Source organism: Nosocomiicoccus sp. HMSC059G07 (assembly GCF_001815515.1).
In the GTDB taxonomy this organism is placed as follows: domain Bacteria; phylum Bacillota; class Bacilli; order Staphylococcales; family Salinicoccaceae; genus Nosocomiicoccus; species Nosocomiicoccus ampullae_A.
Window position 1 is genome coordinate 616 of sequence record NZ_KV820840.1, and the last position, 41,721, is coordinate 42,336.

General features: G+C 37.6%; 45 protein-coding genes. 8 read left to right on the forward strand and 37 right to left on the reverse strand.

Features of this window, described 5'->3' with window-relative positions:
- Positions 1–169 precede the first annotated feature (169 nt).
- The 9 genes from HMPREF3029_RS05410 to glp form a co-directional block, all read right to left on the reverse strand.
- Entirely contained in the window at positions 170–1,507 is a 1,338-nt protein-coding gene (locus tag HMPREF3029_RS05410) for a hemolysin family protein (protein WP_070710100.1), read from the reverse strand.
- A 131-nt stretch (positions 1,508–1,638) separates the two neighbouring features.
- Positions 1,639–3,171: an ATP-binding cassette domain-containing protein gene (locus HMPREF3029_RS05415; protein WP_070710101.1), complete on the reverse strand. Its 1,533-nt coding sequence runs from the start codon at positions 3,169–3,171 to the stop codon at positions 1,639–1,641.
- Positions 3,168–4,703 (reverse strand): ATP-binding cassette domain-containing protein, encoded by a 1,536-nt coding sequence (locus HMPREF3029_RS05420; RefSeq protein WP_070710102.1) that lies wholly within the window; start codon positions 4,701–4,703, stop codon positions 3,168–3,170. Before HMPREF3029_RS05420 ends, HMPREF3029_RS05415 begins: the two co-directional genes overlap by 4 nt.
- Before the next feature lie 48 nt (positions 4,704–4,751).
- Positions 4,752–5,771: a GTP 3',8-cyclase MoaA gene (gene moaA, locus HMPREF3029_RS05425; protein ID WP_070710103.1), complete on the reverse strand. Its 1,020-nt coding sequence runs from the start codon at positions 5,769–5,771 to the stop codon at positions 4,752–4,754.
- A 10-nt stretch (positions 5,772–5,781) separates the two neighbouring features.
- Positions 5,782–6,348, reverse strand: a complete 567-nt coding sequence (locus HMPREF3029_RS05430) for a molybdenum cofactor guanylyltransferase (protein WP_068129751.1) — start codon at positions 6,346–6,348, stop codon at positions 5,782–5,784.
- Entirely contained in the window at positions 6,349–6,582 is a 234-nt protein-coding gene (locus HMPREF3029_RS05435; protein ID WP_070458122.1) for a MoaD/ThiS family protein, read from the reverse strand.
- The gene (locus HMPREF3029_RS05440) at positions 6,572–7,027 is read right to left on the reverse strand and encodes a molybdenum cofactor biosynthesis protein MoaE (RefSeq protein ID WP_068129743.1); all 456 of its coding nucleotides are present in this window, start codon (positions 7,025–7,027) and stop codon (positions 6,572–6,574) included. The genes HMPREF3029_RS05435 and HMPREF3029_RS05440 overlap by 11 nt, the downstream gene beginning before the upstream one ends.
- Positions 7,024–7,470, reverse strand: a complete 447-nt coding sequence (mobB, locus tag HMPREF3029_RS05445) for a molybdopterin-guanine dinucleotide biosynthesis protein B (RefSeq protein WP_068129741.1) — start codon at positions 7,468–7,470, stop codon at positions 7,024–7,026. The genes HMPREF3029_RS05440 and mobB overlap by 4 nt, the downstream gene beginning before the upstream one ends.
- Entirely contained in the window at positions 7,467–8,714 is a 1,248-nt protein-coding gene (gene glp / locus HMPREF3029_RS05450) for a molybdopterin molybdotransferase MoeA (RefSeq protein ID WP_070623391.1), read from the reverse strand. Before glp ends, mobB begins: the two co-directional genes overlap by 4 nt.
- 68 nt (positions 8,715–8,782) lie before the next feature.
- Between glp and moaC the strand changes: the two genes are divergently transcribed.
- Positions 8,783–9,259: a cyclic pyranopterin monophosphate synthase MoaC gene (gene moaC / locus HMPREF3029_RS05455; protein WP_070710104.1), complete on the forward strand. Its 477-nt coding sequence runs from the start codon at positions 8,783–8,785 to the stop codon at positions 9,257–9,259.
- Positions 9,260–9,783: 524 nt separating this feature from the next.
- On the opposite strand, the gene HMPREF3029_RS05460 is transcribed toward moaC, so the two are convergent.
- Together HMPREF3029_RS05460 and HMPREF3029_RS05465 are read right to left on the reverse strand one after the other, a co-directional pair.
- A complete protein-coding gene (locus HMPREF3029_RS05460; protein ID WP_070710105.1) occupies positions 9,784–10,290 on the reverse strand; it encodes a MogA/MoaB family molybdenum cofactor biosynthesis protein in 507 nt (168 codons plus the stop codon).
- A 10-nt stretch (positions 10,291–10,300) separates the two neighbouring features.
- A complete protein-coding gene (locus tag HMPREF3029_RS05465) occupies positions 10,301–11,302 on the reverse strand; it encodes a ThiF family adenylyltransferase (protein ID WP_070710106.1) in 1,002 nt (333 codons plus the stop codon).
- A gap of 157 nt (positions 11,303–11,459) precedes the next feature.
- Here HMPREF3029_RS05465 and HMPREF3029_RS05470 point away from each other — a divergent pair, with 157 nt between their 5' ends.
- Positions 11,460–12,161: a response regulator transcription factor gene (locus HMPREF3029_RS05470; RefSeq protein ID WP_068129724.1), complete on the forward strand. Its 702-nt coding sequence runs from the start codon at positions 11,460–11,462 to the stop codon at positions 12,159–12,161.
- Positions 12,154–13,911 (forward strand): two-component system histidine kinase PnpS, encoded by a 1,758-nt coding sequence (gene pnpS / locus HMPREF3029_RS05475; protein ID WP_070710107.1) that lies wholly within the window; start codon positions 12,154–12,156, stop codon positions 13,909–13,911. The genes HMPREF3029_RS05470 and pnpS overlap by 8 nt, the downstream gene beginning before the upstream one ends.
- 31 nt (positions 13,912–13,942) lie before the next feature.
- Here the strand turns inward: pnpS and HMPREF3029_RS05480 are convergent, their stop codons facing one another.
- Positions 13,943–14,569: a hypothetical protein gene (locus HMPREF3029_RS05480; RefSeq protein WP_070710108.1), complete on the reverse strand. Its 627-nt coding sequence runs from the start codon at positions 14,567–14,569 to the stop codon at positions 13,943–13,945.
- Between the two features lie 125 nt (positions 14,570–14,694).
- On the opposite strand from HMPREF3029_RS05480, the gene HMPREF3029_RS05485 reads away from it, so the two are divergent.
- Together HMPREF3029_RS05485 and HMPREF3029_RS05490 are read left to right on the forward strand one after the other, a co-directional pair.
- Positions 14,695–15,447, forward strand: coding sequence for a hypothetical protein (locus tag HMPREF3029_RS05485; protein ID WP_068129717.1), 753 nt, complete (start codon positions 14,695–14,697; stop codon positions 15,445–15,447).
- Positions 15,447–16,043 carry an LOG family protein gene (locus HMPREF3029_RS05490; protein WP_168161320.1) on the forward strand — a complete coding sequence of 199 codons (597 nt, stop codon included), beginning with the start codon at positions 15,447–15,449 and terminating at the stop codon, positions 16,041–16,043. Before HMPREF3029_RS05485 ends, HMPREF3029_RS05490 begins: the two co-directional genes overlap by 1 nt.
- Before the next feature lie 17 nt (positions 16,044–16,060).
- Here the strand turns inward: HMPREF3029_RS05490 and HMPREF3029_RS05495 are convergent, their stop codons facing one another.
- From HMPREF3029_RS05495 to HMPREF3029_RS05505, 3 genes are read right to left on the reverse strand one after another with little or no spacing between them, the layout of a single operon-like run.
- The gene (locus HMPREF3029_RS05495; protein ID WP_070710109.1) at positions 16,061–16,612 is read right to left on the reverse strand and encodes a GNAT family N-acetyltransferase; all 552 of its coding nucleotides are present in this window, start codon (positions 16,610–16,612) and stop codon (positions 16,061–16,063) included.
- A complete protein-coding gene (locus HMPREF3029_RS05500; protein WP_070710110.1) occupies positions 16,609–16,920 on the reverse strand; it encodes a hypothetical protein in 312 nt (103 codons plus the stop codon). Before HMPREF3029_RS05500 ends, HMPREF3029_RS05495 begins: the two co-directional genes overlap by 4 nt.
- 5 nt (positions 16,921–16,925) lie before the next feature.
- The gene (locus HMPREF3029_RS05505; protein ID WP_040929517.1) at positions 16,926–17,168 is read right to left on the reverse strand and encodes a hypothetical protein; all 243 of its coding nucleotides are present in this window, start codon (positions 17,166–17,168) and stop codon (positions 16,926–16,928) included.
- 107 nt (positions 17,169–17,275) lie between these two features.
- Here HMPREF3029_RS05505 and HMPREF3029_RS05510 point away from each other — a divergent pair, with 107 nt between their 5' ends.
- A complete protein-coding gene (locus HMPREF3029_RS05510) occupies positions 17,276–17,527 on the forward strand; it encodes a hypothetical protein (RefSeq protein WP_040929518.1) in 252 nt (83 codons plus the stop codon).
- A 28-nt stretch (positions 17,528–17,555) separates the two neighbouring features.
- On the opposite strand, the gene HMPREF3029_RS05515 is transcribed toward HMPREF3029_RS05510, so the two are convergent.
- The 13 genes from HMPREF3029_RS05515 to HMPREF3029_RS05575 all read right to left on the reverse strand — a co-directional run bounded on the left by HMPREF3029_RS05515 (position 17,556) and on the right by HMPREF3029_RS05575 (position 29,800).
- A complete protein-coding gene (locus HMPREF3029_RS05515) occupies positions 17,556–18,038 on the reverse strand; it encodes a DUF456 domain-containing protein (protein WP_068129706.1) in 483 nt (160 codons plus the stop codon).
- Positions 18,039–19,244: a sugar efflux transporter gene (locus HMPREF3029_RS05520; RefSeq protein WP_070710111.1), complete on the reverse strand. Its 1,206-nt coding sequence runs from the start codon at positions 19,242–19,244 to the stop codon at positions 18,039–18,041. It abuts the gene before it with no gap.
- 8 nt (positions 19,245–19,252) lie between these two features.
- Entirely contained in the window at positions 19,253–20,101 is an 849-nt protein-coding gene (locus tag HMPREF3029_RS05525; protein ID WP_068129700.1) for a LysR family transcriptional regulator, read from the reverse strand.
- Positions 20,091–20,633, reverse strand: coding sequence for a ribonuclease FAU-1 family protein (locus tag HMPREF3029_RS05530; RefSeq protein ID WP_070710112.1), 543 nt, complete (start codon positions 20,631–20,633; stop codon positions 20,091–20,093). Before HMPREF3029_RS05530 ends, HMPREF3029_RS05525 begins: the two co-directional genes overlap by 11 nt.
- 395 nt (positions 20,634–21,028) lie before the next feature.
- Complete coding sequence (locus HMPREF3029_RS05535) at positions 21,029–23,014, reverse strand: ABC-2 transporter permease (RefSeq protein ID WP_070710113.1); 1,986 nt, start codon at positions 23,012–23,014, stop codon at positions 21,029–21,031.
- Positions 22,986–23,891, reverse strand: coding sequence for an ABC transporter ATP-binding protein (locus HMPREF3029_RS05540; protein WP_068129692.1), 906 nt, complete (start codon positions 23,889–23,891; stop codon positions 22,986–22,988). The genes HMPREF3029_RS05535 and HMPREF3029_RS05540 overlap by 29 nt, the downstream gene beginning before the upstream one ends.
- An 18-nt stretch (positions 23,892–23,909) precedes the next feature.
- Positions 23,910–24,275 carry a GntR family transcriptional regulator gene (locus HMPREF3029_RS05545; protein ID WP_040929525.1) on the reverse strand — a complete coding sequence of 122 codons (366 nt, stop codon included), beginning with the start codon at positions 24,273–24,275 and terminating at the stop codon, positions 23,910–23,912.
- Positions 24,276–24,399: 124 nt separating this feature from the next.
- Positions 24,400–25,299 carry a hypothetical protein gene (locus HMPREF3029_RS05550; RefSeq protein WP_070710114.1) on the reverse strand — a complete coding sequence of 300 codons (900 nt, stop codon included), beginning with the start codon at positions 25,297–25,299 and terminating at the stop codon, positions 24,400–24,402.
- 3 nt (positions 25,300–25,302) lie between these two features.
- Positions 25,303–26,448: an MFS transporter gene (locus HMPREF3029_RS05555; RefSeq protein ID WP_070710115.1), complete on the reverse strand. Its 1,146-nt coding sequence runs from the start codon at positions 26,446–26,448 to the stop codon at positions 25,303–25,305.
- 88 nt (positions 26,449–26,536) lie between these two features.
- Positions 26,537–27,373 (reverse strand): nucleotidyl transferase AbiEii/AbiGii toxin family protein, encoded by an 837-nt coding sequence (locus tag HMPREF3029_RS05560; protein WP_070710116.1) that lies wholly within the window; start codon positions 27,371–27,373, stop codon positions 26,537–26,539.
- Positions 27,370–27,969: a type IV toxin-antitoxin system AbiEi family antitoxin domain-containing protein gene (locus tag HMPREF3029_RS05565; RefSeq protein WP_070710117.1), complete on the reverse strand. Its 600-nt coding sequence runs from the start codon at positions 27,967–27,969 to the stop codon at positions 27,370–27,372. Before HMPREF3029_RS05565 ends, HMPREF3029_RS05560 begins: the two co-directional genes overlap by 4 nt.
- A 110-nt stretch (positions 27,970–28,079) precedes the next feature.
- Entirely contained in the window at positions 28,080–29,267 is a 1,188-nt protein-coding gene (locus HMPREF3029_RS05570) for a dicarboxylate/amino acid:cation symporter (RefSeq protein ID WP_070710118.1), read from the reverse strand.
- Positions 29,268–29,296: 29 nt separating this feature from the next.
- Positions 29,297–29,800 (reverse strand): GNAT family N-acetyltransferase, encoded by a 504-nt coding sequence (locus tag HMPREF3029_RS05575; protein WP_070710119.1) that lies wholly within the window; start codon positions 29,798–29,800, stop codon positions 29,297–29,299.
- A gap of 107 nt (positions 29,801–29,907) precedes the next feature.
- Between HMPREF3029_RS05575 and HMPREF3029_RS05580 the strand changes: the two genes are divergently transcribed.
- Positions 29,908–30,186, forward strand: a complete 279-nt coding sequence (locus HMPREF3029_RS05580; protein WP_040929530.1) for a hypothetical protein — start codon at positions 29,908–29,910, stop codon at positions 30,184–30,186.
- 56 nt (positions 30,187–30,242) lie between these two features.
- On the opposite strand, the gene purD is transcribed toward HMPREF3029_RS05580, so the two are convergent.
- The 9 genes from purD to HMPREF3029_RS05625 all read right to left on the reverse strand — a co-directional run bounded on the left by purD (position 30,243) and on the right by HMPREF3029_RS05625 (position 40,515).
- Positions 30,243–31,484 (reverse strand): phosphoribosylamine--glycine ligase, encoded by a 1,242-nt coding sequence (gene purD, locus HMPREF3029_RS05585; protein WP_070710120.1) that lies wholly within the window; start codon positions 31,482–31,484, stop codon positions 30,243–30,245.
- Between the two features lie 13 nt (positions 31,485–31,497).
- The gene (gene purH / locus HMPREF3029_RS05590) at positions 31,498–32,976 is read right to left on the reverse strand and encodes a bifunctional phosphoribosylaminoimidazolecarboxamide formyltransferase/IMP cyclohydrolase (protein WP_070710121.1); all 1,479 of its coding nucleotides are present in this window, start codon (positions 32,974–32,976) and stop codon (positions 31,498–31,500) included.
- Positions 32,973–33,551: a phosphoribosylglycinamide formyltransferase gene (gene purN, locus HMPREF3029_RS05595; protein WP_246830705.1), complete on the reverse strand. Its 579-nt coding sequence runs from the start codon at positions 33,549–33,551 to the stop codon at positions 32,973–32,975. Before purN ends, purH begins: the two co-directional genes overlap by 4 nt.
- Positions 33,523–34,542, reverse strand: coding sequence for a phosphoribosylformylglycinamidine cyclo-ligase (gene purM, locus HMPREF3029_RS05600; RefSeq protein ID WP_070710123.1), 1,020 nt, complete (start codon positions 34,540–34,542; stop codon positions 33,523–33,525). Before purM ends, purN begins: the two co-directional genes overlap by 29 nt.
- A gap of 2 nt (positions 34,543–34,544) precedes the next feature.
- Positions 34,545–35,927 carry an amidophosphoribosyltransferase gene (gene purF, locus HMPREF3029_RS05605; protein ID WP_371327381.1) on the reverse strand — a complete coding sequence of 461 codons (1,383 nt, stop codon included), beginning with the start codon at positions 35,925–35,927 and terminating at the stop codon, positions 34,545–34,547.
- A 24-nt stretch (positions 35,928–35,951) separates the two neighbouring features.
- Positions 35,952–38,114 carry a phosphoribosylformylglycinamidine synthase subunit PurL gene (gene purL / locus HMPREF3029_RS05610; RefSeq protein ID WP_070710125.1) on the reverse strand — a complete coding sequence of 721 codons (2,163 nt, stop codon included), beginning with the start codon at positions 38,112–38,114 and terminating at the stop codon, positions 35,952–35,954.
- Positions 38,115–38,144: 30 nt separating this feature from the next.
- A complete protein-coding gene (purK, locus tag HMPREF3029_RS05615) occupies positions 38,145–39,251 on the reverse strand; it encodes a 5-(carboxyamino)imidazole ribonucleotide synthase (protein WP_070458062.1) in 1,107 nt (368 codons plus the stop codon).
- Positions 39,238–39,720 (reverse strand): 5-(carboxyamino)imidazole ribonucleotide mutase, encoded by a 483-nt coding sequence (gene purE / locus HMPREF3029_RS05620; RefSeq protein ID WP_070458059.1) that lies wholly within the window; start codon positions 39,718–39,720, stop codon positions 39,238–39,240. Before purE ends, purK begins: the two co-directional genes overlap by 14 nt.
- 144 nt (positions 39,721–39,864) lie before the next feature.
- The gene (locus HMPREF3029_RS05625; protein WP_070458055.1) at positions 39,865–40,515 is read right to left on the reverse strand and encodes a DsbA family oxidoreductase; all 651 of its coding nucleotides are present in this window, start codon (positions 40,513–40,515) and stop codon (positions 39,865–39,867) included.
- Positions 40,516–40,676: 161 nt separating this feature from the next.
- Here HMPREF3029_RS05625 and HMPREF3029_RS05630 point away from each other — a divergent pair, with 161 nt between their 5' ends.
- Positions 40,677–41,660, forward strand: a complete 984-nt coding sequence (locus HMPREF3029_RS05630) for an oxygen-dependent tRNA uridine(34) hydroxylase TrhO (protein ID WP_040929539.1) — start codon at positions 40,677–40,679, stop codon at positions 41,658–41,660.
- Positions 41,661–41,721: the final 61 nt, after the last annotated feature.

The window sequence follows — 41,721 nt, forward strand, 5'->3', positions numbered from 1 at the left end:
TTTTTGTTAATTATATTTTTTTATCTAACAAAAAAGAGGCCGGAACCTGAGTTTTTGTTAAATATCTAGATATATCTAACAAATTTCAGTCTCCAAACCTCATTTTTGTAAATAAGCCATGAGCGATAGTTCACTTCTTACCCTACAAGATAAAGAACCCGCATAGCACTTAATCTTCTACTTCATCGTCTTCGTAGTTATATAAACTTCTATAAAAAGCGATTGTCTTGATTGTGTGGTTGTCTGTTTCTAAGACGACCCACTTGTCTTCTTTCGTATCGACAACATCACCTTCTGAGATGTCAGGGGTAATGTTTTGCAGCCAGCCTCCGATCGTATCAATGTCTTCGCTGTCTTCAAATTCGATACCGAACATTTCTTCTAAGTCTGCTAGTAACATTCTTCCGTTAATGTGATACAGATTCTCTTCTTGTTCGACTTTAATGATTTCTGGTTCTTCATCTTCGTCGAATTCGTCGCGAATTTCCCCGACAATTTCTTCGAGAATGTCTTCCATCGTCATCATACCTGCTGTTCCACCATACTCATCGATGACGAGTGCGATGTGGACACGTTCTTTTTGCATTTTAATTAGCGCATCAGAAATGTGAGATACTTCAGTGATAACAGGCAGTTCGTGTATAAAGTCTTCGATGTTATCTGTTTTACCCGATAGATACTCTGTGAAATATTCTCTGACGTTTATAAATCCGATAATTTGGTCTTTATCTCCAGTTTCGTCTGTCACTGGATAACGTGTAAAGCTATATTCGTTTACAGTTTCTAAGACACTTTCTAACGTAATCGGTTGTTGCAGTGTGATCATTTGAGTTCTCGGAACCATAATATCTTTTGCGGCTCTTTCATCAAATGAGAATATATTTTTCATATAAGCGAGCTCTGTTAAGTTGATTTCTCCGCTTTTATAACTTTGTGTCATAATAATTTTTAATTCTTCTTCAGAATGTGCATGTTCTGTCGCGACATCTTTTATACCAATGAGTCTCACTAAAAATCGCGCAGTTCCGTTCATTGACCATATTAATGGCTTCATGATAACTCCAAATATATAGAGTGGTCTCGCAAATACCATACTCACTTTTTCAGCATACTGAATTGCAACTGTTTTTGGTGCAAGTTCACCGACAACGACGTGTATGAACGTCACGATTGTAAACGCGACAATAAAGCTAACGATCGTCATATACTCGTTTGGTATATTAATTAAGTCAAATAAGGGATTTAATAAAATTGCGAATGTTGATTCTCCAATCCAACCTAATCCTAGCGCTGTGATTGTAATCCCTAACTGACAGGCAGATAAATAATAGTCGAGATGAAGAATCATATGCTTCACTAATTCGGCTTTTTTATTGCCCTCTTCAATCAGTTGATCGATTTTTGATAATCTCGCTTTAACAAATGCAAACTCAGATCCAACGAACATCATCGTCAGTAAAATGAGTAGAATAAATATAAATAGATTTAAGATTGTGGTCGTATCCAATACGTTCCCCGAACTCGGGGTCACCTCCATTGATTAGCTATATATAGATAAGTATGCTTACGATACGTTTCTTTTTCCAATATAGTATTGATATTTTACCACATTCGCTTAATTTTGAATATATTTCTACATCATTCAAATGTAAAACGTTCAGTGATTTTTTTAATTTCTGAACTCTCTTCTTTTAACGCGTGACTCGTAATCGTTTCAACGATTTCTCCATCTTTTAAATAATGAATAAAATCAAACTCGTCCAAATGACTTAAATCATGTGTCACGACGATTAATGTCTCTTGCTTTAATATAAGGTCCCACATTTTTTCTCGTAAAATATCGTTTAGTCGGGCTGTCGGCTCGTCCATAATCCACGTATTTTTACGTTCTAAAATCATACGAATCGCATGCAGTCTTTTCATTTCACCCGCTGACATGTGACGAGTGGCGTACATATAATCATCCAGTTCCAGTTCTTTTAAATTAAAATCATCCAAATACTCTTTTAACTCGTCCGCTTCAACTTCATTTTTACCGAACATCGTTAAATTATCTCTTAATGTCCCGTTGTAAAAATCTAAAAACTGAGGCATCACACTCGCATCTTCTGTAATTAAATGATGAAGTAACGTCGACTTCCCAGATCCACTCGGCCCAATAATGACATGCTTTTCACCTCGTTTAACTTTTAACGTCACGTGTTTTAACACGTCGCGCTTTGAATTTTCATACCGAAACGTTAAGTCTTTAACTGACAACTCTTCGTTAAACGGACGCTCGTTCTCAGAATGACCTTCGATTCTTTTGATTGTCTCTTTCACACGACTGAACTCGTTCACCGGCTGCATAACTGGGACAAGCAATTCCACAACGTTTATAAATATCAAGAGAATCATCGGTAACAGTAGTACATCATCCACCGCGTAAATAATGAGTGACAATCCGATAATTTGTAGTACCTGTGCAGTCATTCGCATGATATGTGTTATGTTCGCGCGCATAAATTTCTTGTCGTTATATCGCTCAATTAACGTCTCGATGCCATGCTGCTTTTCATCGATTTCTTTGTTGATGAAAAAATCCGTATACCCGTATATGAGACTATATACTTTTAAATAGAGCGTGGACTCTACGTCACTTTCTTCATCATAAATACGTTCAAATACACGCTTAAAAATTAGTGGTACGACGAGTAAAACGAACAATGAAAACACACTAAATATAATGACAAGTTTCGTACTAACGAGCGCCGATAAAATAATGACAATAAGCACAGTCGAAACAGCTGTAACAATCGGGTAAACAATTCGTATATAATACCCTTCAATATCATCAAAATGTTTATTTAAACGTTCGATTAACCGGACGTCACGTGTCTTAATATGATTTGCCAATGTCTGATTTAAAAAATCAATACGCAAACGGTTGATCATTTGAAACGTCGCTTCATGAGAAAATATACGTTCAAAATATTTAAACGCACCTTTTGATAAGCCGAACAGTTTAATAATTACGATAATAAAAATTATTGTAATAAGTGGCGGATTAAAATAACTCAAGCTAATCATATAGCCACTTAAACCGAATATCGAGACACCAACAAGGCCACTTAAAATGCCGAGGATGATGCTTAAGTATACTTTTATTTGTTCATTTTTTAAAAAGTTCATACACTCACCTCTAGCGTTTCATTTTGCATAACGATATGTGTGTCCGCGATATCTAATAATGCACGTCGATGAACGACCGCGATAATTAACGTATGTTCTTTTAGATCTTTTAAATGCTCTAATACGATCTCTTCAGTTGCGTCATCTAAAAACTCTGTCGGTTCGTCCATCAATACGATATGTGGACGTAAAAGTAATACACGTGCGAGTTTCAGTCGAACAATTTCTCCGCCACTTAACGGTACATTATTGTTGATAATTAACGTGTCGAGCCCCGCTTCAAGATTCATAATACTGTCGTAAAGTTGAAGTTCTTGTAAGACGTTGAGTATTTTATCTTCTTCGAGATCGTTAAAATACTGTCTAAACGTCGTGTCAGATAAGTAAATATCGTCAGATATATATAACACGTCGTCGCTCTGAATCGTTACTTGTCCAGTTGTCGGCGGGTGTAGTCCGGCGATCGTATTTAATAACGTCGTTTTCCCGACACCAGATTTTCCGGTAATCGCTATGAGACCAGATTTATTAAACTGAATAGACGTATTTTTAAGTAAGTCGCGGTCTGTCGTAATCGTAACGTCGTGGAGCTGTAACGACTCACCTTTTTCACGGTACTCTTTACGTGGTGCTACTAGTGACTCGTTCACTTTTTGTAAGTGACCGTCTGCGATTTTTCCGTTATGGAATTCTGTCCCCATCACTTTTAATGATGAATAAAATTCCGGTGCCATGAGCAGTACAATGAAACTTTGGTAAAACGTAATATTTTCAAAGATGATAATACGTAATCCGACCTCGAGCGCCGTTAGACCAATACCGAGTATCGTTATAAACTCGAGCATTAACGTCGATTGGAAAGCATATTTTAATATATGCATCGTCGTCGATAAAAACTTGTCGTTACTCTTTTGTAACGCACGACTTGCCTCACGTTCAGCGTTCGTATAGGTGACCGTGTCTTTTCCGCGTACTAAATTTAAAAATAGCGTGCCCATCTCGTCGAACTCTGTCGCTTGCTCGAGTGCTTCATCTTCAGTTTTAAGGCCGACTAATATATAAAATAACGGTATAAAAGGCGCCGTTGTAAGAAGTATAATTGCTGCAACTGGCTCTATAAAAAAGAGTGCAACGATAATTATAACGACCTTTGTCACAGTTAAAACGACCGTCGGTATAAAACTTTCTTGATACGGACGATACTTTTCTAAATGGACAAATATTGCGTTTAAAATCGATTCGCTATCTCTCTTTGAATCGACGTGAATACTGCGTGCAAGAGCTTTTGCTTTTTCTGTTAAGTTTTGACTTGCGACTTTACTCGTGTAGAAGTTATACATATATGTCACTAAGAAAAACAAGATAAAGTACACGATGAGCATTATAAATTCAGTTTTTACTGTCGTTTTGTTTATGATTAAGTTTTCAAGTAGTTTTGATAGTTCGTGACCGAATAATAAATAACTCACTGCAACTACGGTTGAAATGAGCGTATAGATCACGATGTACTTTCTATCCAAATCAAACTTCATGTTTACACCTCTATTAAAAAAACGTGAGAGTTCATCCTCCCACGCTTCCTATCCTCCAATATAGCTCATATCTATTTTACGACGCGCTTTGCGCTCTTCTTCTGTAATTTTATGACGAATTGCTGAATATTGGTCGTCACGCTTATTCCACTCACCCATTAAGATGTCTTCGAGTGTTTCATCTGAAATACCTTCACGCATGAGCGTTTTTATATCAAATCCTTCAGTTGCGAATAGACAACCATAAAACTTGCCGTCTGCAGATAGTCTTGCGCGTGTACATGTTGAACAGAAATTTTCAGACACACTCGTAATAAACCCTAAATGTGCATCTGTGCCCGTATGCTTATACACTTTCGCAACTTCCCCGTAGTACGCTGGGTCTACTGGCTCAAGTGTAAATTCTTCACGCAACATATCTAATATATCTTCTTTAGATACGACTTTTTCGAAGTTCCATCCGTTATCGTTACCGACATCCATAAACTCGATAAAACGTAACGTAATTGGCGTGTTTTTAAAATGACGTGCCATCGGTAAAATCTCATGGTCGTTTAATCCTTTTTGTACGACCATATTGACTTTAATTTTAAACCCGAGAGAAATCGCATAATCTATATTTTCTAATATTCTCGATGTACCGATGCCACGGTCATTAATTTGACCAAATAGTTCGTCGTCCATCGCATCGAGTGAAATGTTTAAACGACGAAGGCCCGCATCGTAAAGCTTTTGGCCATGTTTTTTTAACAGTAACGCATTCGTCGTCATACCGATATCTTCTATACCTGGAATTTTATTTAATCGTGCGATAAGCTCGTGTAAGTCTTTACGCATTAACGGTTCACCACCTGTTATACGTAATTTTTTGACACCGAGATCTGCGTATATACGCGCGAGTCTTTCAATTTCATCAAATGAAAGTAAATGCTCTTGCGGTAAAAACGCATAGTCATCGCCGAATATTTCTTTTGGCATGCAGTAGCTACATCTGAACTGACATTTATCCGTTACGGAAATACGAAGATCTCGTAACGGTCGTCCGAACTTATCAGTTACTTGTTTCATCGTATCCCTCCTAGAGAATATCCGTTTTACGATTAATGTTTACAAACATCGATTCATTTAGACCGTAGTCTTCAATGTTTAACGTTATATAGTCTTGGTGCTCTAAAAATTGTCGGATACTCAGTTTTTTTGATTCGAGTTGTCTTTTTAAATCTTCGACGATCGTTTCACCGTGATATACACCGATTAACGGATGTAGTTGCTCGCCTTCAGTAACGACGATTTTGTTCGTTTCAATCGCCTTTTCGACTAACACTTTTAACCACGCACTAGGTACGTACGGTGTGTCTGTCGACACGATGATGACGTAGTCGTCTGGATATTCTTTCATCAGTGCGTAAATTCCACCGAGTGGTCCGTGATCTATAAAACTTTCGTCATCTATCACCGTTTTATACGGATGAAACGCATCCTTTAATCGCACGTTTGTATTGACGACGATTTCGTCGACGACTCCACTTTTCTTTAAACGATTCACGACGTGCATATACATCGGCCTGTCGTTTAACGCATATAATGATTTGTCTGAACCAAATCGCGTCGAATTTCCACCTGCTAATACTGCTCCGATTACCATTTAACCACCACTCACTGGCGGGATAAGTGCTACGACGTCATCAGGTGCAATTACTGACTCGTCTCTTTCAAACGATTCGTTCACTGCAACTTGAAACACTTCTCCGTCTAATTCTGGATAATCGATATATAAACGCTCTTTTAATTCTTTCACTGTTATTGCGTCATGAATCGGTAGTTCAATATGATCGTCACCGATTTTTTCTTTTATACTTGCAAATATTTTAATTTTCATCACGATCCACCTCCACACTCGAGTGATAATGTCTAGAGTCACCAATCCACTCTTCTCCGTCTTCCCAAATCTCTTTTTTCCATATCGGAACGATTTCTTTTAATCGGTCGACTGCGTACATATTTGCACGATACGCGTTATGTCGGTGAGGTGAAGACGTTAAAATAACGACCGCGATCTCAGTCGCATCGAGTTTACCGATTCGGTGCGCGATGCTCGTTTTGACACCAGGCCACTTTTCGCTTATCTCATCTGCGATTTGTGCGAGCATTTTTTCTGCCATCGGAATATATGCTTCGTACTCTAAATATACTGTACGTGTCCCTTGTGTCCACTCACGCACGTGACCCGTGAACGTCACAAGACCACCTTGATGTTTGTCTAGAACATATTGTTGATATTTTACGATATCAATCGGTTCAGTTACTATTTCGAACTGCTTCATCTATTTTTACTCCAACCTTTAAACCATTGTAATATCGCATCTTGATCTGATGCTACGTTATAGTAGTTTACCACATTTGACAGCTCTAATTCTCTTATGTCGCCTTTTTCACCCGTGAACGAATGCGTGAGGACAATCTTGTCATAATCTTCGTTTTTATAACCTTCGATTAAAATGACGTCTACTTTACCGTTTAAAGCTTCGATTTGCTCTTTTAAACCCGGCACTTTGTTGTCGTGGTAAATCGTATAATTCGGTGTGTTTAATATCGTATAGTCGCTCAGTCGACTGAACTTTCCAGTGTCTGTCGAATCATCGATATCAATGTGATGATGTTTTATTACTGCTGCTTTTAAGTTCGAAGCTTTCAATATTTTTAGAAACTCAACGATTAGCGTTGTTTTGCCGGTATCTTTATATCCGACGACTTGTAAGATTTTCATTGTCGAATCGAAAAGTGTGACACACCGCTCGTCACATCTGTCAGCATTACTTGTACTTCATCTCCCGCTTCAAAGCCACGTGTACCACCTGGTAATACGATAACACCGTTGCTTCTCGCAATAGACGTTACGGCGTTTGATTTATTAAATCCAGACGGTTTTGAGATGACTTTACCGTTGACAAAGTCAATCTCAGCACGGACAAATCGCGTAAACGGATTTGGCTTTTTAAAGTCTTCTCCAAGCGTCGCGTTCACGAATGGCGCGAATGCTCGTGCAGAACCTTGCATAAGTAATATCGCAGGACGAGCGAATAACTCAAATCCTGAATAGCACGCAGATGGATTCCCGCTTAAACCGAATAAAAACTTGCCTTTTGCCCTTGCGACTGTCGTAACACTACCTGGTCGCATTGCCACTTTGTTAAACAGAACTTCCGCGCCAAGTTTTTCATATACTTTCGGAAGTAAGTCGTAATCTCCAACAGACACACCACCTGTTGTGATAACTGCGTCGACTTCGTTAAACATTTTTTCGATTTTTTCTAGAAGTGTGTCTAGATTATCTTCTTCGAGATCATATCGCTTAGCGTGCACGCCAATTCTCTCTAACTGTGCCATAATCATCGGTGTGTTTGAGTTTCTAATTTTACCGCGCTCTAATTCGTCAGATACTTCAAGTAATTCACTTCCTGTCGATAAAACACCAACAACTGGAACGCGGTAGACATTCACTTCAACGTATCCAAATGTCGCAAGCGTTGCGACTGTGCCTGGGTTAATTTGACTTCCTTTATGGACGATAATGTCGCCTTTTTTACACTCTTCCCCTTGCATCGCAACGTTATCGAATGCATCAAATGTTTTACGTATCGTGAACGTATCACCGTCAATATTTGCCTGCTCAAACATCACGACCGTGTCTGCAGATTTCGGTAACTCTGCACCTGTCATAATACGAAATGCTTCATTTTCTTTTAATTCGTAGTCACTCGTACTGCCAGCGGGTACTTCATCTACAACAGTAAACGCTGCACCTTTACCTGAATCAGCACTACGGATCGCAAACCCATCCATCGCTGAACGCGTAAATAACGGCACGTCATGAGTTGCTGTTAAATCCTCTGAAAGATAACGATTATAACTATCTTCGAGTTTCACTGTTTCAGTATCTATATGTGTTACATTTTCTACTACTTTAGTTACGGCATCAAAAACTGGGATTGGTTGTCTATTTAAAGTCACTAAAATCTCTCCTTTTGATATAATTAACGTAATACTTATGAACTATTATACTAAAAAGAGGGATTTTAATGTCTAAGTTTACTCACTTTAACGAAGAAGGACGCGCGAAAATGGTCGACGTCTCAGAAAAAAATGTCACGTCACGCGTTGCAACTGCAGAAAGCGTAATTGAAGTCAGTCAAGAAATATATGAAGGCATCGTAAACGAAAAGATGAAAAAAGGTGACGTCTTAGCAGTAGCTCAAATCGCAGGAATTATGGCAGCGAAAAACACGCATCAAATCATCCCGATGTGCCATCCACTTCAACTTTCAGGAATCGACATCTCATTTAACTGGGATACGGATGACGGATACAAGCTACACATCAAAGCGACAGTAAAAGTTAAAGGCCAAACAGGTGTCGAAATGGAAGCATTAACGGCCGCAAGCGCTACAGCACTCACAGTGTACGACATGTGTAAAGCGCTCGATAAAGGTATGATCATCAGAGAAACTAAACTATTAAGTAAATCAGGCGGGAAATCCGGAGATTATTCTATTTAGGTGATGGATGTGGGTTGACCGGGGTGCTTTTGAATTGGTGTTTTTATTCTTTTGCCGATTTTATTTAACAAAAATATTGCGTTTTTGTGAGATATCCGGATATATTTAACATATTTCGGTCCGCAGACACGATTTTTGTTAAATATATTTTTTTATCTAACAAAAACGGCACCGGATCCTCAGTTTTTGTTAATTATCTTGATATATCTAACAAATTCATAGAATTTTTGTAAATAACCGAGGAACGATAGTGTTTTTTATCCCTAAAAGATGAAAAACGCTCTTTCTCCCGATTTTATTTAACAAAAATATTGCGATTTTGTGAGATATCCGGATATATTTAACAAAAACTTGGTCGGACGCCGTGTTTTTGTTAATTATCTCAATTTATCTAACAACTTCAGGCAATTTTTGTAAATAAGCGCGCCACACACAGCAAAGCACTCTTACTTCTCTTTCCAAAAGAACAAAAACCTACTCCGACCGCACGTCTTTACAACTTACTACAATAGTTCGTGCCCCGACTAGTTCTCTTTGTTTAACTCAAATACTAAATGGTTTAACTCTGGGACGATAAGTTTGTCCATGCCGAGTTTGACTGCGCCTGTTGATCCTGGGAGGCTGACGATGAGTTGGTTGTCGTGCGTGCCCATTGCAGCGCGTGATAATAGACTTCGCGATCCGATGTCTTCTGTGTAAGACAACATTCTAAATAGTTCCCCGAACCCTTCGACTTCTTTGTCGAATAGTTCGCTCACCGCTTCTATTGTGACGTCTCGCTTAGCGATTCCTGTACCGCCTGTCGTGATGACGACGTCTAGATTTTTTTCGAGTAATCCAACAACCGCTTCACGGATTTTTTCTTTATCGTCTGTCACGATTAAGTGATTATCATCTTCGAAAACTGCGTTAATGTCATTTAACTTTTCGATGACAAGTTTTCCGCCTTTGTCTGTTTCTTTTGTACGCGTATCACTCACTGTAATTACACCGACGTTAATATCTCTATCGATTCTTTCAACAATACTCATAGTATCTCTCCTATCCAAATAGTTGTGCGACGATCGTGCGTGCTTTTTCAATTCGTTTTAGACCGTGTATTAACATTCGGCCGTTTTTAAATACGATAATTCGATAATCATCATAATAAAATTCGATGAAGTACGGTGTCTCTTTAAAATCACCGAGTCGCTTCGCAATGTTTAACGAAAGTTCATAAGTGACTGTGTCATCATATATTTGAACAGTATCTCTTCCGCATAAACTTAGCGCTTGATGTGATTCATTATATGAAGGATAAAGTTCTAACTCACACGTATCGCACTCTTTATTTTTAATGTTATCAAACACGATGCGACCATGCTCGCCTGACCATAAGTCTCCAAACGTCATATAGTGTCTGTCAAACGTTTCACCGATGAGTATTTTTATTGCCGTCGTAACTTGTATTGACACGGCCGTATGAATGGCTGGAGATATCACACCTGCTGTGTCACACGTTAATGTATTTGACGGAAGTACTGGCATCACACATCTATAACACGGCGAGTCCTTTGTAAATGATGCCACTACGTATGACGCTTCGACGACAGCTGCGTGGACCCACGGAATCCCCACTTTATACGCGACGTCATTAATTACGAGTCTCGTTTCAAAGTTATCTGTCCCGTCTAAAATTAAATCAACGTCATGAGTTTTTACGAGTGATTCTAAAAATAGCGCATCTACGTGATTCACATGGACTTCAATATCGAGATCACTACGAATTTCTTTTAAATGTTCGAGTGCCGCGATTGCTTTTGGTTCTTGGTTTTCTGCGTCACGTTCAGTATATAACGTCTGACGCTGTAAATTCGATAGCTCAACGTAGTCTCGGTCAACTAAAATGAGTTTCCCAATACCTAAACGCGCAAGCATCTCACTTGAAACTGATCCGAGTGCACCGACTCCGACGATGAGTACGGTACTATCTAACAACTTTCGCTGGCCCTCTTCACCGATGTTTTTATATAAAATTTGTCGACTATAACGTTCGATATCCATAGTTTCACCTTAAAAAGTATAATCTCAATTACAATACTATATTCTACACTATTCCATGAGTATTCTACATTGTAAAGATTGTGTAAAATATAAGTGAATAATTGTAAACATGATAAAATGATTAACATATAACAAATTCGATATGCAGGAGGTTACTATGCATAAAATTCTCGTTGTTGATGATGAAACATCAATTGTAACGTTACTTAAATTTAACTTAGAACAAAATGGCTTTGAAGTTGTTACAGCAAACGACGGTTTAGAAGCAATTGAACAAGTGAAAAAGGAATCACCGGACGTAATGGTTTTAGATTTAATGCTTCCAAAAATGGATGGTATGGACGTCGTGAAAACTTTACGACTCGATAAAATTCATGTGCCTGTTTTAATGCTCACTGCAAAAGATGATGAGTTCGATAAAATACTCGGTCTTGAAATGGGGGCGGATGACTATATGACAAAACCGTTTAGCCCGCGAGAAGTCGTAGCGAGAGTTCGCGCTATATTAAGACGCATTGACTTCGAAGCAAATCAAGAGACTACAGAAGACAACACTGTAATAATCGGTGAACTAACAATCGATTATGACAACTATGCTATTTATAAAAACGATAAAAAAATCGACCTCACTAAAAAAGAATACGAGCTTCTCGTTTACTTAAGTAAAAATAATGGACGTGTGCTATCTCGCGACCAACTGTTAAACGGAATTTGGCAGTTTGATTTTGACGGTGATACACGAATTGTCGATGTCCATATCGGTAAACTAAGAGAAAAAATTGAAGACAATCCGAAGTCGCCGAAATACATTCATACCGTTCGTGGATTCGGTTATAAGATGGAATATATCGATGAATAAACTATGGGTGCGCATCACACTTTCGTTTTTCATCGTGTTAATTGTCGGATTATGTATGATGTTTTTCTTTGTAGATAACGTGAACCGTACGACATATAACGCGATGACGAGTAAGCAACTTACTGAAGAAAGTGAACTGCTCGAAAGTATGATTACAAAAGATTTGCTAACCATTCGTAATACGAAGGAAATGTTTTCAAATCTTAAGTTGCCTGAAAACTTACGCTTTACGATTATCGACAAGGACGGGAGAGTCATTTTCGACACGGATTCAAACATTTGGACGATGAGTAACCACATCGATCGCCCAGAGATTAAAGAAGCGAAACGAAAGAAAACGACGAGTGAATCTTACATTCGACAAAGTGATACTGAAGAAATACAGATGATGTACGTCGCTGTACCGATAACTGAAGATGGTGAAGTCATTGGGTATGTCCGTAGCTCTACACCACTTGAGACAATCGAAGCAGCTGCACAACAAAAATGGGTGTCAATCGTCATCGTATTTACACTCATTTTAGTCGCAACGATCATTTCAGCAGCACTACTCGCATATAAAATTACGAATCCAATTCAAAAAATTATAGAAGTGACAGAGCGTCTGAAGAAAAATGATTATAGCGCACGTATTAACGACACTTTTCCTGGAGAACTGTACACGCTTAGTGAGTCCGTCAATTCTCTAGCAATTAGTCTAAATGCCCACGTCACAGAGATTAAAGACCAGTCTAAACAGCTTGAGAGTATTTTATCGAATTTAAACACGGGTGTTATTTTGATTAACCCAGAAGGTGAAATTGACGTGATTAACGACGCAGCGTTAAAAATGATCAACCAAACGCGAGATAAAATTCTCAATAATGACTATCAGGAAAGTCTTGTTAAATTAAATGTACTAAGAGACATTCGTCACGTTTATAAATACGATGAAGTAAAAACGAGTGAAGTACATTTATACAATCCTGAAGAAATGATTTTAAACTTTTATGCTGCACCGTATTACGGTGAACGTTGGGAAAAGCGTGGTGTAATCGTTGCGCTTCACGATATTACGGATATTAAGCGCCTTGAAAATATACGAAGAGATTTCGTGGCAAACGTGTCTCATGAGTTAAAAACGCCGATCACATCTATTCAAGGGTTCTCTGAAACGTTATTAGAATCCGGTGATTTACCTCGAGAAGTTGAGAGAGAGTTTTTAGAAATTATATATAACGAAAGTGTTCGGTTAAATAAGCTGATCATCGATATTTTAAATTTATCGAAAATAGAAAAACACCAAATTCGACTGAACGAAACGAATTTTGATTTAACTGAACTCGTTCATACGACAGCACGTCCAATGAAACGTTTATTTAAAGATAGAAACTTACAACTCCATTTACCAGAAAATGAGGAGCACATGCTTTATGCGGATAAAGAACGCGTCGCGCAAATACTCGTAAACTTACTTTCAAACGCTGCAAATTACACGCATGAAGGCGACACCGTTGAAGTAAAAATAGAAGAGACGAACGATTCTATAGAGTTAAGTGTTCATGACACAGGGGCTGGAATTCCAGAAGAAAGCCTCAGTCGACTGTTCGAACGATTCTACCGCGTCGATTCTGCACGTAGTACAGCAGATGGTGGTACTGGCCTAGGATTATCGATTGTGAAACACCTCGTCGAACTTCATAATGCGTCTATAACTGTAGACAGTGTTGAAGGAGAATATACGACATTTACGGTAACGTTTAAAAGATAAAATGACGCCACTTTTAAAAGTGGCGTCATTATTATTTTCGGCGAATTAATTGTTCAAGTGCAATCATTTCTACAGCGACCTGCTCTAAACGTTCTAATCTATCATAGACAAATTCTACATCAGCATCGAGTGGCTCACTATTATAATCATTCGAGACATCTCGTAATTTCTCAAATCCTTTAACGATTTCCTTTTCTTTACTTTCAACTTCTACGTTATACACTTCCGCATGTTTATCTGAAACGACAAGCGGGTGTACCGTATCTTCGAGAAGTTCACTATAATCATTTAAAACTTGTTTGACTTTATCGTATGCGTGATGCACGTTTTCGTCTTTTAATTTTTTCTTCGACACTTTTTTAACATATTCATGTAAAACGGGCAATTCATCTTTTAAATCTTCGATATAAAGGTCGTGTACTGTTTTTGTAAGATCTTGCTTCGTATGATTGACGTAATTTGTGACATGCTCGTCTTCTACAAAGTCTTTTAAATCGTTCACGACAGCTTCTACATCTAAATTATTTTTAACCGCGACATCTTCGACTGTTACCGTATCGTCGACAGCAAATTTAAGTGATAAAGGACGGATGACCTCTCCGATATTTGGATAATCTATAAATAAATGTTGTACGCGTGTAGCTTTATCTAACGCCATAATTAACGCCTCCTCGTTTACTTACATATTGCCGATTATTTATTTTTATAAACACAGTCGTTTCGTGTAAATGATTAACGGGTACGTTATAATAATAAGTAATTCGTTAACCGGAGGTTATTTTTATGAAAGAGAAGCTAAGAATGGCTGCGACAATTTTACCTGTTTTACTCGTACCATTACTCAAAAACAGAAATGAAATTAAAGACCATCCAGACGTGCAAAAACTCGCAAAAAACAGTAATATTTTATATAGTAAAGCTAAAGATAAAACACAAACTGTCACTGAAGCGGGTGTTAAAGGATTTAACGAAACGCGTGACTTCGTTTCAGAAAAATACCACGCTTCAAAAGATAAGCGCGAGTATAATAAACAGATGAAAGCACACGACAAATCGTTAAGTAAACTTAACAAACTAGAGGCACAGTTTGAAGCTGACAAAGAAAAACATCGTAAAAAACGTATGGAAAGTCTCGTTTCAACAGAGACTCTAAATCACGATGAAAAAGAATCACGTATGAACGTATCGAAAGGACATCAGAAATTGACTACTGAAAGACCAGACACAACAAACGTAAAAGAACTCAATGAACAATTCGTTGAACAAACGGAGTATGAAGATGATTATTCTCCAGGTGCATTACATTTAAAACATAAAGATTTACTCGACCCAAGAAGTGCACACCTTCGTGAAGAAGCTAAAGAACGTAAAGTTGAAAGAGCCGAAAAGAGAGACGACTCACTATTTGGTAAACATCGCCGTCAAAATGAGCGCCACATCGAAAATCACGGAAGAAAAACAGGATACGGTGAGAAATATCAAAAATCTGATTCTCTAAAACAATTTATCGAATGGAAAGACAAACACAACGACTAATGGAAATTAGTAAGGTTTCTGTTTTTTGTGGTGCACGTTTAGGTAATAGCGATAAATTTAGAGAAGATGCATACACGCTCGGCGAAACGCTCGCAAACGAAAATGTCGAACTCATTTATGGTGGAGGCGGCCTCGGTTTAATGGGGGCTGTTGCGAACGGTGCGTTAGACGCTGGAGGCGACGTGACTGGCATTATCCCGACAGTATTAGTCGATAAAGAAATGGCACACCCTCGCGTTAAAAACATGAAAATCGTCGACACGATGAGCATACGTAAAGATATGTTAATCGACGAAGCGGATGCGATCATCATTTTACCTGGTGGCGCAGGCACGATGGAAGAGTTTTTCCAAGTATTTGTCGGTGGACAAATTGGACACGCTCAAAAGCCAATTGCACTCGTCAATACAGATGGTTATTATGATTCACTTTTTGATTTATTTGAATCATTTATTGAAAACGACTTTTTAGAGCGCAGATTTTTAGATTTAATTATTAAACTCGATTCAATCGAAAACGTACTCGACGAATTAAAACAATTCCGTCCAGTTGCTGGACGTAGTCGGGAAGATATAGAAAACGGACATCATGATTAATTTCAAGATGTCCGTTTTTATGTGTGTATTTTAAAAATTAAACTATCCGCTTTACGATGCCCTTCTACATAATACGGGTTCGTATATTCAAATATAGGATCCATACCGATTTTGTCGATTACATTTAACCACGGAAGATTGAGCTTGGAAGTGAATGCATATACTTCTTGAATGTCTGTTTTTTTACGTACAAACTTCATCACCGCTTCAGCCGCTTCAGTTGCGAGCCCTTGATTCCAGTATCGTTTGTCAAGTAATAAATATAACTCAACACACGGAAATAAATGTTCGATTTCATCTAAATTTAGATGTTCGTCGTACTGTTTAATACGAATGCCCGCGATTCCTATCATTTCATTATTACTTTTTCTTTCTACCGCAAACACTCCAAATCCTCTGTCGCGAATGCTTCCTGACATATCTCTCACAAGCGTTTCTATTTCAACGTCAGATAACGGACTTGGAATGTACTGCACGACATCTCTATCACGCATCATGTTTCTAATACGTTCGATATCAGACGACGTATAATCTCTTAATAATAAACGCTTTGTTTTGATATGTGTCATTGTCGGTCACGTTTATTATAGTTAATTAACTTTACAGTAAGTCCTTTTTCATTTAGATCATAATCGACTAAATGCTTCTCTTTACTTACATCAGCTACGACGCTAACAAAATCATTAGAACCTTCAACATCAAAACGGATGTAGAACGTGTCGTAACGATCTTCAGGTTTAGGTTGTTGTGAGACGCTACGCTTCGTTTGTTCAGCGTTATATACGCACTTATTTTGAATGATGTTGCTGAGTTCTTGACGTAATGCTTCTAAAGACATCGTTTCGTTTTCCATTAAGACAAAATCACTTTCGTACATACTCTTTACTCCTCTTCTTCATCTTCTTTATCTTTTTCATTATCTTCTTGTTCGATTTGACTGAGTTCATCTTGTTTCGTTTTTAACTTCTGTTTTAAATCATCGTTATCTCTTTTTAATTCGTTAATTTGGCGTTCTAAGTTTGTAATGCTCTCTTCGAGTGCTTGAATGTCTTTTTCTTTTTGAGATTGTCCACTACACGCACTGAGAAACACCGTGCATATTAACAATATTAAAACACGTTTCATATCATCACCTACACATATAATAATAGTATAGCACTTCACATATACGTTGAAAATTCTCTTGTAGATTCTATCATTTTAAGCGATACTAAACTTAAGAGGTGGAACGAATGTTTGAATGGATTAAACTCGGAGTTACTGTTGTTTTCATCATTTTAATGCTCGTCGTGTTTTTTAAAAATAAAAACGTTACTCGTTCATTGATCATACTACTTATCGCACATTCTATTATTATATTTTCACTTCGCTTTTTTGTCGGTAACGAACCGTTAGTCGATTCTATATTAGGCGCAGTGTATTTAATTGTAATTGCTGTGTTTTCAGTATTAATATTTAGAGCGTTAAAACAACAAGACAATTGATAAAACGTCCCAATTTTGGGACGTTTTTTTAAAATACAAATACGTCTAATACGAACCATAAAATAATTAATGTGTAAACGACTGCTTTAAAAACAATCGTCGTTACAAATGCAGCTAAACTGCCAAGTGCTGCCTTTAATGCTTTCGATGCATCTTTATAAATGACAAATTCTGTAAAGAATACTAAAAATAGGGGCACAAAAATAACACCGAGAGGTGGGTATATAAACATCCCTAATACGACACCGATAAGCGCCGCCCATTCCCCTTGTTTAGTACCTCCGAGTTTGCCGACGTAATATTTTGTGATCGCCATGTCAGAGACAAACGTAAGTGCTGTAAATACTCCGAGTATTAACCAGAACATAATTCCTAAATTATCACCGATGAAGAACGCGTAAATCGCAGCACCGAGCCAATACATAAATATAGACGGAATGACTGGATATACGAGTCCAACATATCCAATGACAAACGATAAAACAACTAAAAGCCAAAGTAAAGCTTCCACTTAAATCTCACCTTCTCTAAACTGTGTTTTCGTGAACATAAACAATACGACAGATGTAAACATTAAACCACTACTTACTAAAAATGCAGCGTTAACACTAAACATATCTGACACAAATCCTCCAATTAAGTTTCCGAGTAGCTGGCCAACGACCATTGCATTCGCAAATAATGTCGATGCATATCCTGGGAAATCAGGGAGTAAATCTTGGAAATAACTAATTCCTAATCCAAGTAAAATCGCTAAGAAAAATGCGAGTACAACTTGTCCAATGAGTATTACCGTAAAACTCTGGAATAGACCGATCGATAGGAAGAATAACCCTCCGACGACGCCAGCAAACATGAGTAAATGTTTCGTTTCAAAACGAGACGCGATCCAACCAATCCCAATCATAAACGGTACTTCTAATCCTGCACAAAGCGATGCAAGTACTCCGACTTTTCCTCTATCTTCACCGAGTACTTCCGTCACGTATAGAGGCATATTTAGTAAATACCCCCACTGACCGACGTGTAACATTATAAACGCAATAAACGGCACGATTAGAACGGGCGCGCTAAATAATGACGGCGCTCTTTTCTCATCGATTTCTTGAATACACAGTTCTCGCTCTGTTTTTACTGGTTTAATAAAAAGTGTCGTAATAAAGACAACACCAAATAAAATCATCGTTCCAACAAACAGCCCAGTAAAATCGTATCTCGCAATTAAAATCGACCCGATTAATGGACCAAATAAAAATCCGAAACTAAACATCGAACGTAAAACAGTATTTGCAAATATTTTTAACCTTGCGTCATTTCCGTTATCTTTATTTACAGATTCACGTGCTGATGCATATAACTGCGGAATCCCAGGTGCACCGAGTGAGAAGAATATTACGTATCCAACAACTAAAATTATCGTATCTTTGACGATTAAAAATAGACTAAACGTAATAATCTCCATAACGATAGCAACGAGTAATAAATACTTTCTATCAAATGATAGCTTATCACTAAATCGCCCAACAATTGTATTAACGATAAACGACCCAATCGCTCCAGCAGCCATAAATATACCGTGCTGCGTAATTGTTAAACCGTGCTCTCCTGTCATAAAAAGTACAAGGAATGGCGCCGTAATTGCGATTGCCATTCCGAATAAAATCATATTTACTAAAAATAATTTATAGTTCTCAATTGAAAATAACTTTTTAAACATACGAATTCCTACTTATATTCTTCATCTAATAATTTTAAAAATTTCTCTACTTGCGGGAGTTCTGCCATTTGATGATCGTACGCGACATACGTCGAACGCGTCAATGGTACGTGGTCAATTTCTACTTTTTCAGTATGGAATTTCGATAGATCCATCGTCTTCGTAATAATCGTTGGCAGTACTGTCATCCCGACCCCTTTAAGTAATAATTCTCGACACGTCGTCACTTGATCAACATAGAGTTGAGGTTTATACGGTTTATTAAAACTCTTTTCAAAAAATTGTTTGAGCTGGTTAATATACCAAGGGTCTGCTTGAAATTCAATGAGTGGTTCGTTTTCAAGCGACTTATTTTTTGGCGCAACTAAATAATGCTCATCCGTAAATAACAAACGATTTTCCAAATTTAATATTTTATTGCCACGTATAATCGCTAAATGATATCGATCGACGTTATCAATAATTTTTGAAGACGATCCAATCTCAAGCTGTATATCTACGTTCGGATATCGTTTTAAAAACTTCTCGAGTAACGTCGGCATAATCATATACCCAAGTAACGACGCCACTCCGATTTTTAATTTACCTTCAACTTTGTGTTTATTAATATGAATATTTTCTTTTAGTAAAAGCTCTGTTTCAACAATTTGTTTCGCATGCTCGATAATCTTCTCACCAGCACTCGTCTTAATGAGTTCCTTTTTTGTGCGGATAAAAATCTGCACTCCCCAGTAGTTCTCAATTGTCTTTAAACGCTGACTCACAGCAGGTTGCGATATATATAACGCTTCAGCTGCTTGGCGTAACGTCTTTTCTTTATCGAGTGTAACGAGCAGTTCGTAATCATCAAATCTCATTTTCTCTCTCCATCATTTCATACATAAACTGCCCTCTTTTAACGACCTCATCGAACTGATACTCTATTAAACGTTCGACGTATGATGCAACTTTATAGGCAAAATCTCTCTCTTCTGGTGTGACTTGGCCGTATTTTAATGCACGAATGATATCATCTTCATCGACGAGTTCGCTTCGGCCATCTGGTAGAGCTAGAACATCTAAATATAGATCTTCTCTTCTTGCTCGACCGAGTTCTAACGTGTTTGACTTATTTATATCAAAATAATATTGAACCGCTTCATCATTCTCATCGAACATTACTGTAAGACTATAGTGATCGCCTTCACCCATCATCGTAATCCATTTAAAATTATCATCCGCAACTTTAATCTTTTCACCAACAATCGTCACAGTCAGTGGATGATACACTGAATGAATATAATAGCATCCGATGAGAACCTTTTTACCTTCATATGTTGTTAATACTTCTTTATAGTCGGAATGTCTAATTCGGCGCCAGTCTTTTTTATTTAAATACTTTGTCTTCATCGCCTCATCTCCTTCTATAAGTATACAAAATTTATATCGTTAAAGTATAACTTAATACATTAAAAAGGAGAACCTTTCTGCTCTATATCTATGTTTTTGGCGAATGTTTTTGTTAAAACGATCGTGTGCTTCAATTTGCGTCAACGAAATTAATTCATTTTTACGTAAATCGTTTTTGTGTTAAATTGTTTTTCATCTTTTAATACAAAATGCTTTTACGTAAAAAGAGGTGATGATTCGTTAACACAAACTCGCTAATCGTCAAACTAATCAACAGCTCGTTTACGCAAATGCAATTTGCGTAAAATTAACACACGAAACAACCTATCCCATCCCGAAATTTTACGGATGAAAAACTAAAAAAGACTGTAGACATTGTCTACAGTCTTAAATTTTTACTTTACAACTACTGATAATTCAACATACATTGGTGCATCTCCATCGTTGTAATGATCTCCGATAATGTAGAGTGTATCCCCTGACATATCAAAGTTCAGTTCGTTTAGTTTATTAAATTCTTCTTCTTTGTCTGCTTCAGCTACTTCGACAAAATCGTACTTTTTAGATACTTCACTGTACGGCTTCGTTTTAATATCATTAAATAGTTGCTTCACATCATCGACTTTATTTAAATCGACTTTATATAACATATTTCCACTGTAACCATTAAACTCATAATCGTGTTCTTTCATAAATGACTGAAGTGCTTTGTTGTATAGTGATGTCAGACCGGAATACGCACTAAATACATTGTAATTCGTGTTCACTTCTATATTAATAGTTCCTGTTTCAGTATATATGTTAGATTCTGTGTCGATGTTGTTCATCTCATTTTGATAACCTTTAGCTAATACATTGAAATCTTTTAATGATATCTCTTCTGGATCAAACATCATACTACCAATTGTCATTGTAGAGATTGATTCAAACTTCTCACTTTTTACTTGATATAAAAAGTCTTTGTCTTTACTAAAGGATGGTATATCTGAATTGATAATACGCTTTCCGACGTCGCTTGATGCACTAATTTCTCCGAATTGTCGTGACACTACTTTACCATTTTTTAGTAAGTACGAAATTGTAACAGTTGGTGCGATTTCTTCATTATTTCTACCTGAATCCGTGCGTACAATTTCACTATGCAGATCACGCACTTCTTTAATTTTATCTGCTTCGATGTCGAACGTATAGTTTTCGTTAAATTTGTCTGAGTCTTCAACGTTGACATTGTGAATGCCATTTCCATCGTTATAGTTTACACCTTTAATGTCTGATTCATTCGGTATATAACTCGTATAACGATCCCAGTAAACAAAGAATCCAACTAAGAATAATGCGACACTGATTAGTGTAATTATCGCTTCTTTTAATCTGAATTTGATGCGCACTGTGTCTTGAGTAAACATAAGTACAAATACGTATGTGACGACTGCACTAAACGTAATGATTAAGATCGATAACGTTCTGTAATCTGGTAAAAGTAATGATAATACACCACTTAATAGTAACATTCCGAGAATCGATAGTAATACGACGAGTACGTAGTACATAAATTGATAGTTAAACGGTTGGTTGACGCGCTCGTTACGTCTAATTTTATATAGATAAGCACTACCGACGAGTAATCCGATAATTACGATTAACCAAACGATGAACGAACTTCCACCAAATCCGCCTTCGCCAAATGCTTTAAATAAGTATATGACTATACTTGTGTTTTCCATCGGTTCAAGTAGCGTTCTAAATCCACCAGCCGTGTATAGCATAATACCGTCAAAGAATGTCGCTGCATTAAATACAATCGCAAACCATAATACATAAGGTACAAACATCATGATGAGTATCATTTCGATATGCAGTGTAATTGAGTTTACGAACATTCCAGCAAACACACTGATAATAAATACCATTACTTGAGCTATTAGTATAAATAATAGCCAAACAGCGATATGCTTCATTGAAATTGATATACTGATAAATGATTTTTCAATCATGATGACGAATGCTGTAAGTAGTGTCGGCACTAAAATCGAGACGACACCAACAAAAAATCCACTATTAAAAATCGCGAGTCGCTTAATTGGAAGACTGTGGATAAAATCATTCGTGTCCGCTTTGTTTTTATAGTTATAAATTACGATCGCTAACGTCGCACTGAAAATAATAGAAATAACTAAATGAATATGCCCATAAATGAATAATACATTATCATTCCCAAAAGCCATTCCATAATCTTCAGCACCCATATTCAGTGATGATATATATATTGGTAACGGTAATGATAGTAATGATAATAAGAAATATCCGACCGTTAACCACATCACTGAACTCGTAAAGTTTTTAACGAGTACTTTATTCAACAACGATGTTTTCGATTGCATATCCTGTCTCCCCCATTTCATAAGCGAACATCTCATCTAACGTAATTGGTAAAATATCGTACATGAGTGGTTCGTATTTTGAAATATTTACTTCGACATTTTTAATGTCGCCTTTAATAATTGCTGTAATTACACGTCCTTGAATCGAGTGTTGGACGACGTTTAACTTTTTGTAGAACGATTCGTCTGGTAACTCTTTAAACGCGATTTGTAGTTTACAATGCGTATCTTTCATATCGTGAATACTGTTTGTGTACAGTACTTTTCCGTCGTGCATAATAGATATCGCATCACATATATTTTCCATTTCGAGTAAGTTATGGCTCGATAAGAATACTGTTAAGCCGTAACTTTCAACGTCCTGTAAAATGATGTTTTTAATTTGTCTTCGAACGATAGGGTCTAACCCGTCAAATGGTTCGTCGAGTAATAGTACGTCTGGTTTAGATGAAAACGCGAGTATAAATGACGCTTGACGTCTCATCCCTTTAGACATTTCATTTAATGGTTTTTTCGGATTTAACTTAAAGTAACTATACAGCTTTTCAAAACGCTCGTCGCTCCAGTTACTATAAATCGTCTTATAATGATTTGCCATTTGCATTAACGAAAACCCACTAAAGAAAAACGGCATATCTCCTATAAAAATTACACGGTTTTTCACGTCTATGTTTTCAAAAACAGGTGCGTCATCGAATAGTGCTTCACCTTCATCTGCTTTATAAATACCTGCTAATATTTTTAAAAGCGTCGTTTTACCTGCTCCGTTAGAACCGATAAGCCCGTGAATCGTTCCACTTTTGACGTTTAAGTCAACTTTATTTACTGCAAGTTCATCGATAAAACTTTTGCTGAGCTTGTGTGTATTTATGTTCATTTACTTAACCTCCTATATTTATACTTCGCAACGGTCGACAGCACGTTTGATATCTTCTTTAGTTTCATTCATATGTAATAGCTCGAGTACCACACGATTGAAACTTCCATACAGTTCTTTAATGTATTGGTTATTTTGAGTGTCATCGGCCATTTCTTGTACGTAACTTCCTTTTCCTGGAATCGAGTAAATGTATCCTTGTTGCTCAAGTTCACCATAAGCTTTTTGAATCGTATTCGGACTGATTGTCAGTTGACCTGCAAGCGCCCTTACTGATGGCATCTTTTCATCTGGTAATAATACTTGTTTAATAATCATTTCTTTTATATGATCAATCAACTGTTCATATATTGGGGTATCTTTTGAAAATCTTAAATCGAACATATTGCACCTCCATCTAACTGTCTCAATTAATATGATACAGTTAGTTTTAAAAAATTACAACTGTATTACTCAAATTAATACAGATATTTTTAAAATAAAAAATAGAAGTGGGAATCCACTTCTATTATTCTGGATTATTTTTAATATTTTCTTCAATAATCGTATCGTTGATAATCATTTCCATTTGATATATACGGCTCACTAAACCGTGAAGCGGTGCTTGAGTGATTGCATATATTGGCCATGGTAATGCAGGATCAAAATCATGTAATGCCATAATGAATGATTTTTCGTGTTTTAACTCTCTAAATTCTAACCAACTGTCACTTCTTTTAGCTAAACGTCCTCCGACGACGTCAAAAACGATTTGCCTTTCAGGTGTGTTTTTTCTACGCCTTAATGTGAGTAATGGTGTTCGAGATGTTTCTATCGTCATGTGGATTTCATCGCCAACAGACTCAATTTTAAACATACCGAAAATAATTTCGTCGAGCCATTTAAAGTAATATTTCATAACTCCTTCAAGCGTCCAACCTCTCGGTATTTCAGCGCGCTGTGCACTGCGCATCGTTTTGTTATGAGAGTTATTATATTTTAAACTTTTACCGAGGCGCTTCACTCTCGTATCAGTCGTTATCACGTTAACGTCATACGATGTCAACGTACGCTTCACGTCTTCATGTAATATTTCTTCTGATATATAGATAATGTCTTTCACACCATTATATTCGGCTGCACGGCCGACGTTATCTGCAATGAGTTCAAAGAATGTATCGAAACGTCCTTGTGTGATTTTACTGAACCGCATTATTGGATCTTCAAAAAATATAATTAAATCCATCCCTCTAATCGCTTCAACCATATGTTCTAGTTTATATGGATTTAAATAGACCGGGTGAATTTTATCTAACGTTTCCGTATCTTCTTTGCTCATAAACGAATACAGTTCATTTGTATCTTTTAAAGTGTCATACAGATTTCTACCGATTTCTCCGTATACACCAATAAGTAAAATCTTTTTCATGCGTTACACCTCTTTAAAGTTTATACCTCTATCGAGTACTGCAAATACAATTAACAACACGATTAATACGATCGCCATACTGAAAAACGGAATCGTAAACTGTTCTGTAAAGTACCCAGCAAGTGTAGAACCAACAACTGATCCAACTGAGAAGAACGCATAAAATATACCGTTCGCTTTCCCACGTTCACTCATCGTCGTAAATTGGCCGATTAATTTATTCATCGATGGGAATACGAGCGCATATCCTATTCCGTATATACCGAGTGCTGCGTACAACATGCTCATACCTTGTCCAAAGTGAATGAGAATCATCGCAAGCGAAATAATGACGAGACCGATTTTTATTAATCTGTTTACAGCGACTCGGTTAAACATATTATTTAACGGAGATCCAAATACGATTACAGCTGTAATTCCAAACACACTTAAAAGCATCCCTGTCACTCGATCATCTAATCCGAGCGACATCGTTTTAATCGGTAACGCAAAAGATAAAGCACCCATTGACGTCATTAACGCTAAAGACGAAATGTATGCAATGACTAACGGACGTCTCGTAATTAACGTCGTCCATTTCGTCTCATTATATTCCCTTCTCGACTGTACAGTTGTACTTTCTTTAACCGCAACAATCGTAAGTAAAAGCCCAACCACATACACAAGTGCAAGTATTAAGTACGTATTCGCGTATCCATACATGCTAGAGAGGATACCGCCTGCTGCAGGACCGAAAATCGCAGCAAGTCCAATCGAAACACCAGTTAACGCCATCGCTTTACCGATTGCTTCACGTCTAGAAATATCTTGAACTAAACTAAACGCAGCCGGCGTAATCATACCGCTCGTAAATCCGTGCACGACGCGAATACCAATTAACACACCAATCGTTGGCGTCGATATATATGAGCTAATAATTAGTACTTGTAGAATCATTCCAAGAAGAAGTGTTCTCTTCCTACCAAATCTATCCGAAAAATATCCACCGAGAACGTTACCGAGAACATTCGTTACAGAATACGCTGCAACGACGACACTCGCCATAAACTCACTTGCACCAAGTTCAAGCGCGTACGGCGTAACGATCGGGAATTGAACAAACAAATCTAAAAAACATATGATAATAATGACATATATTAACTTTCTCAAACTAAACCTTCCCTACATTTATGTAATAGCTCTATTATATTAAAAGAGATGCATAAAGTCATGGTGTGGGGTTGATAACGGTGTACTTCTAAGATATCTTCTGCAAAACTTCTTCTAGTATTTCTATTACTTCAAAGAACTCAATGTCTCCTACATATGAGTTATCATTGATGTAATTCACCCAATTTCTCTTTAATTGTGAGTCTATTTTAATATCATCTGTAATCTCTTTAGATTCTTGTATAAGCATCTCAGAGTCTCTTTGCGAAGAGGTATTTTGAATCGCAATTTTAAGAAGATCAAAATTAATTGTCTGCTGGTACAGCTTATACAATACATATACATCGTAAAAGTCTCTCATTCTTGTTGTTGCGATATTCCTGCGTATAATTGTTTCAATCTTTTCTGCTAAAATCGTTTCTATTGGATATGCCATTATATTAATATAGCCGCTATCAAACATTAATGGATATTCATATAATTGTTCTTTAGGAGTAATAAAATCTCCGGTAGTAATATCCAGCTTCATTGGATTATTGATTTTTCCAAGGTGTGCCATGATACTGATACGATAATGTTCATAGTCATCATTTTCTCTGATTTCTGATATATCTTTTAAAGAAAAAGTTATTCCATCATCAGTATCTTTTTTTAAAATTTCCTTCATCATACTTGTTATGCTATCTTTATTTACTGCCATTCCTTTGATTGTAACGTCCATATCCATAGTTGTTCGACTCTCTATTCCAATTAACGAGGCAATTAGCAATCCACCTTTTATAATAAAAATATCACGATACCTTGATTTCTCTATTCTTTTTAAAACTCTTTCAAAAAAGTACATCTGAAATACTTCTTGTGGTTTTAAATTCTGTTGTTTTGCGATAGTATTTACAATACTCTTAACCTGTGCACTCGTCTTCATTGGAGCACCTCTAAGTATTGACGTATTTCGTTTTCTACATTTAATATATCTGCATATTTTATTAGTTCTCTTACATTAATTTGCTTATTCGAAAAGTATTGTTTTATTGCATGAGTGAATATTTGAGGATCAATTTTATCTTTATTCTTTACAACATCACATATTGTGCGCTCGATATTATAAAGAATTATTTCTCCTCCAAAAGGGCTTCTTCCTTTCACTTTTCCAAGATTAAGTACATCTTTTTTCACATAATGTACTTTGAAGTTTTCATGTCGTTTTTTTAATCTAGAAGCATTATACCCTTGAGGTACAGTAATATGGATGTGTGAAGGAACTCTATCCGATAAATCGTGAAAATATAAAGCCGTATGATAAGAATAAACAACCCGGTCACTTGTCTTTTGTAGGAGTACATACTCATCTATAAATTCATCTTTTAGAGCATATATACCATGTGCGATTCTATCAATTTTATTTTCATTTGCTAAATATGATAATTTAAATCGATCAATACCATGTTGTTCTGCTTCTTTAACGTATATGAAGCCATCGTCTTTTGATAATTGTTCTAATATGTATCTATTTTTGTTCATGATATCCCTCATTTCACTTTCGTGCTTTAATTATATGATTTTAAAGTACATTTGTAAATTGATTTATCTCATCAAAAAAACGCCCCTGACTATATCAGGAGCGTCGAACGTTATTTTTTACTTAAGTTTTGATCATATGCATCGATGATACCTGCGATAGCACCATCACCTGTGATGTTTGCTGCAGTTCCAAAGCTATCTTGTGCCATATATAATGCAATCATTAACGCGACTGCCGCTTCGTTGAAGCCTAAATGTGATACGAGTATTCCACTTGCCGCCATTACTGCGCCTCCTGGCACACCAGGTGCTGCTACCATCACGACACCAATGAGTAATACGAACCCGATCATTTTTAACATTCCAGGTGTATCGTATTCAGGTAATACACTCATTACAGCAATTGAACATGATGTAATCGTAATTGCTGAACCAGATAAGTGAACGTTCGCTCCGAGCGGGATAACGAAGTCTGCAATCTTGTCGCGCACACCCATCTCTTTTGCTTTTGGCAGTGTGACTGAGATTGTCGCTGCACTACTCATCGTACCGAGTGCTGTTACGTACGCTGGAAGCATTGTTTTAATCATATTAAATGGATTTTTACCAAGTAATGATCCTGCGATTGTGTACTGAACTGTAATCCATGTCCAGTGGAGTAAAATCGCAATGAGTAACACAACTCCAAATACTGAAAGTGTTCTAAACACCGTTCCTGTAGATGCCATCCCTGCAAATACACCAGCGATGTAGAACGGTAAAATTGTGATAACTACTTTTTCGATTAAAAACTCAACGACTTGTTTACCGTCGTGAATCCATTGTTTCATCGTCTCAGCTTTGATGATATTAATGACGATACCAACTGAAAACGCAAGTACTAGCGCCGTTAAAATATCAAGTGGTGCTGGGATGTCGAATTCTAACAGTGGTCCGAGCTCTGTTCCTTCCTCTTGAAGTTGTCCACCTTTAGTGACAATTGGCATTAAGATTTTAGCAACGATAAACGCTAAAATCCCTGCACCAATTGTAGAGATGTATGCAACTCCTAACGTTGCACCTACAACTTTTCCAGCACCTCGTCCAATAGATGAAACCCCGTCAGCAATAAAGAAAAATATAATTAACGGAATTAAAAAGAATATAAACGATCCAAGAATGCTTTGCATCGTGATGAATAATCGTGTCACGATTTCCATAATGCTGTGGAACGTTGTACCATCTGCCGAGAAGTAATAAATTGAACCAACGATAATTCCAGCGATGATTCCTGAAAATAACTTAATAAGTAATTTCATTTTTTATCCTCCTACTCTTTTTTTAATTTCTAAAACACCTTTTCGTATGCAACGTACCATTCATTTAAATTGTTATGAAGGTTTAGTTTGCCTCTGTACTCGTATCCGCGCTTTTCGAATAGACTTTGCATTGGAAGGTTATTTAGATTGGTGTCCGTATGGACACCGAGATACCCTTCATTTTTAAAGTGCGTTTCAACTTCGTCAAATAGTTTCGATGCGATACCTTGCCCTTGTGCTCTTGGGTCGACTGCTGCTCTATGAAAAGCAATACTATCTAATCTCGCCAGTTCCCATGGGATATCGTCGTACTCATACGCATGATGATTATCTGCAACTATAAATCCGAGTACTTCCCCATCTTCTTCATAAATATATAAGTTTTCGTTCTCTATGTCATTTAAAAGCGTGTCACGTGCTGGATAACTTTCGCTCCACTGGTTGTTTCCGCTTTCTTTCATCAGTATAATAACGGCATTTTTTATTGACATTATGTCGTCAATATCAGAATTTTTACCTTTTCTTATCCCCATTTTCATCTTCCTTATTAAAATCAGTGCTTTAAAATATTTCTTATACATGATATTATACAGATATATATATCAAGTTTGAAGACAATTTTGAAAAAGGCGGTGCCTAAATGTTTAAGTACGATAAAGACACAAAACCGTACCACATTAAGAATTTTATTTTTTACATTTTTGCTTTTATTGTTTTGGGAGCGATTTACTACTTCGCATTCCTACCACCATTACTTGACGCGACGAGCGGAGAATTCTTTAACGAATTTGGATTTAGACAGTTTGTTGGAAGTATTTTCTTCCTTATCTTATTCGTCTTACCGTTCGCTTTAATTTACGGCGCGTTTTACCATTTCAAAGGCTTTACTGATAAAAATGTAAGAGCACATCAGAAGTAATTATTATTGATTACATAGTAATATCCTCTTAAGTAATAAACTTAAGAGGATATTTTTTATGCTTTATATGCGATATCTTTTCTATAAAAGAAATCTGATGATTCGTATTTCACTTTAGATAATGTGTCGTACGCATTTTCTTTTGCTTCGTTGATTGTACCTCCGCGTCCAATCGCAAGTAATACACGGCCACCATTTGACTCGTATGTGTCGCCGTCTAAATGCTTTAATGCACTGACGTAAATGTCTGCCATCGTATCTTTTTCGATGATGATCTCTTTCGCTTTCTCATAATCACCTGGATATCCTTCTGAAGCGAGTATGACTCCAACCGCATATTCATCTCTAAACGATAATTGCAAGGGTTGTTTATTGTACATACTTTCTAACAGTTCTACAAAATCTGTTTCTAATAAGTCGAGAAGAATCTGTGCTTCTGGGTCACCGAATCTTGCGTTATACTCGATTGTTTTAACCCCGTCTTTTGTAATGATGGCACCGAGATAAAGAATCCCGAAATAATTTAATCCTTCATTAACCATTGCATTTACCGTCGGACGTACAATTTTCTCTACTGCTTCATCGATTGTACTTTGCGAAATGTAATCTACAGGCGCATATGCACCCATTCCACCAGTATTTGGTCCTTCATCGTTATCAAATGCACGTTTATGGTCTTGTGCGATAATGTTAAATGGCGTGAACGTATCACCATTTACTAGGACCATTAAACTAAATTCGTCCCCGTCTAAAAATTCCTCAATGACGACTTCGCCGTCCGTTTCCATAAGTTCATCGAGCGCCTTCTTTGCTTCGCTTAAATCTTGAGCGATGATGACACCTTTACCTGCTGCAAGTCCATCTTTTTTAATGACGATTGGAAAATCACCATTTTCTAAGTACGTTGTTGCTTTCGCCTTATCTGTGAACACTTCGTAGCTTGCTGTTGGGACGCTGTATTTTTTCATTAAGTGTTTTGTAAATGATTTCGACGACTCCATTTGTGCTTCATTTTTTCTAGGACCAAATACTTTTAAGTTAAATTTGTCCTCGAGTCTATCTACAATGCCTTCAGATAATGGATCTTCTGGACCAACCACAACCCATTCAACATTATTCTCTTTACAAAACTCACCAATTTGGTCGAACTCAGAAACTGGGATCCCTTCGACAAGAGTCGCTTCCGTCATGCCGTCATTCCCAGGTAACGCAAATACTTCATTTACTCTATCTGAGCGATTCAATGCACGCACAATTGCGTGCTCTCGCCCACCGCTTCCAATAACTAAAGTATTCATATATTATTCTCTCCTAATGTTTAAAGTGTCTCATACCAGTTGTGACCATCGTCATATCATGTGCGTCACAGTAATCGATTGAATCTTGGTCACGCTTAGATCCACCTGGTTGAATAATTACCTTGATGCCTGCTTCGTGTGCGACTTGTACAGAGTCTGGCATTGGGAAGAACCCATCACTTGCCATAACGACTGTTCCATCTAACTCTTTTGTTGCACGTTCAATCGCAATTTTTAACGCACCGACGCGGTTCATTTGTCCTGCACCGATACCGACTGTACGATGTTCATCAGCAAGCACAATCGCGTTTGATTTTACGTGTTTAACAACTTCTAACGCGAGAGCAAGTGCACGGTATTCACTGTCTGTCGGTTCTTTTTTCGTTACGACTGTTACGTCATCCATATTTAACGGAGCGTTATCTCTATCTTGGATTAAATACCCACCTGATACGCTAACGATTTCTTCATCGCCTGTTTGTTCAGTGAAGTCAATTTCTAATACACGTAAGTTCTTTTTCTCTTGAAGTTTTTCTAATGCCGCTGCAGTGTACTTAGGTGCAATTATCACTTCTAAAAAGATTTTGCTTAATGCTTCTGCTGTTTCTAAATCGACTTCTTTGTTTAACGCAACGATTCCACCGAATATTGACTGTGGATCTGCGTCATAAGCATTTTGAAACGCGTCGTAAATCGTATCGCCAACGCCAACACCACACGGGTTCATATGTTTAACAGCAACTGCTACAGGACCGTTAAATTTACGCGCGAGTAAATACGCACTATCTGCGTCACGGAAGTTGTTGTATGATAGCTCTTTTCCGTTTAAAATCTTTGCATTTAAAATCGTGTTCGGTGCACTTGTCGTACGAATATAACGTGCTTTTTGGTGCGGGTTCTCACCGTAACGAAGTGTTTTTTCAGCTTGACTAAAGAAGTTCGTGATTGCTTGGTCATAATTTGTCGTATGTTTAAATACTTTAACCATTAGCTCTCTTCTAAAATCTTCTGTTAAGTCATCGGTTTGAATTCGGCTAATCACTGCCTCGTAATCAGCTGGGTTTACTACTGCGAGTACGTGTTTATAGTTTTTAGCCGCTGCACGTAACATCGTCGGACCACCGATATCGATATTTTCAATCGCATCTTCAATCGTTACGTTTTCATCTTTTACCGTCTCTTCAAACGGATAAAGGTTAACGACGACCATGTCGATTAAATCAATATCTTGCTCTTTTAATTCATCTAAATGAGACTGTTTACTACGATCTGCAAGTAAACCACCATGTACTGCTGGATGTAATGTCTTCACTCGGCCATCCATAATTTCAGGGAAGTGCGTGAGTTCTGACACACTTTTTACAGGGACGTTCGCGTCTTCTAACGCTTTAAGCGTACCTCCTGTACTAAATAATTCGTAGCCGTTATCTACGAGTTTCTGTCCAAATTCAGTAATTCCTGTCTTATCTGAAACACTGAGTAACGCTCTCATTCTTTTACCTCCAACACTTTTTTAAGCGCGCGAATATATAACTTATATTCGGCTTTGTGAATTTTCTCTTCAAAACTTTCTAACGTATCGTCATCTCTTAAAACTACTGGTTCTTGATCGATAATTTCACCAGTATCGATACCACTGTCGACGTAATGAACCGTAACTCCACTGACTTTTACACCGTAATTATAAGCATCTAATATGCCGTTTTTACCTTTAAAGCTCGGTAATAACGACGGGTGGATATTAATGATTTTACGGTCGTATCGTTCGATAAATTCTGCCGATAAAATTTTCATAAATCCTGCGAGTAATATGTACTCGATATTTTTGTCTTTTAAAATATTTAATATTTCTGCTTCAAACTCTTCTTTAGTTTTACCGCTTCTTTCGACAATTTCATACGGTACATTTAAACGTTTTGCGCGTTCAATTGCTTTTGCGTCTTTATTGTCGACAATTAATACTTTTATAGACAGTGGTAAGTCGCTCGTCGCGATATTTTCAAAGTTACTTCCGCTTCCCGAAGCGAATACCGCAACGTTAACCATGGATTGTAAGTCCTTCTTCATTCACTACTTTACCTAAAACGACTGGACTTTCACCTGACGCTTTTAAGTTTTCAAGTGCTTTGTCTTTATCGTTTTCATCGACGACAATCATAAAACCTACGCCCATGTTAAAGACGTTATACGCCTCGTCACGGTTAATGTTTCCTTGGTCGATTAACCACTCTAAAATCTCAGGTACTTTAACGTCTGTCACGTCAACTTCAGCACCGAGCCCTTCTCTTAACGCACGTGGAATGTTTTCATAGAAACCTCCACCTGTAATATGGCTCATCGCTTTAATTTTAACGTCTTCTTGGAGTTTAAGTATTTGTTTGACGTAGATTCGAGTTGGCTCGAGTAGTAAGTCAATTAACGGCGTACCGTTTAACGTATCGTTTACGTCGATGTTGTTATCTTTAATGATTTTACGTACAAGTGAATATCCATTGGAATGAATACCACTTGATGGTAACCCGATAATGACATCTCCAGCATTGACGCTATCAAAATCAACATATTCTGATTTTTCAACCGCACCGACAGCAAATCCTGCGATATCATACGCACCTTCGTCGTACATATCACCCATTTCAGCAGTTTCTCCACCGATTAATGCACATCCTGCTTGTTTACATCCTTCACTAACACCTTTAACGAGATCCGCAACTTGCTCAGGTATAACTTTATTTACAGCGATGTAGTCTAAAAAGTACAGCGGCTCTGCACCTGTCGTTAAAATATCGTTCACGCACATCGCAACTGCATCAATTCCAATCGTATCGTGGCGATTTGAGTCGATCGCAAGTTGTAACTTCGTCCCAACACCGTCCGTGCCAGATACGAGTACTGGTTCTTTTAAATTTAACTGCGATAAATCAAACGCTGCACCAAAACCTCCAAGCCCTCCGAGTACTTCTTTACGCATCGTTTGTTGCACGTGCACTTTCATTTGTTTAACCGCTTCATACCCTGCTTCAATATCTACGCCAGCTTGTTTATATTGCTCAGACATAATTAAACTCCTTTAGATTTTTGTTCTTTTTCTTGTGGTAATAAGTCGTCCACAACTTCAATCGGATAATCTCCTGTAAAGCATGCGTCACACTCACCTCTAGAGCCGAATTGTCTATAGACGTCATGCATACTTTCTACAGATAAGTACGTCAGAGAATCTGCATCAATTTCTTCACAAATTTCTTCAACAGACTTTTTGGAAGCGATAATCTCTGCATGAGTCGAGACGTCGATACCGTAATAGCACGGATCTTTTAACGGTGGCGAAGAGACACCCATGTGTACTTCCGTTGCGCCTGCTTTTCTCAGTGCACGAACGATATATTTACTCGTCGTACCTCTCACTATTGAATCATCGATGACGATGACTCGTTTTCCTTCAACGATATCTCTCACTGGAGATAACTTCATCCGTACTGCACGTTCTCTAGCTTCTTGACCTGGTGTAATAAACGTACGTCCGACATATCTATTTTTAAGTAGTCCAGCTTCTTGTTTAATACCAGATTCTGATGAAAAACCTCTCGCTGCAGCGAGACTTGAATCGGGCACCCCGATAACGAGATCTGCTTCATGTTTAAACTCTTTCGCAAGGGCAGCTCCGAGTGCTTTACGAATACGGTATGTGGACTGATGACGAAACTCTGAGTCTGCGCGCGCAAAATAAATATATTCCATCGAACATAAATTTGGACGCTCGACATAAGAATACTTATCAAAGTCGATACCGTCGTCAGTAATCGTTATAAATTCACCTGGCTCAATATCACGGACATACTCCGCACCGATTGCTGTAAATGCACACGTTTCACTCGCCACACACCACGCATCGTCGATTCGTCCGAGCATTAACGGACGGACACCGTGGTTATCCATCGCAATCGTTAAACTATTCTCTTGTAGTAGTAAAAATACAAAAGCACCTTTGACTTGTCTAAGTGCACTTTTAATTCTATCTTTATTTGTTCTTGCTTTAGATCGTTTTAAAAGATGAGCCATCACTTCGACATCTGTCGTCGTTTGAAAGATTGACCCTTCAGATTCTAATGCTTTTCGTAATTGTATCGCGTTCGTTAAGTTACCGTTATGACATATACCTAAGTCACCAGAATAACTTTTTAGTAATATCGGTTGGACGTTTGCGAGTTCAGACGAAGTTTTTGTCGCATAACGGACGTGTCCAATCGCATTTTTAAACGGCTTTAATGACTCGAGCTGTTCTTTAGATATCGCGTCATTTAAAAGACCCATACCGCGCGCACCAAATAAGTAGTCCTCATTTGATGCGACGATACCTGCACCGTTTTGTCCTCGATGTTGTAAACTATGGAGCGCGATATATGTGAGTTCTGATGCATTTTCATGACCCCATATACCAAACACGCTAAATTCCTCCTCCAGTTATTCTTAATTTAAGCGACTTGTAATTGCTGTTTCATATAGTTCTTTTACTTCTGACATCGGTAAGTCTAATTCTAAGCCTTCTGCTTTCACTTTAAAGTTTTCACCTGTCACTGTACCGATTTCTACAGCGTCTTTAATATTTAATCCTTTTTTACCAACTACGATATACGTACCTGCTGTTTCACTGAATAATAGATCACCACGAACGTCTAATTGAACGTCTGCCCCTAAGTCATAGTGCGATAGGAGTTGTGCAAGTTTGATAATGAAACCACCACGACCGATCGGTGCGATTTTTTCTAAATCGCCGTCTAATAATAATTGTCTTAACTCCATACCACGTGCGTATTCTTTATCTAAATCAACCGTACGTTCTGTATGACGCACTGTGTTGTCGACGAGTTTTTCGATTTGGCTTCCACTAAATTCAGGTGTTAACTCTCCAACGACGTAAATGCTGTCGCCTTCTTTTACAAATCGCTCAGTTAAATACGTCACGTCTTCAATTAAACCGACCATACCGATAATTGGTGTCGGTAATACTGGGCCGTCTTTTGTCTCGTTATATAACGAAACGTTTCCTGAAATTACTGGTGTATTTACAGCAACTGATGCTTCAGCCATACCTTTAGTTGACTGTTTAATAATTTCATACATTTCTTTATTTTCAGGGTTACCGTAGTTCAGACCGTCCGTCATCGCAATTGGTAACGCACCTGTTGCAAGTGTCGTTCTAAACGCGTGTAATACTGTCTCTTTCCCACCGTTATATGGATCTGCTTCAACATAACGTCCTTTACCGTCAATCGCTACAGCAATCGCTTTATTGCTGTCTCCAATACGGACAATTCCTGCACCAAATCCAGAGCCTTGTAGCGTGTCTTCTTTACGATCGAATTTGTTGTAAATGTATGACTTATCTCCAAGTGTTGGATGGTGAATGAGTTGTTTAAAGACATCGACTAAATCTTCGTTACTATAGTCTACTCTTGCTTCATCTAATTCTCTTTCTTTACCTTCTAAGATAACTTCTGGTGCGTTTTCTAAATGTTCAGTTGGAAGGTCTGCGTACTTTTCACCTTCGTAATATAAAACGAGTGATTCACCTTCAGTAACTTCACCGATTACAGCGGCTGGTAAATCATGTTTTTCGAAAATTTTAAGAAATTCTTCTTCTGAACCGTCTTCTACGACGAGAAGCATTCTCTCTTGTGTTTCAGATAACATCATTTCAAATGGTGAAATTGTATCGTCAGATACAGGTACTTTATCTAAATGCATTTCAATACCGTATCCACCTTTAGCTGCCATTTCTGCTGAAGATGAAGTAAGACCCGCTGCACCCATATCTTGAATACCGACGAGCTTATCATGTTTGATTGCTTCTAGTGTTGCGTGCATTAAACGTTTACCGATTTCAGGATATCCTTCTTGAGTATCTGGAATTTCTACTTTACGGTCCTCACCTAACTCTTCACTTGAGAATGATGCACCTAAAATGCCGTCTTTACCTGTTTCAAGACCTGCATAAACGACTTTGTTCCCGACACCTTGTGCGAGTCCTTTTTGAATATCATCATGATTAATTAAACCGACCGCCATCGCGTTAACGAGTGGACGTCCTTGGAAACGTTCATCGAATTCTACCTCTCCAGTTACAGCGCTAATTTCCATCGTATTACCATAGAATTGTAAACCGTCTGTTGCTTCTTTTAATAACCACTTACTGTTATCGTTATCTAGTTCACCAAATCTAAGAGAGTTTACGAGCGCAATTGGCGTTGAACCGATCGATACGATGTCACGTAAAATTCCTCCAATACCAGTCGCAGCGCCATGGAACGGCGCAACCGCTGACGGAGAGTTATGAGATTCCACTTTAAATACGACCGCTTCATTATCTCCAATATCAACAACACCTGCACCTTCACCAGGTCCCATTAATACACGTTCACCTTTAGAATTAAACTGACGTAAAAATGTTTTAGATGTTTTATAGCTACAATGTTCACTCCACATTGATGCGAAGATTCCAGTTTCAGTATAGTTCGGTTTTCTTCCGAGTAACTCAACTACCTTTTTATATTCGTCTTCACGTAGCCCCATTTGTGTGTAAAGTTTTTCTTCTTCAATTTGGTTTGCAGTAGGTTCATTAAATTTAGTCATTATTTTCCTCCAACGTTTTAATTTCTTATTTTAGAAATGTTGTTTAATATCGTTTAATGTCGTTTCGATTTCATCTGTGAGTATTGTGACGTGGCCCATTTTACGTTCAGGTTTACGGTCTGATTTTCCATATAAGTGAACGTTCCAGTCTGAGTGTTTATATAGTTCATCTTCTAAGCGATCTAAATCTTGTCCGAGTAAGTTCATCATAATCGCTGGCTGATGCTGATAAACTTCTGGTAATGGTAAATCACATACCGCTAATATATGTGCGTCAAACTGACTGATGTTACACGCTTCAATCGTATAATGTGCTGAGTTGTGAGGTCTTGGTGCGATTTCATTGACGTAGACGTTGTTGTCTTTGTCCACGAAAAATTCTACTGTAAAGACTCCGACGAATAGTAACTCTTCCATAATGAGTTCAACTTGTCGCTTAGCCTCTTCAAATACGTCAATTCTTGACGGTGCAATCGTACGATATAGAATTTGATTGCGATGTAAGTTTTCTTGAAGTGGGAAGACGACTGTTTCACCACTTGCGCTTCTTGCTACTGTTAAAGACACTTCTCGTTCTAGGTCGATATATTTTTCTGTAACGAGTTCAACGTCTCCAAATGGCACGTCTTTAATATCTTTTTCTGACTCAATTAAATATTGCCCTTTACCATCATAACCACCTGTTGCAGTTTTTACGATCACAGGGTAATCATGTTTTTCGATAAACTGCTGCAATTCTTCTTTTGTATTCGTCTTTTGATACGGTACGACTGTCGCTCCTGATTTTTGAATTGCTGCTTTTTCAGTTTCTCTGTCTTGAAGGGTGAGTACTGTCTCTGCACCTTGAGGAACATAGTGATGTTCGACTAAATCTCTCAGTAAATGTGCATCGATGTTTTCAAATTCATACGTTAGAACATCTGACATTTCTGCAAGTTGTTTAAGCGCACTTTCATCACTAAAGTCCGAATGAATAAATTCGTGACACGTCGCACGAGCAGGGGCATCTTCAGATGGATCTAAAATCGCAACTTTATAACCCATTCGAAGGGCACTTTGTGCGAGCATTTTACCGAGCTGTCCACCACCGATAATCCCGATTGTTTTCATTGGTAATATCGTCTTACTTGAGGTCATTTTGCATATCCTCCACTTTTTTTTCTAATGATTTTGTGTATGCTTCTAATTTGTCATAGACTGATTCGTCTTCTATCGCGATCATTTTCGCCGCATAAATTCCAGCATTCGTCGCTCCAGCTTCACCAATTGCCATCGTCGCCACTGGTACGCCACCTGGCATTTGAACGATAGAATATAACGAATCGATACCGCTTAACGCTTTCGTTTGTATTGGTACACCGATGACTGGTACGTTCGTCATCGAAGCGATCATCCCTGGTAAGTGCGCCGCACCACCGGCACCTGCGATGATTACTTTCGTTCCTTTTTCTTTTGCATTTGTAGCAAATTCATACATATTTTTAGGCGTACGATGCGCACTTACGACTTCGACATTTGTTTCAATCCCGAAATAGTCGAGCATGTCTTTTGCTTTTTTCATCGTTGGCCAATCAGAAGAACTACCCATTACGATACTAACTACCAAAATACTCACTCCGTTTTTTAAGAATTCATTAATAATATACCACATAAAACATCGACAAAAAACCGAAAATACGAACGTTTTTTATTTTTTAAAAGCGAATGTTTGTGTTTTAACGAAAACAAACATAAAAAAGGGCGATTTAAATTATAAATCGCCCTTTTTTATATCATCTAATGTTTTTTCAATTGCATAAATATATAAATCTACTTCAGCTGCTCCGTTCATTTTAAAGCGCTCGTTAAAAATAAAGTGTGGCACACTTTGAACGCCGAGAATTTTCCCGTAATTAAAGTCCTCGAGTACAAGTTCAGCAAATTCTGATTCATCTTCAATCACTTCTTTTGCGCGTGCTGTATCGAGTTCTACCGCTTCAGCAACTGATAAAAGCACATCTTTATCAGCAACATTTTCGTTCAACTTAAAATTACGGTAGTATAATTCGTCTAACATTTCACTACCTTTTCCTTCTTGAATAGCAAACTTTAATAAACGATGCGCATCACGTGTATTTGATGGCACAACGTTTTCTAAATTCAATTCAATACCTTCTGCTTTTGCAGACTCGATTAAAATACGGTATTGTCTCTTAATTTCTTCTTCAGACACACCGGTTCTTTCTGATAATGACGTAATCAACGTTTCCTCTGGATATTTTGGTGCTTCATAGTTGAGTTCAAAGCTTTTATATTCAATGTCAAAGTCGACTTCGTCAAATTCCTTTAACGCTTCTTCAAATTTCTTTTTAGCGATATAGCAATACGGACATGCGATATCTAAATATATTTTAATATTCATACAGCTCATCCTAATTTCAAATAGTCGTACTTTTATTTTACCAAATATTATACTTTTTTGAACAGTATCATGCGAAAACAGACCGTTTCTGCTATAATATTTAATGCATGATTATCTATCGGGTATAACTTGCAATTATATGTATGATAGGAGAAAACAAAATGAAATATCGAGTATTACTGTATTACCACTACGTTACGATTGAAGATCCAGTAGAATTTGCTGATGAGCATCTTCAGTTTTGTAAAGACCTCGGTCTTAAAGGCCGTATTTTAGTTGCGAACGAAGGGATTAACGGTACAGTGTCTGGTGATTACGAACAGACTGAAAAGTACATCGAGTACATGAACAATCACCCACTCTTTAAAGGAATGCCGTTTAAAATTGACGAAGCTGATACACACGCATTTAAGAAAATGCATTGCCGTCCACGTCCTGAACTCGTGAACTTAAGTTTAGAAGATGACATTAACCCACACGAAATTACAGGTGACTATTTATCACCTGAAGAGTGGATGGAAGCCATTCAAGATGAAAACACTGTAGTATTAGATGTAAGAAATGACTACGAATATGACGTTGGACACTTCCGCGGTGCAATTAAACCTGAAGTTTCAACATTTAGAGATACACCGGAATGGGTGAGACAAAACAAAGACCTATTTGAAGGTAAACGTGTCTTAACATATTGTACAGGTGGAATTCGTTGTGAGAAATTCTCTGGCTGGTTAAAACGTGAAGGTATTGGAGAAAACGTCGGACAACTTCACGGCGGTATCGCAACTTACGCTAAAGACGAAAATACAAAAGGTCAACTATGGGACGGTCAAATGTACGTATTTGATGAACGCCTAACAGTACCGATTAACCAAGTCGACCCAACAGTTATCGGTGTCGACCATTACGACGGTACACCATGTGAACGTTACGTCAATTGTGCAAACCCAGAGTGTAACGCACAAATTTTATGTAGCGAAGAAAACCAACACAAACATTTAGGCGCTTGCTCAATGAAATGTGCAGAGCACCCTAGAAATAGATATATTACGGTTCATAACATTCCACAAGAAGAAGTCGAAGAACGCCTTGAAGCAATGCGTAATAGTGACTTTGCTAAAACTGAAATGATTGGACCACGCGCATAATAAAAACACGTCACTTATGTGACGTGTTTCAGATTGTAGACGAACCTTTTTTTAAATTCTA

Bases quoted from the DNA above. Each gene is read 5' to 3' on its own strand.
- purL (WP_070710125.1), bottom strand. From the start codon at position 38,114: ATGACTAAATTTAATGAACCTACTGCAAACCAAATTGAAGAAGAAAAA.
- HMPREF3029_RS05525 (WP_068129700.1), bottom strand. From the start codon at position 20,101: ATGAGATTTGATGATTACGAACTGCTCGTTACACTCGATAAAGAAAAG.
- HMPREF3029_RS05530 (WP_070710112.1), bottom strand. From the start codon at position 20,633: ATGAAGACAAAGTATTTAAATAAAAAAGACTGGCGCCGAATTAGACAT.
- HMPREF3029_RS05480 (WP_070710108.1), bottom strand. From the start codon at position 14,569: ATGGCGTTAGATAAAGCTACACGCGTACAACATTTATTTATAGATTAT.
- HMPREF3029_RS05575 (WP_070710119.1), bottom strand. From the start codon at position 29,800: ATGGGGATAAGAAAAGGTAAAAATTCTGATATTGACGACATAATGTCA.
- HMPREF3029_RS05470 (WP_068129724.1), top strand. From the start codon at position 11,460: ATGCATAAAATTCTCGTTGTTGATGATGAAACATCAATTGTAACGTTA.
- purK (WP_070458062.1), bottom strand. From the start codon at position 39,251: ATGACCTCAAGTAAGACGATATTACCAATGAAAACAATCGGGATTATC.
- HMPREF3029_RS05625 (WP_070458055.1), bottom strand. From the start codon at position 40,515: ATGAATATTAAAATATATTTAGATATCGCATGTCCGTATTGCTATATC.
- moaA (WP_070710103.1), bottom strand. From the start codon at position 5,771: ATGAAACAAGTAACTGATAAGTTCGGACGACCGTTACGAGATCTTCGT.
- HMPREF3029_RS05545 (WP_040929525.1), bottom strand. From the start codon at position 24,275: ATGTTCGATTTAAGATTTTCAAAAGATACCCCAATATATGAACAGTTG.
- mobB (WP_068129741.1), bottom strand. From the start codon at position 7,470: ATGAAAATCTTACAAGTCGTCGGATATAAAGATACCGGCAAAACAACG.
- purM (WP_070710123.1), bottom strand. From the start codon at position 34,542: ATGTCTGAGCAATATAAACAAGCTGGCGTAGATATTGAAGCAGGGTAT.
- HMPREF3029_RS05435 (WP_070458122.1), bottom strand. From the start codon at position 6,582: ATGAAAATTAAAATATTTGCAAGTATAAAAGAAAAAATCGGTGACGAT.
- HMPREF3029_RS05415 (WP_070710101.1), bottom strand. From the start codon at position 3,171: ATGAACTTTTTAAAAAATGAACAAATAAAAGTATACTTAAGCATCATC.
- purD (WP_070710120.1), bottom strand. From the start codon at position 31,484: ATGAATACTTTAGTTATTGGAAGCGGTGGGCGAGAGCACGCAATTGTG.
- HMPREF3029_RS05430 (WP_068129751.1), bottom strand. From the start codon at position 6,348: ATGGTAATCGGAGCAGTATTAGCAGGTGGAAATTCGACGCGATTTGGT.
- HMPREF3029_RS05485 (WP_068129717.1), top strand. From the start codon at position 14,695: ATGAAAGAGAAGCTAAGAATGGCTGCGACAATTTTACCTGTTTTACTC.
- HMPREF3029_RS05490 (WP_168161320.1), top strand. From the start codon at position 15,447: ATGGAAATTAGTAAGGTTTCTGTTTTTTGTGGTGCACGTTTAGGTAAT.
- purN (WP_246830705.1), bottom strand. From the start codon at position 33,551: ATGAAGAAGGACTTACAATCCATGGTTAACGTTGCGGTATTCGCTTCG.
- HMPREF3029_RS05460 (WP_070710105.1), bottom strand. From the start codon at position 10,290: ATGAGTATTGTTGAAAGAATCGATAGAGATATTAACGTCGGTGTAATT.
- HMPREF3029_RS05630 (WP_040929539.1), top strand. From the start codon at position 40,677: ATGAAATATCGAGTATTACTGTATTACCACTACGTTACGATTGAAGAT.
- HMPREF3029_RS05465 (WP_070710106.1), bottom strand. From the start codon at position 11,302: ATGGATATCGAACGTTATAGTCGACAAATTTTATATAAAAACATCGGT.
- HMPREF3029_RS05560 (WP_070710116.1), bottom strand. From the start codon at position 27,373: ATGAAGACGAGTGCACAGGTTAAGAGTATTGTAAATACTATCGCAAAA.
- HMPREF3029_RS05570 (WP_070710118.1), bottom strand. From the start codon at position 29,267: ATGAAATTACTTATTAAGTTATTTTCAGGAATCATCGCTGGAATTATC.
- HMPREF3029_RS05580 (WP_040929530.1), top strand. From the start codon at position 29,908: ATGTTTAAGTACGATAAAGACACAAAACCGTACCACATTAAGAATTTT.
- moaC (WP_070710104.1), top strand. From the start codon at position 8,783: ATGTCTAAGTTTACTCACTTTAACGAAGAAGGACGCGCGAAAATGGTC.
- HMPREF3029_RS05510 (WP_040929518.1), top strand. From the start codon at position 17,276: ATGTTTGAATGGATTAAACTCGGAGTTACTGTTGTTTTCATCATTTTA.
- purH (WP_070710121.1), bottom strand. From the start codon at position 32,976: ATGAGAGCGTTACTCAGTGTTTCAGATAAGACAGGAATTACTGAATTT.
- HMPREF3029_RS05565 (WP_070710117.1), bottom strand. From the start codon at position 27,969: ATGAACAAAAATAGATACATATTAGAACAATTATCAAAAGACGATGGC.
- HMPREF3029_RS05550 (WP_070710114.1), bottom strand. From the start codon at position 25,299: ATGAAAAAGATTTTACTTATTGGTGTATACGGAGAAATCGGTAGAAAT.
- HMPREF3029_RS05505 (WP_040929517.1), bottom strand. From the start codon at position 17,168: ATGAAACGTGTTTTAATATTGTTAATATGCACGGTGTTTCTCAGTGCG.
- HMPREF3029_RS05495 (WP_070710109.1), bottom strand. From the start codon at position 16,612: ATGACACATATCAAAACAAAGCGTTTATTATTAAGAGATTATACGTCG.
- HMPREF3029_RS05420 (WP_070710102.1), bottom strand. From the start codon at position 4,703: ATGAAGTTTGATTTGGATAGAAAGTACATCGTGATCTATACGCTCATT.
- HMPREF3029_RS05520 (WP_070710111.1), bottom strand. From the start codon at position 19,244: ATGTTTAAAAAGTTATTTTCAATTGAGAACTATAAATTATTTTTAGTA.
- pnpS (WP_070710107.1), top strand. From the start codon at position 12,154: ATGAATAAACTATGGGTGCGCATCACACTTTCGTTTTTCATCGTGTTA.
- HMPREF3029_RS05540 (WP_068129692.1), bottom strand. From the start codon at position 23,891: ATGAACATAAATACACACAAGCTCAGCAAAAGTTTTATCGATGAACTT.
- HMPREF3029_RS05440 (WP_068129743.1), bottom strand. From the start codon at position 7,027: ATGAAGCAGTTCGAAATAGTAACTGAACCGATTGATATCGTAAAATAT.
- HMPREF3029_RS05500 (WP_070710110.1), bottom strand. From the start codon at position 16,920: ATGTACGAAAGTGATTTTGTCTTAATGGAAAACGAAACGATGTCTTTA.
- HMPREF3029_RS05535 (WP_070710113.1), bottom strand. From the start codon at position 23,014: ATGCAATCGAAAACATCGTTGTTGAATAAAGTACTCGTTAAAAACTTT.